Here is a 57,090-nt window from a genome sequence, read left to right as displayed (position 1 = left end):
TCTGTAATCCCGCCCGTCGCCGGACATTTCTTCAATGCATGGCGGGCGGGCGGGGCTACACGATGGTCCCCGACCCGGAATGCAGGACAGGAGACGCGCCATGGCCGTCAGACGCATCGTTGCCAATATCGCCGTCGCGGAGACCGCCACCTCGCAGGCGTTCTACCGCGAGATCCTCGAACTGGAACCGGTGATGGACCATGGCTGGTTCGTCACGCTGGCGGCGACCACGCAAAGCCCGGCCCGGCCGCAGATCGGCATCGCCACCGAGGGCGGTTCGGGCACGCCGGTGCCGGATCTTTCCATCGAGGTCGACGATCTCAGTGCGGTGCTGGAGCGGGTCGAACGGGCCGGCCTTGTGCCCGAATACGGCCCCGCCATTGAGCCCTGGGGCGTGCGCCGCTTCTTCCTGCGCGACCCGAACGGCCGGCTGCTCAACATCCTGGAACATGCGGGGGAGACGTGAGCCATTGGCAACCCCGGCGAGCGTGACGGCCCCGCCGGTTGCGTCAGGCAAGCAAGCCCTCCTGCCCGCCATCTCAGTACAATGCCGGGCAATCCGTTCACCGCCGAATCCACGCTGTTTGCTGTCGCCGGCCTTCGTGCATCCTCACATGCAGTTGCGCCAGTACCTGGCCGGCATGGCTTTTCTTTGCTGCGATAAATCGGATGAGTTCGGCTTCATATGTGCGAGGAACAGCATCCATCACCGACGCACGTCGCCGAACGACCGTCCACCAGTCTGCGAGCGCGCGAGGAAGCCCGGTCTCCAACTTGGCGTCCGACGCAGCGTCGAGCGCGGGGAAATACCGAAACAATGTGGCAAACACCGCGTCGACAAGCCCGAACGCCTCACCGGCGAAATATGGTCTTGGCCGAAAACGCTCGTCGACTATCTTCAGGCGTTCCGCCAGTTCAGTCATCGAGGTCGAGAGAGCGGACGCGCCGGCGTCGCGATAGATGATGCGGGCGACGATACTCAGCAGGCCGTCCGCGTAGCCCATCCAGGCTTCGTGGCGGGCTCGCGCCAAAGGATCGCCCGGCATCAGGCCGCCGCCTGAAATCCGGTCCAGATAGCACGCGATAACGCCCGACTCGAACAACCAGTCGTCAGGCCCGACCCGAAAGACCGGAACCTGACGGCCCGGTGAAATGTCCTGGAGCCAGAATGGCTTGTTGTCCAGGTCGATATCGGTCCGCTCAAAGGCGATGCCTTTTTCCCGCATCACGATGACGACCCGTTGCACGTAAGGGCACAGTCGGTGCCCGACAATCTTGTAGGGCACCGACATCGCTTAGCCAGTCATGCAATGGATGTTGAGCTTGTTGCCATCCGGGTCGCGGAAATACGCGGCATAAAATCCCTCTGCGCGAAGCCCCGGCTTGCCCTCATCCGTGCCGCCCAGTTCCAGCGCCTTGGCGTGCACACGATCGACCTGTGCCTGACCGGCGGCCGCAAGCGCGATCATGACGCCATTGCCGACCGAGTAGGTCTTTCCGTTTTCGGGGATGTGAATTGAAAACGCCGGACCGCCATTTTCGCTCGCCCAGACGATGAAATCGTCCATATGCATGATCTGCTTCGCGCCGAACTCCGCCAGGAGAGCATCGTAGAAGCGTTCCGAGCGGACCATATCGGCCGTGCCGAGCGATGTGTACCCAATCATGTCGAACTCCGTCGTTGGGATTCTTGAGATGAGGAGATCGTATTTTGTTGCAAATTTTGCGGAAATAGACATTTTTGTAACCGTATCTTTCAATAATGAAATGGACCCAGCTTGGATTGGAACCTTGTTAAAGTGTTTCTCGCGGTCTGTGAGACTGGTTCCCAGGTCCAGGCCGCCAAGCGCATCGGGCTGAGCCATGCGACGGTCTTCCGGCACATTTCGGCGCTGGAAGAGCAAACGGGAACGCGACTGTTCGAACGCGTCAAAGGCCGCTTTGTGCTGACGGACGCCGGCGACGAAATGCGTGAGATCGGTCTCGGCATCGCTCAATCTTTCGAGGCGATCGATCGGCGCGTTTCCGGCCGGGATGCAAGCGCCGAAGGGATTGTCCGCCTCACCGCGCCGCGCAGCTTTTCCGACGCCGTCCTGCCGCACTATCTGGCGGACTTCTGTGACGCACATCCGAACATCCAGGTGGAGCTCTTGGTTTCCAACCAGGAGATGAACATGTCGGACCGGAGCGCGGATATCGCCTTGCGGGTCGCCCAAAGCCCGCCGGATCATCTTTGGGGCCGGCGCGTTCTCAGCATCGACTGGGCAGTCTACGCCGCCCCGTCTTACCTGAAATCCACGCCGCCGCTGAATGGAGCGGACGAATTGGCAGGGCACAGATTGATCGCACCTGCGGGGCAGTTGCTGCGCCATCCGACTTTTCGTACAGCCCTGGGTCAGAAGCAGCCTTTGACCACGATAAAATGCGACGACCTCACCACGATGGCGTGCCTGGCGGCAAGAGGTTGCGGCGTTGCACTGCTGCCTGACGATTTACAGCGGCCGGATTTGAAGCGATGTTTCACTTATCCTGCAGCGACTGTGAACACGCTCTGGATTCTCACCCATCCCGACTTGCGCAGCGTGCGCCGAATATCGCTGCTAATGGGATTTCTCGCAAATGCCTTCAATCACGATCCCCGTTGGAATGGCGTGACGGCACATGGACGCCGTACCGGCAAAGCATGATCATAGTGCAGTAAGGCAATCGTCCCATCTTCATCCCCTCCCGCCCGTCCCCGCCCGCGCCGCGAAACACCCTGTCCAAGAGCCAAGCCCGATGACGAGCCAGCAAGGCGCCGTGCGCCCGTTCGACGTGACCAGCCGCAGCGTGCTTGCCATCGCCGTGCCGATGACGCTCGCCTATCTGTCGACACCGCTGCTCGGCCTCGTCGACACGGCGGTGATCGGCCAGCTCGGCGATGCGGCCCTGCTCGGCGGCATCGCGCTTGGCGGCGTGCTCTTCGATCTCGTCTTCACCAGCTTCAACTTCCTGCGCTCGGGCACCACCGGGCTGACCGCGCAGGCGGTCGGCGCGGGCGAAGGCGAGGAGGAGCGCGCCGTGCTGTTCCGCGCCGGGCTGCTGGCGCTGGGGCTGGGGCTTGCCGTCATCGTGCTGCAGCAGCCGTTCCTGGCCGGCGGGCTGTGGCTGATGGGCGGCAGCACCGAGGTACAGGCGGCGACCGCCACCTATTTCGCCGTGCGCACCCTGTCGGCACCGCTGGCGCTGGCCAACTACGCCTTTCTCGGCTGGTTCATCGGGCGTGGACAGGCGATGACCGCGCTTGGCCTGCAGACCGGGCTGAACGGCGTCAACATCGCGCTCTCCATCCTCTTCGTGCTGCATTTCGAGTGGGGCGTTGCGGGCGTTGCCGCCGCCACCGTCCTTTCCGAGGCGCTGGCCGCCCTTGCCGGCGCGATGCTCGCGGCCCGCGCGCTGAAGGGCAAGCCCTGGCCCTCGCGCGCGCTCATTTTCGACAAGGCCCGGTTCCGGCGGATGATGGCGCTCAACGGCGACATATTGATCCGCTCCTTCGCGCTGATCCTGGCCTTCGCGTTCTTCGTCTCGCGCTCGGCCGCACAAGGCGACACGGTGCTCGCCGCCAATGCGGTGCTGGAAAAGTTCTTCATGGTGGCGAGCTTCTTCCTCGACGGGCTGGCGACCGCCGCCGAACAGCTCGCCGGCCGGGCCGTCGGCGCGCGCTACCGCCCGGCCTTCGACCACTCGCTGAAGCTCAGCCTCGTGTGGGGATACGCGCTTGCGGGAGGGGTGGCGCTGGTGCTGACGACCGCCGGCCCGAGCCTGATCCACGCCATGACGACGGCGGAGGACGTGCGGGCCGTCGCCATCCTCTACCTGCCCTGGGCGGCGGCGACGCCGCTTTTCGGCGTGCTCGCCTTCCAGATGGACGGGGTCTTCATCGGCGCCACATGGTCGCGCGACATGCGCAACATGATGCTGGTGTCGCTCGTCCTGTTCCTGGCCGTCTACCACATCGCGTTTCCGGCGATGGGCAATCACGGGCTGTGGCTCGCCTTCACGATCTTCCTCGCCGCGCGCGGCTTCTCGCTCCTGGCGATCACCGGCCGGCGGGCGCGGGAGACCTTTCCGGCAGAGCCGGCCTGACAGGCCCGAACCGGCGCCCCACTACCTGAGGCAGTCGAGGATCTCCGCCTCGCCGACAAGGCCGACGGGCATGTCGCCGTCGCACACCAGAACCGGCACCGCCACGCCGCGCTTCAGGGCGATCACCTCGCGCACCGGCGTCTTCGGCGCGCAGCGCGGGCAGTCGTCGAGGCCGGACGGCGTCCCCTCCTCCATCGGCCGCATGATGTCGCGGGCGCGCAGCACGCCGAGCGGGTTCATGTGGGCGACGAACTCGCTGACATAGTCATTGGCGGGCTTGCGCACGATCTGCTGCGGGGTGCCGACCTGGATCACCCGGCCGCCCTCCATGATGGCGATGCGCGAGCCGATCTTGGCCGCCTCGTCGAGGTCGTGGCTGACGAAGATGATGGTCTTGTCGAGCTTCTCCTGCAGCGCCAGCAGTTCGTCCTGCAGATGGCCGCGAATGAGCGGGTCGAGCGCCGAGAACGGCTCGTCCATCAAAAGGATCGGCGCCTCGGTGGCAAAGGCGCGGGCGAGCCCGACGCGCTGCTGCATGCCGCCGGACAGCTCGTGCACGTATTTGTCGCCCCACTGGCCGAGGCTGACGAGATCGAGCTGGGCGTCGACCTTCTCGCGGCGCTCGCGCACCGGCATCCCGGCAAGCTCCAGCCCGAAGCCGACATTCTCGCGCACCGTGCGCCAGGGCAGCAGCGCGAAGTTCTGGAACACCATGGCGATGCGGCCGCGGCGCAGCGCCCGCAACTCCTCGGGCGAACAGCTCGTCGGGTTGACCATGGCCTCGCCGTCGCGCACCAGCACCTCGCCGCGGGTGATGCGGTTGAGGCCGTTGACGGCGCGCAGCAGCGTCGACTTGCCGGAGCCGGAAAGCCCCATCAGCACGATCAGCTCGCCCTCGTTGATATCGAGGCTTGCACCGGCGACACCGAGGATCTGGCCGGTCTCCTCCTGGATCTCGGCGCGGGTCCGGCCGGCATCGACCAGCGGCAGCGCGCTTTCCGGACGCTCGCCGAAGACGATGTCCACATCCTTGAACGTGACGATCGGAGCACTCATTGCGTCTTGCCTCCGTTCTCGTCCTTGCGGAAGAAGCGGTCGAGCACGATGGCGACCAGCACGATGGCGATGCCGACCTCGAAACCGCGGGCGATGTTGACCGTGTTGAGGGCACGCAAGGTCGGCACGCCGAGACCGTCGGCACCGACCAGCGCGGCGATCACCACCATCGACAGCGACAGCATGATGGTCTGGGTCAGGCCGGCCATGATCTGCGGCAGCGCGTAGGGAAGCTCGACCTTCCACAGGAGCTGCGATTTCGTCGCGCCGAAGGCCTCGCCCGCCTCGATCAGCTGGCGGGGCGTGGAGGAAACGCCGAGCTGGGTCAGGCGGATCGGCGCGGGAATGGCGAAGATCACCGTTGCGATCAGGCCCGGCACCATGCCGAGGCCGAACAGGATCAGCGCCGGAATGAGATAGACGAAGGTCGGGATCGTCTGCATCAGGTCGAGAACGGGACGCATCGCGGCGTAGAGCCTCGGCCGATGGGCGGCGGCGACGCCGAGCGGCACGCCGATCAGCATGCACACGGTGGCCGCGGCGATGACCAGCGACAGGGTCTCGGTCGTCTCTTCCCAGTACCCCTGGTTGATGATGAGAAGCAGGCTCGCGGCGACGAAACCCGCGAAGGAGAGTTTGCGCCGCACCACCCAGGCAAGGGCGGTGGCAATGACCACGGCGGTCAGCGGGTCGGGCGCCTGGAGCAGCCACAGGATGCCGGCGATCAGCGCGTCGAGCACGGCGGAAATGCCGTCGAACACCCAGTAGGCATTGTTGGTCAGCCAGTCGACCACGGCTTTCGCCCAGGGGCCTATCGGCAGCTTGTTGTCAGTCAGCCAGTCGGTCAGCCAGTCCACGCGTCGCCCCGCCGTTTCGCTGTGTTCCTCGGGAAACCGTCACCTCGTGACGAGTGGCCCGCGCCGGAAGAACCCCGGCGCGGACATTTCAAAGACCTGTCAGAGGCCGAGCGCGCCGCGTGCGGCGGCCATCGCATCGCCGCCATCCATCGTGGTGACGCCGTCGAGCCAGGCATCGAGCACGGACGGGTTTTCCTTCAGCCAGGCCTGCGCGGCCTTGTTCGGCTCGGTGCCGTCATTGAGGATCGCGCCCATGATCTCGTTTTCCATGGCCAGCGAGAACTCGAGGTTCTCGAGGAACTTGCCGACATTCGGGCATTCGCCCGTGTAGCCGGCACGCACGTTGGTGTGCACGGTGGCGCCACCGAAATTGGGGCCGAACACGTCATCGCCGCCGTCGAGATAGGCCATCTCGATATTGGCGTTCATCGGGTGCGGCTCCCAGCCGAGGAAGACGACATCCTGGCTGCGCGCCGCAGCGCGCGTCACCTGCGACAGCATGCCGGCTTCCGAGCTCTCGACGATGTCGAAGCCCTTCAGGCCGAACATGTCCTTCTCGATCATGTCGATGATCAGCCGGTTGCCGTCATTGCCGGCCTCGATGCCGTAGATCTTGCCGTCGAGGTCGTCCTTGAACTTGGCGATGTCGGCGAAGGTCTTGAGCCCCTTGTCGAACGTGTATTTGGGCACCGCCAGCGTATACTTGGCGCCTTCCAGGTTGGTGCGCACGGTCTCCACCGAACCGTCCTCGCGATAGGCCTTGATGTCGGCTTCCATGGTCGGCATCCAGTTGCCGAGGAAGACGTCAATGTCCTTGTTCTTCAGCGAAGCATAGGTCACCGGCACGGAGAGGATCTTCACCTCGCTCTCGTAGCCGAGCGAATCGAGCAGCACCGAGGCGACCGCCGTCGTGGCGGTGATGTCCGTCCAGCCGACATCGGAAAAGCGCACCGCCTTGCAGGATGCCGGGTCGGCGGCAAGGGCGGCCGGGGCGGCAAGTCCAAGCGCCAGGGCTGCGGCGCCGAGGCGCAGGGCAAAAGTCTTCATCGGATCTCGTCCTCCTGATCGCGGGGACGCGGCAAGACGCGACATCCCCGGGTTGGGCTGCGGGCGGCGTGCGCCTGCCCGGTTTTCGACAATCGCCGGGCTTGCGCGCCGGCGGCATGCGAAGGGTTGGCGGCCCGCTGGATGCGGGCGCGCCGGAACGGCACGGGCGGGAAGCGGGAGGCGGCGCCGACATCCCGGCCAGTTGCAGGCTGAGGTCGATGCAGGACTGTTCCTGGCATCGAGCCCGCATGCGGCACCCGGGGTCTTCGGCGCGAGGCTCGACCGGCGCCACGGACAGGCAGCACGGACGGGCAGCACGGCCGGACATCTCCGGAAGAAATTCAGGCGGGCCTCCCTGCCCGTTTCGCCGAGCATCAAAACATTTTTGACCGGAATGTGCAATTCCCCGCTTTTTTTCCGTTTTTTCATTGATTGAACGGCCAATCAAAATTATTCCTGCATAACTGCCGGGAACCCGGGCAACAGCTGCATCGCAGCGGATGCGCAGGCCCGGATGCCCGCCCGCAAGGGGCAAGCGGGCAGCCGCGCCAGCCGTCCCGGGCTCGCCGGGCGGCCGCACAGGGCCCGCACCGAACCCGTCGCTGCCGTACCAGGTGTCCGTCGTCGGATGGAGCCGTCACGGGACGGCGATGCGACGGGAGCAACCGCCGGAACGTGAAACGGGAACCGCCATGCCGCGCATCGGAATGGAAGCACATCGCCGCAAGGCGCTGATCGACGCGACCGTGGAGACGATCCACGCGCGCGGCTTCGGCGACGCGACCATGGCGGAGATCGCCCGCCGCGCCGGGGTTTCCGGCGGGCTGGCGCATCACTATTTCGGCTCCAAGGCGGGCCTTTTGAACGCCACGATGCGGGCGCTGCTCACCGACCTGTCGCGCGAGACCCGCGAACGCATGGCCAGGGCGGCCGGGCCGCGCGAGCGCATCTCGGCGATGATCGCGGCAAGCTTCGCGCCGACCCAGTTCCAGCCGGCGCTGATCTCCGCCTGGCTCGCCTTCTACCTGCAGGCACGCACCGAGCCGGAAACCCGGCGCCTGCTCAGGGTCTATCACCGCCGTCTCGTCTCGAACCTGGCCCATGCCTTCGCCGCGCTGCTCGACGGCGAGCGCCCCCGCCAGGCGGCGGAAGGCACCGCCGCCATGATCGACGGCTTGTGGCTGCAGCACATCTTCGCCGACGGTCCTCCCCAGCCGCGCAGCGCCGTGCGCCGGGTGGAGGACTATGTCGAACGTCAACTGGCCGGCTGAAGGCGGGCCCGAAGCAATGGACAACGCCATGCAGGACGCGACGCATATCGTCATCGGCGCCGGGTCGGCGGGTGCCGCCCTCGCCTACCGGCTGTCGGAGGATCCCGCCAACAAGGTGCTGGTGCTGGAGGCCGGCGGCACGGATATCGGCCCCTTCATCCAGATGCCGGCCGCACTCAGCTACCCGATGAACATGTCCCGCTACGACTGGGGCTTTGAAAGCGAACCCGAGCCTCATCTGGGCGGACGGCGTCTCGCCACCCCGCGCGGCCGGGTCGTCGGCGGCTCCTCCTCGATCAACGGCATGGTCTATGTGCGCGGCCATGCCCGCGACTTCGACACCTGGGCCGGGATGGGCGCGCAAGGCTGGTCCCATGCCGATGTCGCCCCCTATTTCGAGCGGATGGAGACGAGCCATGGCGGCGAGGCGGGCGTGCGCGGCACCTCCGGTCCGATGCATGTGACGCGCGGCAGCAAGTGGAGCCCGCTCTACGACGCCTTCATCGAAGCGGGACGGCAGGCCGGTTACGAGACGACGCCCGACTATAACGGGCTGAAGCAGGAAGGCTTCGCCGACATGGAGATGACCGTGTGGCGCGGGCGCCGCTGGTCGACCGCCAATGCCTATCTGAAGCCGGCGCTGAAACGGCCCAATGTCAGGCTCGTGACCGGCGTCACCGCGCGGCGCATCCTGTTCGAGGGCACGCGCGCCCTAGGTGTCGAGTTCACGCGCGGCGGCAGGACCGAGACCGCACACGCCTCGGCCGAGGTGATCCTCGCTGCCTCCTCGATCAACTCGCCGAAGATCCTGATGCTGTCGGGCATCGGCGACGGGGCCGCCCTGTCGGCGCTCGGCATTCCGGTCCGCGCCGACCGGCCGGGCGTCGGGGCGAACCTGCAGGACCATCTGGAACTCTATATCCAGCAGGCCTGTACCCAGCCGATCACCCTCTACAAGCACTGGAACCTTGTCTCCAAGGCGCTGATCGGGGCGCAGTGGCTGTTCACCGGCACCGGGCTTGGCGCCTCCAACCATTTCGAGGCCTGCGCCTTCATCCGCTCGCGCGCCGGCATCGACTATCCCGACATCCAGTATCATTTCCTCCCCTTCGCCGTGCGCTATGACGGCAAGGCGGCGGCGGAAGGCCACGGCTTCCAGGCCCATGTCGGGCCGATGCGCTCGAAATCGCGCGGACGGGTGGCGCTGACATCGCCCGACCCGACGACTCCGCCCTCGATCCTCTTCAACTACATGTCGCATCCCGACGACTGGGAGGAGTTCCGCAAAGCAATCCGCCTGACCCGGGAGATCTTCGGGCAGGAGGCGTTCGCCCCCTATCGGGGCCGCGAGATCCAGCCGGGCGACAAGATCCAGTCCGACGCGGAGCTCGACGCTTTCATCCGCGAGCATGCGGAAAGCGCCTATCACCCCTGCGGCACCTGCCGGATGGGTGCGGCCGACGACCCGCATGCCGTGGTCGACCCGCAAGGCCGGGTGATCGGGGTGGAGGGTTTGCGCGTTGCCGACAGCTCGATCTTCCCGCAGATCACCAACGGCAATCTCAACGCGCCCTCGATCATGGCGGGCGAGAAGATCGCCGACCACGTCATGGGCCGCACGCCCCTGCCACGTTCCAACCGCGAAGCGTGGATACATCCGCACTGGCAGACAGCCCAGCGTTGAGCCACCATACTCTGCAGAAGAACAATCGCGTCCGTCAGGAGGGACACGCCATGCGCGCGCAACCGCAAGCCTCGCACTACATCAACGGACGCTACACCGAGGACCCGCACGGGCGGCCGATCGAGGACCGCTATCCGGCGACCGGCGAGGTGATCGCCCGGCTGCACGCGGCCGGCGCGGAGACGGTCAACGCGGCGGTCGCCGCGGCGCGCAGCGGCTTCCGGGTCTGGGCGGCGACGCCGGCGGCCGAGCGCGGCCGGGTGCTGCGGCGCGCCGCCGGGATCCTGCGCCAGCGCAACCGCGAGCTTTCCGAGCTCGAGACGCTCGACACCGGCAAGCCCTTGCAGGAGACCCTTGTGGCGGACGCCGCGTCCGGCGCCGACTGCCTTGAATATTTCGGTGGCCTGACCGCGACGCTGACCGGCGAGCACATCGATCTTGGCGGCTCCTTCGCCTACACCCGGCGCGAGCCGCTCGGCGTCGTCGCGGCGATCGGGGCGTGGAACTACCCGATCCAGATCGCCTGCTGGAAGGCCGCTCCCGCGCTTGCCTGCGGCAATGCGGTGATCTTCAAGCCCTCGGAAATGACGCCGCTCTCGGCCCTGAAGCTGGCCGAGATCTTCACCGAAGCCGGCCTGCCGGACGGCGTCTTCAACGTGGTGCAGGGGTTTGGCGAGACCGGCGCGCATCTCGTCTCCCACCCGGATGTCGCCAAGGTGTCGCTGACCGGCTCGGTGCCGACCGGCACGAAAGTGGCCGAGATGGCGGCGAAGACCCTGAAGCACGTGACGCTTGAGCTTGGCGGCAAGTCGCCGCTGATCGTCTTCGACGATGCCCATCTCGACAATGCGGTGTCGGCTGCGATCAACGCCAACTTCTATTCGAGCGGCCAGATCTGCTCCAACGGAACGCGGGTCTTCGTCCAGCGCGGCCTGAAGGATGCCTTCCTGGAGCGGCTGGCGGAGCGCACCGCCAGGGCACGGCTCGGCGATCCGATGGACGAGAGCGTCGACACCGGGCCGCTGGTCTCGCAAGGCCAGCTCGACAAGGTGATGGCCTATGTCGAGGCCGGCAAGAGCGAGGGCGCGCGGCTTGTCTGCGGCGGCAAACGGGCCCGGGTCCAGGGCCTTCCCGACGGGCTGTTCGTGGAGCCGACGGTCTTTGCCGATGTCGCCGACCACATGGCCATCGCCCGCGAGGAGATCTTCGGTCCCGTCATGTGCGTGCTCGATTTCGACACCGAGGAGGAGGCGCTGGCGCGCGCCAACGCGACCGAGTTCGGGCTCGCCGCCGGCGTCTTCACCCGCGACATCGCCCGCGCCCACCGGATGGTGGCGGGCCTGCACGCGGGCACCTGCTGGATCAACACCTACAACCTGACGCCCATCGAGATGCCGTTCGGCGGCTACAAGAAGTCCGGCATCGGCCGCGAGAACGGCCACGCGGCGATCGGCCACTACAGCCAGGTCAAGTCGGTCTATGTGGAGATGGGCGACGTCGAAAGCGCTTATTGAGGCAGAAACGCGAAGGCCCGCCTCAAGGGGCGGGCCTTGCAACTCCGGTTGGCGATGAGGGGGGGCTTGCGCCCGCGGATCTCAAAGCCGTACTATCGGATCATATGGTTTCATGCATTTGAAAGTCAAGTTTTGACCAGCCCGCATGAGGGTCCGTGCCGTTTTCATCAGACGAAATAAGGCATCTGCCGGACGTGATTTCGGCGCCCCGTTTTGCCACCTATCTTCGGGTTTGCGGCAATCGACCTGTACCCGCACTCGCTCTCTACCAGTGGAACCTGGAAATATCCGCCGCCTTTATCGTCCCCTTGCAGATTTGCGAGATCGGCGTGCGCAACGGCGTCGCCCATGCACTCGAAGCCGTACACGGTCCCGACTGGCCATGGTCGACAGGCTTCACGCGCAGCCTGCCGCAACCCAAGGCCTCCTGGCAATACGATCCGCAGGACGACCTGCGCAAGGTATCCGGCCGGGCGACAACCGTCGGCAGGGTCGTCGTCGAACTCAAGTTCGCGTTCTGGGAAAAGATCTTCACCAGAGGACAGGACGCCCGTCTTTGGCTTCCCCGTTTCCGCACGGCATTTCCCGGCGCCTCAACCGCGATCCCCATTCCAAGGGCGCGAGAGCGGGCTTTTGCAAACCTCCAGGCGATCCGCAAGTTTCGAAACCGGATTGCCCATCACGAACCGGTCTTCGCTCGCAACCTGCCGGCCGACTACAGTCGTCTTCGCCAGCTGATCGCGTGGCGCAATCCTGCAGCGGCGACCTGGCTCGACCGTATCGAACGGATTACCGCTCTGCTGCGCGACAGACCGTGAACCGCTCAGCCCTTCAGGAGGGCGAGCACCGCCTCCGGCGGGCGGGCGATGACAGCGCGGCCGCCGCGCATGACGAGCGGGCGCTCGATCAGCACCGGATCGGCCGCCATCGCCGCGACGAGCGCCTCGCTGTCGTCGAGATCGCCCAGCCCGCCCTCGCGATAGACCGGCTCGCAGGTGCGCATCAAGGCGCGCGGGTCTGCAAGACCCAGCGCGGCAAGCGCGGCGCGGATTTCCGCTTCGTCCGGCGCGTCCTTGAGATAAAGCCGCACCACCGGCTCGATGCCCGCCTCCCGGATCAGCTCCAGCGTCCGCCGCGACTTGGAACAGCGCGGATTGTGCCAGATGACGACGTCGCGCGCGCCGCTCATACGGGGAGTTCCTCGCCATGCTCGTCGATATTGGCCCAGGCCTCGGCGTTGCGCCCGACCGCCTGGTCGAGACCGGCGAGCCCGTGCCGGTCGAGCGACAGGCCGAGATGGTTGAGGATGCGGCCGACAAGGCCGGGGCCCTCGTAGACGAGCCCGGTGTAGAGCTGCACCAGATTGGCGCCGGCGGTGATCTTGGTCCAGGCACTCTCGCCGCTGTCGATGCCGCCGACGCCGATGATCGGCAGGCGTGGCCCGACACGAAGGCGCATGCGCGCCAGCGCGATGGTGGAGAGGCGGAACAGCGGCCGGCCCGACAGCCCGCCCGCCTGCGCGGCGCCCGCCCTGTCCTTCAGGCCCTCGCGCGCCAGCGTCGTGTTGGAGACGATGAGCCCGTCGATGCCGCAGCCCAGGACCTCGGTGGCGATGTCGTCGAGGCCGCCCTGGTCGATGTCGGGCGCGATCTTCAAAAGCACCGGCACCGGGCGGCCGTGGCGGGCGGCGGCCATCTCGCGCGCCTCCATCACCCGCGACAGAAGCTCGTGCAGCGCAGCGCGCGCCTGCAGGTCGCGCAGGCCCGGCGTGTTCGGCGAGGAGACGTTGACGGCGAAATAGGAGGCGAGGTCGGCGAAGGCCTCGATGCCCGCCACATAGTCGGCGATGCGGTCGTCGGCGTCCTTGTTGGCCCCCACATTGACGCCGACGATGCCGCCGCGATGGCGGCGCGCCTCAAGCCGGGCGCGCAGGGCCGCATGCCCCTCGTTGTTGAAGCCGAGCCGGTTGACGACGCCGCGATCGGCCACGAGGCGGAAGACGCGGGGCCGCGGATTGCCCTCCTGCGGGCGCGGCGTCACCGTGCCGACCTCGGAAAAGCCGAAGCCGAGCTTCAAGAGCGCGTCGGGCACCTCGCCGTTCTTGTCGAAGCCGGCGGCCATGCCGAGCGGGTTGGGAAAGGCGAGGTCGCCGAGGCTGACGGCAAGGCGATTGTCCGCCGGCACCCGGCAGGAGGGCATCAGCCCGCTCGCCAGCGCCTTCACCGTCATGCCATGGGCGGTTTCCGCGTCGATGGAGAAAAGCGCCTTGCGGGCAAGCGCGTCCAGCACCGAAGAGACCATCAAAGCCCCTCCGGGAAGACATGCGCCCCGTCGGGTCCGAGCGGCAGCGGGCGCACCCACGCTGCGGCCGATACCGGCAGTTCGGCATAAAGATGCGGGAACAGCGCGCCTCCGCGCGAGGGCTCCCATTTCAGCGCCGCGCCCAGCGCCTCCGCCTCGACCGCAACGAGGACAAGGTCGGCCTGGCCGGCGAAATGCCTGGCCGCCGTTTCGCGCAGCTGGTCGGCGGCCGAGAAGTGGATAAATCCGTCCGCCAGGTCTACGGGCGCGCCGGTGAAGCGCCCAGCAGCCTCGGCCTCCGCCCAGGCTGCTTGCGGAGAAATCTTGTAGATCAGCGTCATGCAGCGCCCCCGGCCGGCTTGCGTGTCCTTGATGGTGCCGGATTACAGGCTGGTGGCAGCCGAGACAAGGGTGCGCGTTGCCGCGGAAGACGGGAACAAGACGGGGCGGAAGACGGGGACAAGCCCCCCGCAGGGCGACCGCGGACTGGCACTCGGGTGCCTTTAGGAATATATACCCGTAACGGGAGTATCCCTCGGCAGTCCGCCGCCACGCCCGGCGGACGAAAGCCCTGCCAGCAACCGGCCGGGCGCTGGAGCCACGCCATGCTGTCGCACGAGAGCGTTTGGTCGGCGATCGACCGCCTTGCCCGCAGGAACGGCCTGACCCCCTCGGGGCTGGCGCGGCGGGCGGGCCTCGACCCGACCACCTTCAACCCGTCCAAGCGCACCGCCTCCGACGGCCGGCCCCGCTGGCCCTCGATGGAATCGATCGCCAAGATCCTCGGCGCCACCCGCTCCGAACTTGCCGACTTCGTCGCCCTGATCGACGAGCGCACCGCGCGCGCCGATGTCATGCGCTTTGCGATCCCGCCGACCCTGCCCCCGCTTGGCCTGTCGCAGGCCGAGGCGACCGGCTTCTTCCACGACGGGGCGATGGACGCGCTGACGCCGGAGGCCGCGCCCCCGGTCGTCACGGGGCCGCTGCCCGAGGCGCCGGAGGCCGACACCGCGCTGCGGGTGGAGGGCGACACGATGCTGCCGCTCTACCGGCAGGGCGATGTCGTCGTCATCTCGCCGCGCCGCCCGATCGACCGCGGCGACCGGGTGATCCTGCGGCTCGCCTCCGGCCCCGTGCTGGCCCGGATCTTCGAGCGGCGCACACGGTCGCGGGTGGAGCTCGCCCCGCTGATCGACGGCGCCGCGCCGGAACGGCTCGGCGTGTCGGAGATCGCCTGGATGGCGCGGATCATCTGGGCGAGCCAGTAGCAATGGCGCTCGCCGACAAGATCACCGGCCTCCTCGTCGCCGTCGCCGCCGGCGGATTGCTGTGGTTCGCCGGCAAGGCCTATCTGGTCGGCGACCCGCCGCCCGAGAACAGGGTCGTGGCGGAGGCCCCCGCTCCTCGGGCGCCGGACGCGGCCGCCCCGCAAGCATTGCCCCCGCAAGCACCGGCCCCGCCAGCATTGCCCCCGCAAGCGGTGGCGCCAACCTCCCCGACCGCCCCCGATGCGACGGAGACGCCCGCGACGCCGGCCTCCCCGCCCCCGGCCCCGCATCCCTCCACGATCCGCAACGTGGCGCCGGACGACATCCTGCCGCCACCGCCGGTTTCCGGCCCCCTGAAACGGGTCGAGCCGCGCCTGCCGGAGCTCCCCAGGCGCGAGATCCCGACCGAGATCACCTTCCACCAGCCGATGGTGATCGACGCCGGCAGCTTCCGGACGAAGAAGCTGACCATCCGGCTCGCCGGCATCACCGCCCCGCGCCTGGAGGAAACCTGTCCCTCGCGGCTGGGCGGCAGCTGGCCGTGCGGCGTGCGGGCGCGCACGGCGTTGCGCGCGCTGGTGCGCCGCCACGCGATCACCTGCGACAACATGGAAGAGACCGCCGGCGGGCTGATCCGGGCGAATTGCCGGCGGCGCGACACCGATCTTGCGACATGGATGGTGGAACAGGGCTGGGCGAGACCCGGCGATGGCGCGCCGCAGGCGATGACCGAGGCCTTCGAGGTGGCCCGCGCGGCGCGCAAGGGCCTGTGGCAGCTCGACTGGCGCACGGACCGTCCGCCGGCCGGTTCGGCACCCGCTCCCGGCGCTGCGACACCCGACATCGCGCCGCTTCTGGGCGGCGAGCCGGTGGAGATCGTCGACACGCCCTGGTATCCGGGCGCGGAGGCGTCCGAAGACGGCCCGGTGGAGAGCCCGGCCGGGACGAACGGCGATACGCACAGGCCCGACACGCCGGAGCCTTGAGCGGCCCGGCCGCCTCAGTCGGCGTTCATGTGCTCCGCCACATGTTCCGCCCAGCCGGCGAACCCTTCCTCTGACGGGTGAATGCCGTCGGCGCAGAAGGCGCGGCGCGGCAGGCCTTTGGTCGCCGGAATGGCGGTGACGCCGCGCTCGCGGCACAGGCACCGGCCAAGCCGCACGATCTCGACTGCGCGCGGGCGCAGGATGGTCCTGACAAGCGGCGTCAGAGCCGGCACGTCGTCAGGGGCGAGCACCTGCGACCAATAGATCCGGCTTTCGGGAAAGCGGGCCTTGAGCGCGTAGATCAGGCCGCCGAACTCGCGCCGGAAACGGCGGCCGGAATGGAAGTTCTTCAGATCGTTGAAGCCGGCGCTGATCAGGATGTGGCTGTAGGGAGCCGGCTCCAGATTGTGGACGACATGGTCGCGCAGCATCCCGGTGGTGGCGGAGTTGAACCCGGCCGCGCGCCAGTCGACACCGCACCTGTGCCGCCGGGCAAGCTGCGCGGCAACGCAGGGCGCGAGCCCGTCTTCCTGCCGCGCAATGCCGACGGCGGCGGCCGAACTGTCGCCCAGCACCAGCAGGCGTAGCCGGTTCTTGCCATCGCCTTCACCGTCCGCCGACAGGGCGTGCCCGAAGACCGGGCCGTCGGCAGGCGGAAAGCGATGGGTGCGCGCTCGCAGCCGCAGGCCGGCGACCGCGTAGAGCGGCAGCGCCAGGGTGCTCAGGTGGAAGGCAAGACGCGACACGGCCGGCCGGCCTTCAGCTTTCGGCCGGCGCATCCGCCAGCTCGCCGGCGATCGCCCGGGCGATCAGCGCCCGCGTCTCGTCGATGCCGTAGAGCGCGACGAAGGACCCGAAACGCGGCCCCCGCTCCTGGCCGAGCAGCAGCTTGTAGAGCGCCGAGAACCAGGCGACCGAGACGCCCGGCCCGCCGTCGGGGCTCTTCTTGGCGTGGTCGCGGTAGCGCTCGATGGCGCGGGCGACGTCGAGCACCGCGTCCTGGATGGCGCTCCCGTCGGCATCGGCCGGCAGTTCGGCGAGTTTCCCGTCGAGCGTCTTCAGCGCCGCCAGCTCGATCTCGTCAGGCGCATGGAAGACCTTGGTCGGCCTGACGAAATCCTCGAAGTAGCGGATCGCGTAGCCGACCAGTTCGTCGAGCTTGGGATGGGTCGCGGCGGTGACGCCTGGAACATGGCGGGAGATGAAGGCCCACAGCACGTCCTTGGTTTCCGCATTGGAGGCGGAAACCAGATTGAGCAGCATCGTGAAGGAGACAGGCATGTCGACCTGCGGCGGCCGGCCGGAATGGATGTGCCAGACCGGATTGGCGAGTTGCTGCTCGATCGGCATCGCGGGAAGCTTGCCGGCGAAGGCGAAATACTCGTCCACCGTCTTCGGGATGACGTCGAAATAGAGCTTCTTCGCCGTCTTCGGCTTGGTGAACATGTAGAGCGCCAGGCTCTCCGGCGAGGCATAGGTCAGCCACTCGTCGATGGTCAGGCCGTTGCCCTTCGACTTGGAGATCTTCTGCCCGATCTCGTCGAGGAACAGCTCGTAGACGAAATGCTCCGGCGCGGTGCCGCCGAGGATCTCGCAGATCCGGTCGTAGATCGAGGCATTGGTCAGGTGGTCCTTGCCGAACATCTCGAAATCGACGTCAAGGGCCGCCCAGCGCGCGCCGAAATCCGGCTTCCACTGCAGCTTGACGCGCCCGCCGGTGACGGGAAGCGTCGTCTCCGCACCGTTCTCGTCGTCGAAGGTGATGGTGCCGGCCTTCGCGTCGACCGCCTTCATCGGCACGTAGAGGACGCGGCCCGATGTCGGCGAGATCGGCAGAAAGGGCGAGTAGGTCGCCTGCCGCTCAGGCCCCAGCGTCGGCAGCATGACATCCATGATGTCCTGGTACTTCTCGGTCGCCTTCAGCAGGATTTCGTCGAACCGGCCGGACCGGTAATAGTCGGTGGCGCTGGCGAACTCGTAGTCGAAGCCGAACGTGTCGAGGAAACGGCGCAGCATGGCGTTGTTGTGGGCGCCGAAGCTCGGCGCGTCGCCGCCGAAGGGGTTGGGCACATCGGTCAGCGGCTTGTGCAGATGCGGCTCCAGCAAGGCGCGGTCCGGCACGTTTTCCGGGATCTTGCGCATGCCGTCCATGTCGTCGGAGAAGCACAGCAGCCGGGTCGGGATCTCGTCATTGCTGAGCACGCGAAAGGCGGTGCGCACCATCGTGGTGCGCGCCACCTCGCCGAACGTGCCGATATGCGGCAGGCCGGACGGGCCGTAGCCGGTCTCGAACAGCACCGGACGGTCGATCTTCGCCGCCGTCACGCGTTTCAGCAGCTTGCGCGCCTCCTCGAAGGGCCAGGCTTTCGAGGTGCGGGCGGCCTCGATCACGGCGGGAGAAAGGTCGAGCTTGGGCTGCGAAGCGGTGGTCATGTGCGGACCGGTGCCTTCCGGGTCTGTTGCGGGTCGGGTGTCAGCTTGTCCAGGGTTTGCGCCGGCTTGTCCACTCGCGTGCCCGGGCGGCGACGCCGGAGGACAAGTGCGGGCGCGCGCGGACACTAATCCAAGCCCGCGGCAAACGAAACCTGCACCGCACAAAAAATGGCGGGACCCCGGAGCGCAGCCCCGTAGAATCGCAGGGTTGCGATCCCCTCGCCATCCCGTTACCTGAAGGGAGCTTCATGGATGAGCGAGAAAAGGCCGAGATCCCAGATGAGTGAGCGTGTAAGCCTGCAGGAAGCCCTGATCTACGTGATGGTGATGGTCTCCGCCTCCGACAGCAGCATGACCGACAAGGAGCTGCATTCGATCGGCGAACTGATCAAGACGCTGCCTGTCTTCAAGAATTTCGACCCGGAGCGGCTGGTTCCGGTCGCCCAGGACTGCGGCGAGCGCCTGCAGGCGGAGAACGGCATGTCGGCGACCTTCGCCCTGATCGCCGACAGCGTGCCGGCGGGCTATGCCGACACGGCCTACGCGCTGGCGGTTGAAATCGCGGTGGCGGACGTCACCGTGGCGCAGGAGGAACTGCGCATGCTGCAGATGCTGCGCGACACGCTCGGCCTCGACAAGCTGACGGTCGCCGCCATCGAGCGCGGCGCGCAGGCGCGCTACCGCACCGGCGCCTGAGGCGCGGTCACGCCAGGCCGGTGCCGACCCACGGCGCCGGCTTGCCGATGTGATAGCCCTGCACCTGGGTGACGCCCAGGCCGCGCAGCATGTCCAGCGTCTTCTCGTCCTCGACATATTCGGCGATCACGCCGACGCCGATCTTGCGGGCGATCGCCACGATCCCGGCAACGATGGTCTGCTGCAACTCGTCGTGGACGACATCGCCGATGATGGCGCCGTCGATCTTCAGGCTGTCGATGCGGAACTGGCGCAGATAGGCGAAGGACGACAGGCCCGAGCCGAAATCGTCGAGAATGATCCCGCAACCGCGCTCGCGCAGGGCGAAGGTGAGCGCCTGTGCCGTCGCCATGCTGCGCACGGCCGCCGTCTCGGTGATCTCGAAACAGACCCGCCGCGCCGCGCCGGGCCGCGCGTCCAGCGCCTCCAGCAGGAAATCCTTGAACTGCGGATCGCCGACCGAGCGTCCCGAAAGGTTGATCGACAGCAGCGTGCCTTCCTCGATCCGGCCGATATTGTCGAGCGCCGTCTCCACCACCCGGCGGTCGACCTGCGGCATCAGGCCGTGGCGCTCGGCCGAGCCGATCAGGGCTGCCGGAGCGACCACCCGCCCCTCGTCGTCAAGGAAACGCAGCAGCACCTCGAGCATGGGCGCGCGGGTTCCGTCGAGCGGCCGGATCGGCATCGTGTGAAGCTGGAAGCGGCCGAATTCCAGCGACTGCTGGAGGATCTGGAGATTGCCGATATCGGTTCGCCGGGCGACCATTTCCGCATCGTCCGGACGATAGACGACGGCACGAGCCCCGCCGATCTCCTTGGCGTAGAGACAGGCCTGGTCGGCGCGGTTGAGCAGTTCGTAGACGGTCTTGGGCAGATCGCCACGGGGTTCGGGCTCGATCGTGGCGATGCCGACACTTGCGCTGACGACATGGCTGTCGCCGTTCCACACGAAGCGCATGGCGACCAGGTTGGCGACGATCCGGTTGGCGAGATCGCGCGCCGCCTCCTCGTCGCCCCCCTCCTGGACGACCGCGAACTCGTCGCCGCCAAGCCTTGCGCAGCGCACCTTACCGGGCTGCTCGAAGGTGCGCAGCATGTCGGCGATCTGGCACAGCAGCGCATCGCCGCCGCTATGCCCGGAAATGTCGTTGACGACCTTGAAGTCGTCGAGATCGACGGTGATCAGCGCCGAACCCGCCCCGCCCAGCTCGACACGTTCCAGCAGGGCCTCGAGATCCGCCTGCAGCGCATGCCGGTTGGCCAGGCCGGTCAGGGCATCCTCGCGCGCCTGGCGCCGCATCTCGCTTGCCATGAGGCTCGCGGCGGTGACGTCGCGCAACACGACGATGGCCGCCGTCAGCTGGCCGTTCTCGTCGCGATAGGGATCCATGCGCACGCGCAGGAAGCGGGTCTCGCCCTGCGTGTCGACCATTTCATGCTCGTATTCGGTCGACTGGCCGCAGAAACAGGCCTCGAAATGGGCACGCGCGCGGCCGCCGAAGCGCTCGCTTCCGATCAGTTCGGAGACGTGCAGCCCGACGAACTCCTCCGGCCGCCTGCCGTAATAGGCGGCGTTGGCGGCGTTGGTGAACTTGTAGCGGAAATCCGTGCCGATCACCGAGATGCGGTCGGTCGTCTGGCGGACGATCTCCTCGTGCAGGGACAGCCGGTCGTTGATCGCCTGGAAATGGCTGACGTCGCGGGCGGCCGAAATCACGCAGGCGACCCGTCCGTCGGGTCCCGCGACAGGCTGGAAATAGACGTCGAGCAGCTTGTCCCGGGTGTGGGAACGGATGCCCTTTGCCCGGATGCGGGACGGGCGGCCCTCGAAGGCGTCGTCGATATTGCCCTTGCGCAGGACGAAGACGCGCGGCCCCAGGACCTCCTCGACATGCTTGCCGATGACATCCTCGCGGCCCAGTCCCTCCATGTCGAGAAAGGCCCCGTCGACATCCCAGATGCGGTAGCTGCGGTCGCAGACGAAAATGCCCGCGCGGTTGATGTCGATGATGGCCTGGTGCAGGACATCGCGGTCGATCGGAAGCGGCCAGTCCCCGGCCTGCGTCCTGCCGGAAAGGGCGGCGCCGCGCGGCAGCGTTGTCGTTGCGGAGGCGACGTCACTCATGTCGGGATCGGGTCCGTTGCGCTTTACCGCCATGGCTTCAACTCGCTGGCCGGAGTGTGGGCATCGGATGGAACGCAGCTGCGGGCCATGCACCTGCAACGTCCAGGGCTAGCACCACAATGCGCGCCGCGCATCGCGCGGTGTTGCGGATACCATCAGCAGAACACCTCGTCCCAGGGGGTGGGCATCCCCACGAAATAGCCCTGCACGAGACTGACCCCGAGCTCGCGCAAGGTCTCCAGCGTCGCCTCGTCCTCGACATACTCGGCCACCACGCGAATGCGCATCGCCTCGGCCACCGCGACAATGCCGGCGACGATGGTCTGCTGCACCTCGTCCTCGCGGACATTGCCGATGATATTGCCGTCGATCTTCAGCATGTCGACATCGAAATGGCGCAGATAGCCGAAGGACGACAGGCCCGAGCCGAAATCGTCGAGGATCACCCCGTGTCCCCGCTGCTTGAGCGCCGCGATCATGTCGAGGGCGGTTTCCATCGAGCGCACGGCCGATGTTTCGGTGATCTCGAAGGCAAGGCGCCCCGCCCCGATGCCCGCCTCGTCCAACGCCGCCAGCAGGAAGTCGCGGAAGATGGGATCGCCGACCGACTGGCCCGACAGGTTGATCGTCAGCCGGACGTCCTGCGGCAGGGCCGGCATGCGCGCAAGCGCGGTCTCCACCACCCAGCGGTCGACCCGGTTCATCAGCCCGTGCCGCTCGGCGGCGGTGATGAACACTTGCGGCGGCAGTGCCCGGCCGTCCTCGCCGATGACCCGCAGCAACACCTCGTGCCAGGGCTTGCTGCGGCCGTCGACAGGGGCGATCGGCATGACATGCAGGGCGAAACGTCCCTCCTTCAAGGCGGCCTGGACCACCTGCAGGTTGCCGATCTCCTCGAAGCGGGCCTGCATCTCGCCGTCTTCGGGATGAAAGACCGACACGCGTGCGCCGCCCTTTTCCTTGGACACGAGGCAGGCCCTGTCGGCCCAGTTGATGATGTCGTGAACGGACGGGGTCCCGGCGGCGAAGGCCTCCACGTCGAGCAGGGCGACGCCGACGCTCGCACCGGCCGAATAGCGCTCGCCCTTCCACACGAAGCCGGTTCCCTCGACGCTCGCGACGACCCGGTCGGCAAGACGCGCCGCGCCGGTCTCGTCGAGCGCATCGACCAGGAATGCGAATTCGTCGCCGCCCAGCCGGGCGATGAAGGCCGTCTGGTCCAGCGAGCGCAGGAGGCTTGCCACCTGTCGCAGCAGGGCGTCGCCGGCGACATGGCCGGCAAGGTCGTTGACCACCTTGAAGTCGTCGAGGTCGACGAGAAGCAGCGCCGTGCCGTAACGGGTGCCGCAATCCGTGCCGGCCTGCAGGCAAAGGTCGATCCGGCGCGCCAGTTCGGCCTCCAGCGCATAGCGGTTGGCCAGCCCGGTGAGCGCGTCCTCCAGCGCCTGGCGTCGCAGGCGCTGGTTGAGGATGGCCGCTTCGGTGATGTCGCGCATGTTGACGACGGCGCCGACGATGTCGCCGTTCTCGTCGCGCAGCGGTTCCAGCCGTACCGCGTATTGCGTGTCGCTTCCCTTGCCGTTCGGCCAGGCGAACTCGTACTGCGTCGCCTCGCCGTTGAAGCAGGAGGTCAGCCGCGGCAACACCCGCTGGCGAAACCCTTCGGCGCCGATGATGTCGGGCACCGTCAGGCCGATCACCTCTTCCGGCGCCCGCCTCCAGATCATCGCATAGGCGGGATTGACCCAGTGGTAGCGATAGTCGGCCCCGACCACGGCGAGCGCGTCCGACGTCTGCCGGATGACGTCCTCCTGCATGGACACGCGCTGTTCCAGTTCGTGCAGGTGGGTCTTGTCCTCCATCATCAGCAGAAAGCCGATGACCTCGCCCGCGGCGTCCCAGACCGGCTCGTGGCGGATGCGCAGCAACCGGCCCCGCGTCGCCCGGCGCAGACCCCATTCGACCGTCGATTGCGGCTCCCCGCGCAGCACCGCCTCGATATTGGGGCGGCGGGCATCGACGATCGCCGCTCCGTAGACATCTCCCAGCGAACGGCCGATCACCTCGCTGCGGCTCAGCCCGTCGACCTGCAGGCAGACGGCGTTGACCTCGCGGATGACGAGGTTCCTGTCGCAATAGAGCATCCGGACCGGGGAAACATGGAACGCCGCGCCGAAGGCGCTGGCCTGCGGGCCGGACAAATGGAATGCCACATCCCCCGCGCCGCTGATCGTATTGCCCATGGACGCCACGCTGGCTGGCTCCTTCCCGCATTTCCGCCGATGCGAAACACCTGCACGAATCCTACACCCAAGTACTCGTGCCGTAACAGCATAAAGCCGTTTCGCCAGATTGCCCCCTGCATCATTACGTTTGTTTTAAGAGCCATGGTTACGGGGATGCGAATCCGGCGCCGGTCCAGTCGAAATCCGAACCGAAACCAGTTGAAGCCAAGTCGAATGCACGCGAAACCGGTTGCGCGCGCAACCGGATGCCCCTCATCGCAAGGAGCGGACGGAAGAAGGGCGGCCCGGCCGGGCTCACGTCCTAGTTTACGCTGCGGACCTCTCCGGGGATGTCGAGCGAGAAGGCGGGGATGTCGACATCGAATCGCTCGCCGTCCGTCGTCTCCATCTGGTAGGAGCCGGCCATCATCCCGGAACTGGTGCGCAAGGGGCAGCCGGAGGTGTATTCGAAGCGTTCGCCGGGGGCGAGCACGGGCTGTTCGCCGACGACGCCGAGACCGCGCACCTCCTCGAGGTGCCCGACCGCGTCGACGATGCGCCAGTGCCGGGCGCGCAGGCGCACCGTGTCCATGCCCAGATTGACGATATCGACGTTATAGGCCCAGAAATACCGCCCGTCCGCGGGGTCGGATTCCTCCGCCAGATACTGCGGCTCGACCGTGACCTGGATATCGTGCGTGACCGCCCGGTACATGTTTCGCTCCACCGCAAGGCGTGCTCGCGCCAATCCGCACGCACGCTTCAGCCGTCTGTAATCTATACCGGAATCGCGGATTTTTCACCCCTTGCAAAACCTGCCGGGGGTTTTCGGACACGCGCTTGTGCCAGCGGGTGATGCGCTTGTGAGCGCAGCGTGCTTGCCTTGCCCCGGCGTCTGGGTCATCTGAGACCAACGCAGCCGGCCTGCGCCGGCCGGGCACCAGGGCAGCCGGCGGTGCCGGCCGGGCACCAGGGCAGCCGGCGGTGCCGGCCGCGAAAGGGGTTCACCGATGTTCGACGCACGCCTCAGGCCGCTGATCGACCCGCCGCTCGACGCGGCCGGCGGCCGGCTGGCGCGTGCCGGCGTCAGCGCCGATGCCGTCACCCTTGCCGGCTTTGCCTGCGGGCTGTGTGCGGCCGCCTCGATCGCCTGCGGCGCGATGCTGGCGGGCGCCTTGCTGATCCTCGCCAACCGGCTGGCCGACGGGCTCGACGGCGCCGTCGCCCGGGCCGGCGCCAGGACCGATCGCGGCGGTTATCTGGACATCGTGCTGGATTTCTTCTTCTACGGGGCGATTCCCTTCGCCTTCGCCGTCCAGAACGGCGCCGACAACGCGCTTGCCGCCGCAGCGCTGCTGCTCGCCTTCTACATGAACGGCGCCAGCTTTCTCGGCTTCTCGGTGATGGCGGCGAAGCGCGGCATCACCACCGACGTGCAAGGGGCGAAGTCGCTCTACTATCTCGGCGGGCTTGCCGAGGGGGCGGAGACGATCGCGGTGTTTCTCGCCATGTGCCTGTTCCCGCAATGGTTCGCGGTGCTGGCCTATGGCTTCGCCGCCATCTGCGTCGTCTCCGCCGTGTCGCGGGTCGTGCTGGTGGCCCGGATGCTGTCCTGAACCTCAGCCGCGCACGGTGTCGAGCGCGGTGAGCAGGTCGGCGGCCAGATCGTCCTCGTGTTCGAGCCCGACCGACAGGCGCAACAGGCTCTCGCCGATGCCCAGTTCGGCACGCGCCTCTTCCGCCAGGCTCTGGTGGGTCGTCGTCGCCGGATGGGTGACGAGGCTCTTGGCATCGCCCAGGTTGTTGGACATCCTGACGATCTTCAGCGCGTTGCAGAAGCGGAACGCCCCCTCCTTGCCGCCGGCCACCTCGAGCGCGATCATCGTCGAGCCGGACTTCATTTGCCGGCGGGCAAGCTCCGCCTGCGGGTGGTCGTCGCGGCCGGGATAGATCAGCCGGGCGACGGCCGGATGCTCGGCCAGCACATCGGCGAGACGCGCGGCGGTGCGGGTCTGGCGCTCGACGCGCAAGGGCAGCGTCTCCAGCCCCTTGAGCAGCACCCAGGCGTTGAACGGGCTCATCGCCGGCCCGGTATGCTTCATGAAGGGCATCACCTCGTCGGTGATGAACTCCTCGCTGCCGAGCACGACGCCGCCAAGGCACCGGCCCTGCCCGTCGATATGCTTGGTCGCGGAATAGACGACGATGTCGGCGCCCAGCTCGAACGGCGACTGCCAGAGCGGCGTTGCAAAGACATTGTCGACGATCAGCTTCGCGCCGACCGCATGCGCCATGTCGGCGACGGCGGCGATGTCGATCACCTCGAGCGTCGGATTGGTCGGGCTTTCCAGGAAGCAGGCGACGGTTTCCGGCCGGATGGCGGCGCGCCAGGCATCGAGGTCGGTGCCGTCGACCAGCGTCGACGTCACCCCGAAGCGCGGCAGCAGCGTCTCGACGATGTAGCGGCAGGAGCCGAACAGCGCCTTGGCGGCGACGACATGATCGCCGGCCTTGCAGCAGGCCATGAGAGCGAGATTGACGGCGGCCATGCCGCTGGCGGTGCCGCGCGCGGCTTCCGCGCCTTCGAGAGCGGCGATGCGGTTCTCGAACATGGCGACGGTCGGATTGGCGTAGCGCGAGTAGACGAAACCCGGATCCTCGCCGTTGAAGCGGGCCTCGGCCGCCTCGGCGGTCTCGTAGACAAAGCCCTGGGTCAGGAACATCGCCTCGGAGGTCTCTCCGAAGGGCGAGCGGGTCGTGCCACCGTGAACCAGGATCGTTTCCGGGTGCCAGCCGTGCGATTTTGTCGTCATTCTGCTCTCCAAATGCAAAACCCCGGCCTTGTACGGACCGGGGTTTTCGCAAACCCGGCCTGTTTAGCGACTTGTTTAACGTGGCTGCAAGCCGGCCGGCCCAAATCACCACGAAGTACGGAAGTTTTGATAGTCCACGGCGCAAGGCGCGTCAACTTTCCTTGCAGAAGGCGAACGACCTCGGGGAGAGGCGCCCGCAATGGCACACAGCCATGCCGCACACTCCCCTCTCCCCCCCTTGAGGGGGAGATGCCGGCAAAGCCGGCAGAGGGGGGAGCAGCGGAGGCCTCCCCTTACGTCCTGAGCACCCGGTAGATCGCCGGGATCACCAGCACGGTGAGCAGGGTCGAGGAGGCAAGGCCGAAGAGCAGCGAGATCGCCAGCCCCTGGAAGATCGGATCGGTGAGGATCACGGCGGCGCCGATCATCGCGGCGAGCGCGGTCAGCAGGATCGGCTTGAAGCGGATCGCGCCGGCGAGCAGCAGCACCTCGGTCAGCGGCCGGTCGGGCTGCCGCGCATGGCGGATGAAATCGACCAGCAGGATCGAGTTGCGCACGATGATGCCGGCAAGCGCGATGAAGCCGATCATCGAGGTCGCCGAGAACGGCGCGCCGAACAGCCAGTGGCCGCCGAGAATGCCGATGAAGGTGAGCGGGATCGGCGTCAGGATGACGAGCGGCACCTTGAAGGAGCCGAACTGGGCGACGACGAGAATGTAGATGCCGACCAGCGCCACCATGAAGGCCGCGCCCATGTCGCGGAAGGTGACCCAGGTGACCTCCCATTCGCCGTCCCACAGAAGCGTCACGGCGCTTTCGTCCTCCGGCTGGCCGTTGAGGCGGACGACCGGCTTCGGCAGGTCGCCCCAGTCGATGGCGTCGAGCGCCTCGCCAACCGCGATCATGCCGTAGAGCGGTGCCTCGTAGGCGCCGGCAAGCTCGCCCGTCACCATCTCGGCGAAACGGCCGTTGTGGCGGAAGAGCGGGTGGGAGGCCGTCTCCTCGCGCACCCGCACCACGTCGCCGAGCTCGACGATGGCGGCGCTGCCGGGCAGCACGTTGGCCGGGATCGGGGTTGCCAGCGCGCGCTCGTCGAGCAGTCTTTCGCCGCGCGGCCGCTCGATGCGGATCGGCAGCGGCTGGCGCCCTTCGCCGCGGTGGGAATAGCCGACCGTCCGGCCGGTGCCGAGCAGCGCCAGCGTGTCGAACACATCGCCCTCCCCGACCCGGAAGAAGTCGAGCTCGTCGGTCGACACCGTGACCCGCTTGCGCGGCGCCGGCACGCCGAAACTGTCATCGACATCGACGATGAAGGGAACCGAGGCGAAGGCCTCGCGCACCTTCTCGGCGACGGCCCGGCGCGTCTCGGCATCCGGTCCGTAGATCTCGGCAAGCAGCGTCGCCATGACCGGCGGCCCCGGCGGCGGCTCGACCACTTTCAGCGAGGTGCCGACGGGCACGTCGAGCGCGGCAAGCCGGGTGCGGATGTCGAGGGCGATGGCATGGCTCGCGCGGGCGCGCTCGCCCTTCGGCGCAAGCACCAGGGAGACATCGCCAAGCTGCGGCTCGGCGCGCAGGTAGCTATGGCGGACGAGGCCGTTGAAATCGAAGGGCGCCGCCGTGCCGGCATGGGTGGTCGCCATCGCCACTTCCGGCAGGCCCAGCACCGCGCGGGCCACCGCCTGCGCCACCGCGTCCGTCGCCTCGACGGAGGAGCCCTCCGGCAGGTCGATCATCACGGCTAGCTCCGACTTGTTGTCGAAAGGCAGCAGCTTGACCGTCACGTCCTTCGTCGCAAACAGCGTCATCGAGCCGAGCGTCGCCGCGCCGACCAGCAGCAGGAAGACCCAGCTTCGCGCCTTGCTGGCGAGCACCGGCCGGGCGACGGCGAGATAGGCGCGACCGAGACGGCCGCCGCTGCCGGCATCCTCGCCGCCCGCGTGATGCGCCGGCGCGGCGCCGGCCGTCTTCATCATCAGCCAGGGCGTCACCGTGACCGCGACGAAGAAGGAAAAGATCATCGCCGCAGAGGCATTGGCCGGGATCGGGCTCATATAGGGGCCCATCAGGCCGGAGACGAAAAGCATCGGCAGCAGCGCGGCGACGACGGTCAGCGTTGCCACGATGGTCGGGTTGCCGACCTCGGCCACCGCCTCGATCGCCGCCTGGCGGCGCGGACGGCCGTCGCCCATCGCCCAGTGGCGGGCGATGTTCTCGATCACCACGATCGCGTCGTCGACGAGGATGCCGATGGAAAAGATCAGCGCGAAAAGCGAGACGCGGTTGAGCGTGTAGCCCATCACGCTGGCGGCGAACAGCGTCAGCAGGATGGTCACGGGAATGACCACGGCCACCACCAGCGCCTCGCGCCGGCCGATCGCCACCCAGGCGAGGGCGATGATCGACAGGGTCGCAAGGCCGAGATGGAAGAGGAGTTCGTTGGCCTTCTCGTTGGCCGTCTCGCCATAGTCGCGGGTGACGGTCACCGTCATCGTTTCGGGCACCAGCGGGCCTTTCAGCATCTCGACCCGGTGAAGGATCGCCTCCGCGACCGTCACCGCGTTCGACCCGGCGCGCTTGGCAATGGCCAGCGTCACCGCCGGCACGCGGCGCAATGCGCCGTCGCCCGCACGCGTCACCCTGGCGGTCAGCGCATCGCTTTCCGAGGCCAGCGCGACATCGGCGACGTCGCGCACATAGACCGGCCGGCCGTCGCGGGTGGTGAGCACCAGATTGCCGATCTCCTCCGGGCTCGACAGCGTCTCGCCGGCAACGAGCGTCACGTCGGCGCCGGCGTCGCGGATGCGGCCGGCCGGAAAGGCCCGGTTGGCGCCCCCGACCTTGCCGGCGAGCTGCTGCAGGGTGACGCCGTAGAGCGCCAGCTTCTCCGGATCGGGGGCAATGCGCAGCGCCTCGTCCACCGCGCCGACCAGATAGGTCAGTCCGACATTCTCGACCTTGGCGAGTTCCACCTGCAATTCGCGGGCAACGCGCGAGAGATCGGCCGGCGTCACCTCGACCCCGGAGCCCGGGGCGGCGGACAGCGTCAGCGCGACGATGGCGACATCGTCGATGCCGCGCCCGACGACCAGCGGCTCGGGAATTCCGACCGGGATGCGGTCCATGTTGGCGCGGATCCTGTCATGCACGCGCAAGACGGCGGCGTCGGACGAGGTGCCGACGAGGAAGCGCGCCGTCAGCATCACCTGATCGTCACGGGTCTGCGAATAGACGTGCTCGACGCCGTCGATGCCCTTGACGATGGTCTCCAGCGGTTCGGTGACGAGCTTGACCGCGTCGGCGGCCTTGAGCCCGTCGGCGCGCACATGGATATCGACCATCGGCACAGAGATCTGCGGCTCCTCCTCGCGCGGCAGCGAGACGAGGGCGATCAGCCCGAGCGCGAGGGCGGCGAGTAGGAACAGGGGGGTGAGCGGCGAGGCGATGAAGGCGCGGGTCAGCCCGCCCGCGATGCCGAGGCCGCCGGATGGCGTCGTCCCGGATGGTGTCGTCATGGAAGGACCAGCTCGTCGCCGGGCTTCAGGCCGGTGAGGATCTCCACATGGGTCTCGCCGTCATGGCGGACGGCACCGCCGGTGAGCACGGTGCGCTCCACCTCGCCCTCCCCCACGCGCAGGCGGACGAAGTCGAGGCCGGCGCGGGTGACGATGGCGGCCGGCGGCAGCAGGAGCGCGGATCGCTCCCCGACCGGCAGGCGAACCAGGAGACGGGCGTTGATGAAGGTCGCGTCAAGGCCGGGCACCTCGACATCGGCGACGACACGGCCGTTCTCGATGGTCGGGTAGATCTTGGCGAGCCGGCCGGGGGAGAGCCCGCCTCCGGTCTCGATCTCGATATCCGCGCCCTCCTCCAGGCGGACGGCGTGGCGCTCGGGAACCGACAGGCGCAGGAAGGTGCCGCCGCTGCCCAGCACCGCCACGGTCTCGCCGGGCAGGATGACCGCGCCGCGCGTGACGGGAACCTTGAGAATGCGGCCGGCGGCCGGCGCCAGCACGGCGCCCTCCTCGCCCTGCTGGACGACGACCGAGCGCTCGGCGGTGGCGGCCGAGATCTCGTTGCGCACCACCTCGGCGGCGGTGGCGAGCTGGTCGACCCGCTGGCGGGTGGCGACGCCGCGCTCAACAAGGGTCTCGGCCCTTGCCAGCTCCGCCTCGGCATTGGCAAGCTGGCTTTGCAGCGCCCTGAGCCGCGCCTCGATGGCGGCGGTGCGGAAGGCGATCTTCTCGTCGCTGACGACGGCGATGCGCGCGCCGGCGGCGACCGTGTCGCCCTCCTCGACCTCGAGCGTGGCCAGCGTGCCGCCGATGCGCGCCCGCGCGGGCACCTCGTCGCGGGCCTCGACCTGGCCGAAGACCGCCTTCCACTCCGTCACCATGCGCGGCTCGACGACCAGCGAGGCGGCAAGCGCGGACGCCGAAAGGGCGGCGAGCATCAGGCCGCCGGCACAGGCGGCCGCAAGCGCGGTGGAACGAGGCGTCATCGAAGCAACTCCCCTCAGAACGCCGTTCCCGGCTTCACGCCGATGCGTTTGAAGATCATCGCCGCGGGGCAGAATCCGGTGAAGGCGGCCTGCAGCATGTTGAGGCCGACAAAGACGGTGAACCAGACGAAGAGCGGCGAGACGGTGAGCGTCAGCGCGACGGAAAGCAGCGTCATTGCTCCGGCAAAAGCCAGGACGGCACGGTCGAGCGTCATCGGGATACTCCTGTTGCGATTGATTATGTATCAATATTAGTATGTTCTAAAATTACGTCAATACGCAGCATCCCGGAGGCCTGCCGTCGAATTCACGGGGGTTTGCTCCCCCCTCTTGCGCCCCCTCTTGCGCCCCCTCTTGCGCGCCAACGGGGCAAAAACGCGTTGGCCCGGCCGGCCGGCTGGGTTAAGGACGGCGGACACGGCGAATTCAGGGGACGTCATGACCGCGGCTGAACACGGCATTCTTCCAGCACAGGCCATTGCCGAGATGTTCGAGCGCGGCGGAATTTCCGCTCCGCGCCGGCCCGATGGCGACCAGATCCAGCCGGCCAGCCTCGACCTGCGCCTCGGGCCGCTCGCCTATCGGGTGCGGGCGAGCTTCCTGCCCGGCCCCGGCGCCAAGGTGATGGAGAAGCTCGACCGGCTGAAGCTTCATGCCTTCGACCTGACGCGCGGCGCGGTGCTGGAGACGGGCTGCGTCTATATCGTGCCGCTGCTCGAAGGGCTCAACCTTGCGGGCGACGTCTCCGCCACCACCAATCCGAAGAGCTCGACCGGCCGCCTCGACGTCTTCACCCGGGTGATCACCGATGACGGGCGCGCCTTCGACACGGTGCCGGCGGGCTATCGCGGCCCGCTCTATGCCGAGATCAGCCCGCGCACCTTCCCCGTGCTGGTGCGCGAGGGTTCGCGCCTGTCGCAGATCCGTTTCCGCAAGGGCCAGCCGATGGTGGGCGATGCCGAGCTTGCCGAGGTTCACCGGCAGCACGGGCTGGTTTCCGGCGGCGAGGCGACGATCGGCGTCGGCGTGCACCTGACCATCGACCTCAGGGGCGAAGGCGAAGGCGCCCTTATCGGCTATCGCGGCAAGCGCCATACCGGCGTCATCGACATGGACGCGCGCGCCGCCCAGGACCCGCTCGACTTCTGGGAGCCGATCGTGCATCGCGGCCGCGGCGACCTCATCCTCGACCCCAACGAGTTCTACATCCTGGTGTCGCGCGAGGCGGTGCATGTGCCGCCGCTCTTCGCCGCCGAGATGGTGCCCTTCGACCCGCTGGTCGGCGAGTTCCGCGTCCACTATGCCGGTTTCTTCGATCCCGGCTTCGGCCATTCGGAGATCGGCGGCGGCGGCTCGCGCGCCGTCCTGGAGGTGCGCTCGCACGAGGTGCCCTTCATCGTCGAGCACGGCCAGACGGTCGGCCGGCTGGTCTACGAGCACATGCTGGCCCGGCCCGACACGCTGTACGGCGAGGGCATCGGCTCCAACTACCAGGGCCAGGGCCTGAAGCTGTCCAAGCATTTCCGCTAAGGCGGCAAACCGATGACCGACACGGCGCGCCCCGCTCCGCCCGTGCTGCGGTCCGTGGCCGAGGCGGTCGCCTTCCTCCATGCGCGCCTGCACGGCGCGGGCCTCTTGGTTGCCGGCATCTGCGGGCCGGCGGGCGCCGGCAAGACGACCCTGTGCACCGCCCTTGCCGGGGCCGCCCCCTTCCCGCTCGTGCGCCTCGATTGCGACGCCTTTTCGAGGCACGGCCGCGCGGACCGTCAGGCGCATATTGCCGAGGCCGTCGCGTCCGGTATTTCGCGCGCCATGGCGGCACGGCGGACGCTGTCGTGCGGCTGAGGCCGGGCTGAGGCCGGGCCGCCCCCCAACTTGCCGCAAGCATTCGGGCACCGCCCCTCTCTCGGGTCGCCCCGTGTATCCGCCCGGTTCTCGGGGTTGCACTACCCTCAGGCCGTCACCCCCGCCGGAGCGCAGCGGAGAGCGGGGGCCCATTCGTTGCCAGAGCGGCGGCGACGGGGACGCGAGGCTTGCCCGCCGGTCCGGTCCGCAAGCGGCGACGACCGCGTTCCCGCCCACTGACAGCAAAGGACGCCATGCCCCCCGCGACCGGCTGGGACCACCATGCCCGCCGGGATTGCCAATGGATCCCCGGTCAAGCCGGGGATGACGACGGAGAGAGGGGCCAACGCCGGCGTGGCACCGGAGACCCCGGCAGATGACGCCCAAGAGGGTCAAGGCCTTTGCCAGCAACATATGGCAGCCAGGGCGGCCGGCGCCGTTCCCCCCTCTGTCCCCTTTTCGGGGACATCTCCCCCTCAAAGGGGGGGAGAGGGGTGCGTGTGGCCGGCTCCCGGCCCGAACCGGCCGACTGCATCCGGACGCCACCCCATCCTCGGGCCGTCCGCGGGGGCGAGGCGAAGCCGCGAGATGCAAGTCTTGGGGGCCCATTCGTTGCCAGAGCGGCGGCGACAGGGACGCGAGGCTTGCCCGCCGGTCCGGTCCGCAAGCGGCGACGACCGCGTTCCCGCCCACTGACAGCAAAGGACGCCATGCCCCCCGCAACCGACGGTGCCCACCACAACCGCCGGGATTGCCAATGGGTCCCGGATCAAGTTCGGGATGACGACGGAGAGAGGCGCCAACGCCGGCGTGACACCGGCACCAGCGGTACGGCGTCCCAAAACGAAGATGTGCCGCGCGCTTTTCTCCCCACGGGGTTGCCAACTGGATCCGGCGCTCCGACGGCGGTTGCGGCCGGTTCTCGGCCCTCGCCCCACCCTCAGGCCGTCACCCCGGGCAAGGCGAAGCCGCGACCCGGGGCCCATTCGTTCCCAGAGCGACGGCAACAAGGCCTCGGCGACAGAGCGCCGTTCCGCCCCCCTGCCGCCGGCGGGCTCCACGCCCGCCGCGACCGACGGTGCCCACCACAACCGCCGGGGTTGCCAATGGATCCCCGGCTCTCCGGCTGCGCCTGCGGCCGGGATGACAGCCGAGGGGAAGGCATGGGCCGGCGTGGCACCAGCGGTGCGGAGGGATGATGCCCGAAAGGGTCAAGGCCTTTGCCAGCAACATATGGCAGCCAGGGCGGCCGGCGCCGTTCCCCCCTCTGTCCCCGATCGGGGACATCTCCCCCTCAAGGGGGAGAGGGGCGCGTGTGGCCGGCTCCCGGCCCGAACCGGCCGACTGCATCCGGACGCCACCCCACCCTCGGGCCGTCACCCCCGCCGGAGCGCAGCGCAGAGCGGGGGCCCATTCGTTGCCAGAGCGGCGGCGACGGAGACGCGAGGCTTGCCCGCCGGTCCGGTCCGCAAGCGGCGACGACCGCATTCCCGCCCACTGACGGCAAAGGACGCCATGCCCGCCGCGACCCGCTGGGACCACCACAACCGCCGGGGTTGCCAATGGGCCCCCGGTCAAGCCGGGGATGACAGCCGAGGGGAAGGCATGGGCCGGCGTGGCACCAGCGGTGCGGAGGGATGATGCCCGAAAGGGACAAGGCCTTTGCCAACACCATCTGGCGGCGGGATTGGTCGGTGCCCGTTCCCCCCTCTGTCCCCGATCGGGGACATCTCCCCCTCAAAGGGGGGAGAGGGGCGCGCGTGGCCGGCTCCCGGCCCGAACCGGCCGACTGCATCCGGACGCCACCCCACCCTCAGGCCGTCACCCCCGCCGGAGCGCAGCGGAGAGCGGGGGCCCATTCGTTGCCAGAGCGGCGGCAACAAGGCCTCGGCGACAGAGCGCCGTTCCGCCCCCCTGCCGCCGGCGGGCTCCACGCCCGCCGCGACCGACGGTGCCCACCACAACCGCCGGGGTTGCCAATGGATCCCCGGCTCTCCGGCTGCGCCTGCGGCCGGGGATGACGTCCGAGGGGGAGGCAAGGCCGGCGTGACACCAGCGGTGCGGAGGGATGACGCCCAAGAGGGTCAAGGCCTTTGCCAGCAACATATGGCAGCCAGGGCGGCCGGTGCCGTTCCCCCCTCTGTCCCCGATCGGGGACATCTCCCCCTCAAGGGGGAGAGGGGCGCGTGTGGCCGGCTCCCGGCCCGAACCGGCCGACTGCATCCGGACGCCACCCCACCCTCGGGCCGTCACCCCCGCCGGAGCGCAGCGCAGAGCGGGGGCCCATTCGTTGCCAGAGCGGCGGCGACGGAGACGCGAGGCTTGCCCGCCGGTCCGGTCCGCAAGCGGCGACGACCGCATTCCCGCCCACTGACGGCAAAGGACGCCATGCCCGCCGCGACCCGCTGGGACCACCACAACCGCCGGGGTTGCCAATGGGCCCCCGGTCAAGCCGGGGATGACAGCCGAGGGGAAGGCATGGGCCGGCGTGGCACCAGCGGTGCGGAGGGATGATGCCCGAAAGGGACAAGGCCTTTGCCAACACCATCTGGCGGCGGGATTGGTCGGTGCCCGTTCCCCCCTCTGTCCCCGATCGGGGACATCTCCCCCTCAAAGGGGGGAGAGGGGCGCGCGTGGCCGGCTCCCGGCCCGAACCGGCCGACTGCATCCGGACGCCACCCCACCCTCAGGCCGTCACCCCCGCCGGAGCGCAGCGGAGAGCGGGGGCCCATTCGTTGCCAGAGCGGCGGCAACAAGGCCTCGGCGACAGAGCGCCGTTCCGCCCCCCTGCCGCCGGCGGGCTCCACGCCCGCCGCGACCGACGGTGCCCACCACAACCGCCGGGGTTGCCAATGGATCCCCGGCTCTCCGGCTGCGCCTGCGGCCGGGGATGACGTCCGAGGGGGAGGCAAGGCCGGCGTGACACCAGCGGTGCGGAGGGATGACGCCCAAGAGGGTCAAGGCCTTTGCCAGCAACATATGGCAGCCAGGGCGGCCGGTGCCGTTCCCCCCTCTGTCCCCTTTTCGGGGACATCTCCCCCTCAAGGGGGGAGAGCGGCGCGTGTGGCCGGCTCCCGGCCCGAACCGGCCGACTGCATCCGGACGCCACCCCACCCCTCGGGCCGTCCCCCCGGGCGAGGTGAAGCCGCGAGATGCAAGTCTTGCGTTCCCGGAGCGGGAGTGATGGAGATCGGGGAGGTCGCGTGCAGGTCCGCAAGCGGCGACGACTGCGTTCCCGACCGCGAGCGGCGAAGGGCTCGATGCCCGCTGCAACCTGCTGGGACCACCACATCCGCCGGGGTTGCCAATGGATCCCCGGCTCTCCGGCTGCGCCTGCGGCCGGGATGACAGCCGAGGGGAAGGCATGGGCCGGCGTGGCACCAGCGGTGCGGAGGGATGATGCCCGAAAGGGACAAGGCCTTTGCCAGCACCATCTGGCGGCGGGATTGGTCGGTGCCCGTTCCCCCCTCTGTCCCCGATCAGGGACATCTCCCCCTCAAGGGGGGAGAGGGGCGCGTGTGGCCGGCTCCCGGCCCGAACCGGCCGACTGCATCCGGACGCCACCCCACCCCTCGGGCCGTCCCCCCGGGCGAGGTGAAGCCGCGAGATGCAAGTCTTGCGTTCCCGGAGCGGGAGTGATGGAGATCGGGGAGGTCGCGTGCAGGTCCGCAAGCGGCGACGACTGCGTTCCCGACCGCGAGCGGCGAAGGGCTCGATGCCCGCTGCAACCTGCTGGGACCACCACATCCGCCGGGGTTGCCAATGGATCCCCGGCTCTCCGGCTGCGCCTGCGGCCGGGATGACAGCCGAGGGGAAGGCATGGGCCGGCGTGGCACCAGCGGTGCGGAGGGATGATGCCCGAAAGGGACAAGGCCTTTGCCAGCACCATCTGGCGGCGGGATTGGTCGGTGCCCGTTCCCCCCTCTGTCCCCGATCAGGGACATCTCCCCCTCAAGGGGGGAGAGGGGCGCGTGTGGCCGGCTCCCGGCCCGAACCGGCCGACTGCATCCGGACGCCACCCCATCCTCGGGCCGTCACCCCCGCCGGAGCGCAGAGCGGGGGCCCATTCGTTGCCAGAGCGGCGGCGACGGGGACGGGGCTGCCCCTCCTCCTCCCTCCTCCCTCCTCCCTCGCTCCCTCCTCCCCCTCCTCCCTCCTGCTCCCTCCTGCTCCTTCCTGCTCCCTCCTCCTCCCCCTGCTCCCGCCACCACCTCAGGCCGCCCCTCCCCCGGCCTCCGTCCCCTGCTTGACAGCCCCTCGGCCATTTAGTATGGATGACTGACTAACTGGAGAGCGCATGACACCGACGGCGGCACTGGAACGGCTTCACCGCATAGCGCACCGGCATTGGGCGGCACAGGCGGCAACCGCCGGGCTGAGCCACAGCGAGTTCGAATACCTGCGCGCCATCAAGGAGCAGGAGCGGCGCAAGATCGACCGGGACGATCACGGCCAGCACCTGCAGGACGTGGTCGCGGCGATGGGCGTCAGCAAGGCCTCGGCGAGCGCCATGGTCGTCAAGCTGGAGGAGCGCGGACTGGTCCGCCGCGTGCCCTGCCTGATGGACGCCCGCGCCCAGCACATCCTGCTGACGGACGACGGGGCGAGCCTGCTGCGGCGCGGCGAGGAGGTCTATCGCGACGCCCTGCGGCAGATCTTCGGCGGGCTGGAAGGCTACGACCGGGACGCGTTCCGCCGGGCGCTGCGGGAGCTCTCCGACCTGCCGTGAGCCTCCGGGCCGCACCGGCCGCCGAGAGCCGCCGCCGGCTTGCTCCAGCGGCCGGGCCCTGATCCGCCGGCCCGCCCGGTTGACCGGAAGGGAGAACGCAAGGGCTCGCCGGCATTCTGCTCCCGGCCTCCCGAGACCGGCGGTGGACAGGGAGCCGCATGCCTGTCGCATAAAAGTCAGCTCTCCTGACTGACTTATGATGAAGAGACAAAAGGCCTGCCCCGAAGGAGGCATCGGCAAGACACAGAACAAGGGAACCGCCTCCGGCAAAGCTGCCGGATCGCCGGGAGGTGAAGGAGAGGTCGAAGACGAAGCCGCAACGGGTGGCCGGGGCGGTCCTCGCCGTGCCTTCCCGGAGGCAGGAAGCGCAAGTTCCCTGGGCGCGATGAAAGTTCGTTTGGCTGACTTATTTTCAAGGAAGCGGGAGGAAGAGCGAATGGGCGGGACGACCCGACGGCAAGGCGGGGGGCGGTCAGGCAGCCGGCCGGTCCTCGGCAATCGCCCGTCCCTCATGCCGTCACCCCGGACGAGCATCGCGAGATGCAAGTCTTGGGGGCCCATTGGTTGCCAGAGCGGCAGCGAGGAGATGGCGGGAGGTCGCGTGCAGGTCCTGCCGCGGGCGGCGAAGGGCACCGCGCCCGCTGCGACCGGCGAGAGCCCTCAGATCCGCCGATGGTGCCAATGGGTCCCGGCTCTCCGACTGCGCCTGCGGCCGGGATGACAGCCGAGGGGAAGGCATGGGCCGGCGTGGTACCGGAGACCCCGGCAGATGACGCCCGAGAGGGTCAAGGCCTTTGCCGGCACCATATGGCAGCGAGGGCGGCCGGCGCCGTTCCCCCCTCTGTCCCCGGTCGGGGACATCTCCCCCTCAAGGGGGGAGAGGGGCGCGTGTGGCCGGCTCCCGGCAACCGTTTCGCCCGGCCTGAACCGGCCCACGGCATTCGGACGGCCCGCCCCCCTCATGCCGTCACCCCGGACGAGCATCGCGAGATGCAAGTCTTGGGGGCCCATTGGTTGCCAGAGCGGCAGCGAGGAGATGGCGGGAGGTCGCGTGCAGGTCCTGCCGCTGACAGCGAAGGGCTCGCGCCCGCTGCGACCGGCGGTGCCAATCAGATCCGCCGGGGTTGCCAATGGGTCCCGGCTCTCCGGCTGCGCCTGCGGCCGGGATGACAGCCGAGGGGAAGGCATGGGCCGGCGTGGCACCGGAGACCCCGGCAGATGACGCCCAAGAGGGGTGAAGCGTTTGCCAGCAACATATGGCAGCCAGGGCGGCCGGCGCCGTTCCCCCCTCTGTCCCCGATCGGGGACATCTCCCCCTCAAGGGGGGAGAGGGTCGCGTGTGGCCGGCTCCCGGCAACCGTTTCGCCCGGCCTGAACCGGCCGGCGGCATTCGGACGGCCCGCCCCCCTCAGGCCGTCACCCCGGGCAAGGCGAAGCCGCGAGATGCAAGTCTTGGGGGCCCATTGGTTGCCAGAGCGTCGGCGAAGGGATGGCGGAAGCGGCGCGTCATACACGACGCCGACGACCGCGTTTCCGCCGCCTCCGCTGACAGCGAAGGGCTCCGCGCCCGCCGCAACCGGCGGTGCCAATCAGATCCGCCGAGGGTGCCAATGGGTCCCGGCTCTCCGGCTGCGCCTGCGGCCGGGATGACAGCCGAGGGGAAGGCAAGGGCCGGCGTGGCACCGGAGACCCCGGCAGATGACGCCCGAGAGGGTCAAGGCCTTTGCCGGCACCATATGGCAGCGAGGGCGGCCGGCGCCGTTCCCCCCTCTGTCCCCTATCGGGGACAGAGGGGGGCAGAGGGGGGCAAAGCGGCAAGCCCTCGCCACCGCTCCGCCCTGGACACTCGACAACAGAAGGAGAGAACTCTCGATCACAAGTTCGTTTTCCAGACTGACCTCTACCTCGCTTTCGGGCGCTCCGCCTTGGCGCCGGCCGGAACAAGCGGCCCTGGATGCGCTGCTTCCGGCCACGTCCGGCAGCGGGGCGCCACCCCGACCACAGACCGTGGCCGACAGGCCATGGGCCACCATCCACCGACCCGGCGGGACAGGCCTTCTGCCCGCCAAACCCCGGCTTGCGCCCCGTACCAACCGGCCGCAAACCTCGAGAGAAAAGGAAATCCGGATGTCTTTTGAAGCCGCGCTGATCGGCGCCGCCATCCACATGCTGTTCTGGGAAAAGCTTCCCGAATGGGGCACCTGGTTCAACCGGTTCATCGCCGCCCTGCCCGCGCCGCTGCGCACGCTCTACGTCCAGTGGCGCTGCCCCTATTGCGCCGGGTTCTGGATCGCGCTCTGCCTGCATGGCGCGACCGGCCTGTCGACGCTCGCCGCGCTTGACGACCTGCCCGCCTTCTGGGGAGAGCTGGCGACACCGCTCGGCTGGTTCCTCGATGCGCTGGTCACCGCCGTGCTGATCCAGATCGTCGTGCTCGCCATCAACGCGATCCGCCTGCCGGCGATGCGCGCGGCGATGCTGAAGAAGGAGGCCATGAAGGCCCGGGACGGCTGACCGGCAAACCTGCCGGCACGCGGAGGGCGGGCCGGAACGCCCGGCGCCTGCCGGCCCGCCCCCCCGCGTGCCGGCAGGCGTCAACGATGTTCGACGATCCGATCCCGACAAGACATTGGCCGTGCTAGGATTTCCGTGCGGATGATTCCGCGCGAAAATTTCCCGGGGGGCAAGAGACAAGGTGGCGACGGATCGGGCGGACACGGGTCGGACCGCGACAGGCCGGACGGATACGGATCGTGCAGACATGGACGCGCCCGGCGCTGACCCGTCTGGCGCAAACCCGCCCGGCGCAAACCCGTCCGGCGCTGACCCATCCGGCGGCGGCATTGCCGCCCCCTCCCCCCGCGTGCGGCCGGCCGGGTGCCGGCCAACCCGCTGGGCCCGGCCGCTGCGGCTGCATCTCAGCACCATCATCGTGGCCTTGCTGCTGGGCATCTCGCTGCCGCTCATGTGGCTTGCGAACGAGCAGGGGACGCGGCTCGCCACCCGGGCCGCCAGCCAGGAGATGAGCCTGCTGGCGCGGCGCGCCGCGACCCATTACGAAGCCATCTTCAACGACGGGCTGGCGGTGGTCACCCTCGCCGCGGCCGCCGGCACGCTGCTCGACACCCCCTCCCCCGAGGCGGCAGCCGAGATGGCAGGCGACTTGGCCGGCAAGGTGCATTTCCTCGACCGGGCGCTGGCGACCTCCCCCCATATCGACGGGCTTTATGCGGGGCGCGCCGACGGCAGTTTCCTGCAAGGCGTCGGCGACAGGAGAGCCTGGCGCGAAACGCTCGACATGCCGCGGGGCACCGACCACGCGGTGCGCAGCATCCGTCCCGGCGCGGACGGCAAGCGCCGCGCGACCTGGCGGTTCCATGCCTCCGACGGCACGCTCCTTGCCCGCCGCGACGGCGGCGAGACGGGCTACGACCCGCGCCGGCGGCCATGGTACCGGGCGGCCCTGGCGGCGGGGGGAACCCCTGTCGCCGTCGGCCCCTACACGATGGCGACGACCGGCGAGCTGGGTCTGACCATCGCCATCGCGGCGGCCGACGATCCCGGCACCGTCGTCGGCGCCGACGTGCTGCTGACGACGATCAGCGAATTGCTGTCGCGCGAGGCGGTCTCCCCCGGCGCCAGGGGCTATGTCTTCGATGACGACCTGCGGCTCATCGTCCATTCCGACCCGGCCCTGATGGCCAGGCTGCTGCCGCAACTCTCAAGCCGGTCGCGCCATGCGCGGGTCGATGTCGACGACCCGCTGCTGGCGTCCGTGAGGCCGCTTCTCGCCGCGCCCGGCGATGGCGGGCTCCACCGGATCGACATCGACGGCGCCCCGCATCTTGTCGCGCTGGAGCCGATGGACGGCGTCGCGGGGCTTGCCGGGACCACCGTCGTCATCGCCGCGCCGCTGTCGGATTTCACCGCCGAGGCCGCGGCGCTGCTGACAAAGGCTCTCGCCATCTCCGTGGCGCTGATCGTGGCCGGCATTCTCGCCTCGCTGCTGATCGCGCGTCTCGTCAGCCGCTCGCTCACCCGGCTTGCCGGCGATGCGGCGCGGATCGGCGAGCTCGATCTCGAGGCCGGCCCGCCATTCGCCTCCCCGCCGCTTGCCTCCTATGTGGAGGAGATCAACACGCTGTCCGCCGCCATGGCGACCGCACGCGGCGCGATCCGCAGTTTTGCGCTCTACGTGCCGCGCGAGCTGGTGCGCAAGGTGATCGCCGCCGGCCGGCAGGATCCGGGCGCGGCGCTGCGCCAGGAGGTCACCGTCCTGTTCACCGACATTCGCGACTTCACCACCGTCTCCGAACGCCATGCGCCGGAGGAGGTGGTCATGCTGCTGGCCGCCTATTTCGAGCGGCTGAACGAGATCGTCGAGGCGCATGACGGGGTGATCGTCCAGTATCTGGGCGATTCCATCTATGCGATGTGGAACGCGCCGGAGGCCGATCCCGACCATGTCGACAAGGCCTGCCGCTGCACGCTGGCGCTGGTGGCCGCCGTCGACATGCTCAACGCGGAGAACCGGGCGGCCGGCCTGCCGGAGCTGGTCACCCGCTTCGGCCTGCACACGGGCGTTGCCGTGGTCGGCAGCATGGGCGCGACGACGCGCCGCCAGTACACCGCCATCGGCGACACGGTGAACGTCGCCTCCAGGCTGGAAGGCCTCAACAAGGAATTCGGCACCACGGTGCTGGCAAGCGCCGCCGTCCGGGACGCGGCACGCGACCCCGCGCTCTGTTTCCGCCCGCTCGGCGCGGCGCAGCTCAAGGGCCGGGAAGCGGAGATCGCGGTGTTCGAACTCTTGGGCGAAAGCGGCTAGCCGCGAGGTCAGCCCGAGCGGTCGATGCGGCCGCGCAGCTCGCGCAGTTCCTCGCGCAGCGCCCGCACCTCGGCCAGCACCAGCCCGGTCTCGTCGTGGATCGCCTGGCGGTCGGCCTCCGCGGTCTGGTCGTGCTCCTGCTGCATCGCCGAGACGATGACACCGATGAAAAGGTTGAGCACGGTGAAGGCGGTGCACAGGATGAAGGGCACGAACAGCAGCCAGGAGAGCGGATAGACCTCCATCACCGGCCGGACGATGCCCATCGACCAGCTCTCCAGCGTCATGATCTGGAACAGCGTGTAGAGCGAGGCGCCGATCGTGCCGAACCATTCGGGGAAAGAGGCGCCGTAGAGCTTGGTCGTCATCACCGAAAAAACGTAGAAGACCAGCGTCAGCAGCAGCACGATCGAGCCCATGCCGGGCAGCGCCGCGACGAGGCCGCCGACGACCCGGCGCAGCGAGGGCACCACGGAAATGAGGCGCAGCACGCGCAGGATGCGCAGCGCGCGCAGCACCGAGAAGGCGCCGCTTGCCGGCATCAAGGCGACCGCGACGACGGCGAAGTCGAACAGGCTCCAGGGATCGCGGAAGAAGCGCGGCCCGTGCGCATAGATGCGCAAGGCGATCTCGACGGTGAAGACGGCAAGCACCGCCCGGTCGAGAAACACCAGGAACCCGCCGGCCGAGGCCATCGCCGCCTCGCTGGTTTCAAGGCCCAGCGTGATCGCGTTGACGACGATCAGCGCGATGATCGCCGCTTCCCAGCTTCGTGACTGGACGAGGGCCTTCAGCCGTTCACGCATGTCTTCACTCTCCAGAAAGCTTTCGTGCGGGGCGCGCGCCCGGGCGGGGTCGCCGGACGGCACGAGAAGTGGTCATCGGCACCGCGAAATCAAGGAGAAAGCAATTTTCCGGGAGAGCCGTCCCCAGCCGCCCGCGAGGCGCTTGACAGCCTGCCCCCCGCGCCCCGATATATGCGGCTCAGGCGGGTATGATGTAATGGTAGCCTGTCAGCTTCCCAAGCTGAACGCGCGGGTTCGATTCCCGCTACCCGCTCCAAGTGCTCCTTCCCCCGGATATTGTCTGGATCTGTCGCCGGAACCTGCCTCTTGGGCTCGCCAGCGGCATACTGCGTGCCGCCCACATCACGCGCACCTGAAAGGGTCCAGGCGGAAACAGCCCTCACACACCCAACAACGTTCAGTGTAACAGGCGCCTGTCCGTCGCCCTCAGGATCGCCGTGAAAGGGGTTTCAAAGGAGGTAGGGCGCGCGTTTGCATTGAATCTGAACAACAGACAATGGCACCCTATCGACCCGCCACGCAACGATTCTGTGAGCGTCGCGAAATCTCACTGTGCTTTCGAAATCCCGTATGGCGGACGCGATGCGAATTATGTGACCCCAACTTGGAGTCCATTCTGGCCAAACAGGTTACAACGTTGGGAAACTAACATGACTGATCGCATCTTTAGAGATATTCCTAAGGGAAAGGTCAAAGAAGCCGATCAGCAGTCGTTATTGGTGAGCTTGGGCTGGGCGCGAGGCTCAACGTGGAACGATCTACTTAGATCAAAACGTGTGCTAATTATTTCCGAGGCTGGCGCAGGAAAAACCCATGAGTGCCGAACTCAAACGAAGCGTCTTTGGGCTGAGGGTGAGCCGGCATTCTTCGTTGAGTTGGCGGCACTCGCGACTGGCGAACTTCGCAGCCTGCTAGATGCCGATGAAGAAGCACGGCTGGACGCTTGGCTTGCTTCACAGTCCGAGGTGGCGACATTTTTTTTGGACTCGATTGACGAGCTGAAATTGACGTTGGGTTCATTTGAGAGCGCGCTCAAACGACTGAAGAAGGGCATCGGAAATCAGCTTCACCGGGCGCGGGTAGTCATCACGACCCGACCGATACCTTTCGACGAACAGTTGGTCCGAAATGTACTGCCCGTTCCACCCGCGCCGTCCTCGGAATCAGATGAAGAGGCTTTTGCGAAGATCGCGATGCGTGAGCCTCAGGAGCAACACAACAACAACAGCAACACCCAATCGCCCGATTGGCGGTCTGTAGCCTTATTGCCGCTTTCGGATGGACAGATCGTCGAGTTTTGTCGGCATCAGGGCGTGAGCGATCCCGATCTCCTTTTTGAAGATCTACGACGTCGTAATGCCTTGGAGTTTGCACGTAGGCCTCAGGACCTCATTGAGTTGTGCGCGGACTGGCGTGAGCATAAGCGCATTCGAACGCATCGCAATCAGGTTGCCACGAATGTTCGCGTTAAGCTGCTTCCTCGAGACGACAGACCTGAACCGGCGGAATTGTCCGTCGACAAGGCTATCGAAGGAGCTAGTCGGCTCGCGCTTGCAGTTCAGATGACGCGTCGTCTAACAATCCGTCACAGTGCAGCGTCCGACGTTGTTGGCGAAGAGGCGGCCCTCGATCCCGCGATCATCCTGTCCGATTGGCAAGCAAACGAACGAAAAGCACTGCTGGAGCGTCCGCTATTTGGCTTCGCCTCGTACGGCCGGGTGCGCTTCCATCATCGCTCGGTGGCGGAGTATCTTGCTGCAGAGCGGCTAATAACTCTTCGACGACAAGGGATGCCGTTTCGAGCCCTCAAGCGGCTTCTCTTCGCGGAAACCAAAGACAAGACGATCGTTCGCCCGTCCAAGCGACCAGTAGCGGGTTGGCTAGCGTTGCAAGAAGACGGGGTATTTGAACTCTTGCGGGACAATGAGCCTGCCGTGCTCTTGGACGAAGGCGACCCAGAGTCGCTAACGCAAAGACAGCGAAATCAAGCTCTTCGCGCCTACGCTGAGCGTTACGGCCCTGGTGGCTGGAGAGGCCTTCAGGTGCCCCACATTCAGGTCCATCGTTTTGCATCGAAAGAGCTCGCAGATGAAATCGATAGAGTTTGGCGTAGCGGAGTAGAGAACCCAGATGTGCGAGAAGTCCTCGTCAGCCTTATCGAGGCGGGCCGCATAGAAGACTGTGCTGACATTGTATTCGATATCACTCAGGACATTACAGCACCTGCGGTTGGGCGCATAATGGCTATTGACGCGTTAATAGCCTTGGATGACGAGAGGCTAGGGGATATCGCTTCCAGTATAGCGGATGCTGACGCTCTCTGGCCTGACAGAGTGGCCCGAGGTGCCGTAGCACGCCTTTTCCCCAAGTATATGTCGGTTGAGCAGCTTTGTCGGACTCTTCGATGGGTGAAGCGGGAGAAGCGGAGTGTAGGCAACCTTAGCTGGCAACTTCCACGCCTGATAGCAGCATCGCAACTTGATCTCCCTGTCCTTGAAAAACTTCGTGATGATCTCCTAGCGCTAGTCTCAGAGGGGCTTAGATGGCGAAAAGAGTGGCCACATATTTCGAGTGATCGGCCACATCTCAGCGGAGCGCTCGCAGCAACGTGTGAACGCGGCCTTGATATGAGCCAAGACGAGGAATGGCTGCATGCTGGCGCACTTGCATTGCGATTGCATCACCGTGACCATGGCGACGATGAGCCGATCAAGTCGCTTCGCGAACGACTGAGCAATCTGAATGCAGAGGGCAATGCTCGCCTCTTCTGGGTTGATGACGCTTTGCTTCAGTCGCTCGATAAAGTCAAAGACCCTTGGACACGGCTCGCAAAGATCACGATTCACGATGGGCCCGTCCAGCTTAGAGCGGACCGAGATCTGACTTGGGTGAGCGAAGCGCTTGGCGACACGACCCAGGATACGGGTGTACGCGCAATGCTCTTGGAGGCAGCTATCCGCCTGTTGCCGGATCGTGATGCATTGCAAGAGCACGTTGTAGGACTTAGGCCTCTAATAGCGGATGAACCTTCAATCGTGCAAAGACTTGACGACTGGCTGAGGCCATCGAAACACGACAAAGAACATCGTCTTTGGGAAGAGAAGCAGGCTCAACGAAAGAAGCAAGAAGAGCGGCGAAAGGCCAAGGACCGAGCTAGTTGGATTCAGTTCTGGCGAGAAATAGCCAATCAACCTGAGAACGCATTCTCGACGGAGCAAAGCTGGGACACAGCTTGGAACTTGTGGCGCGCCATGAGTCACGATGGTGATAACAGTCGGTCGTCAGGTTGGAACCGGCGCTTCATTGAGGAGCAATTCAATCAAGACACTGCCGACAAACTTCGTCTCGTGCTGATGAAGATCTGGCGCGATGATCACCCAACCTTTCCCAGCGAAAGGCCCGAAGGTGATCGCAATACATTTTTTGTACGTTGGCAACTTGGTCTGGCCGCAATCTACGCCGAAGCGGAGGCCCCGGACTGGGCGGCTAAACTCAGCGATGCCGAAGCTGAGCTAGCCGCGCGGTACGCTCCGATTGAACTGAACGGCCTTCCCCAATGGATCGAGTGTCTCGGAGATTGGCACCCAAACGCTTTGGGCCGGACGCTTGGAAATGAACTGTCGTGGGAGCTGAGCCGTCCGCCAGGTGAGCATGGACATTCAGGCCTGCTTCAAGGAATTGGGTACGCGTCTGAGAGAGTTGCGAGACTATTTCTCCCACGGCTGGAATCTTGGTTTGATGTCGGTGGGGACCGGATCATTGGCACCGATAACGCGACTGGGATGACCGAAAGGGTTCGGCAAGTCACACGGGTTATCTTGAAGCATGGCGATGTTGCTGAAATTGAGAAACTTCGAGAACGGGCACTCCAAAGATTGGAGCAACAATTGCCGTTCGCGCTGCGTCTTGTTTGGTTGTCAACCTTGATGCGGATTGATCCGCAGGCGAGTGTCGAAAAGCTGGCTGACCAGATCGAGATAGTTGAACCATCTGAGCGATCAGACGCTGTGACATGGCTGGCCAGCCTCTTTGGGGATCGGCAAGACGGAATTGGGTTGGGTGACGAACGCTTCACGCCGCAATTACTGCTGCGGCTGCTTCGTCTGGCCTATCGCCATGTTCGAATAAAAGACGACGCGCACCACGAAGGATCCTATTCACCGGACACTCGCGATGACGCGGAACAGGCACGCAATAACATTGTAACAGCATTGCTCAACGCGAAGGGTGAGGAGGGTTTGGCAGCCAAGCTCGAGATGGCCGCAGATCCTTTGTGCGCTCATTTCAAGGATCGCATTTTGGCTGTGGCAGAAGAGAATTGGGCGCAAGAGATTGATGCTGACATATTGGATGAGACTCAAGCGATGGCTCTTGACCGGAGCGGAGAAGCCCCTGCCTCAACGAATGAAGCTATGTTTGCGATTATGGAGGATAGGCTGTCCGACCTTGATGACCTTCTTCTCCGTGATGTTTCACCGCGAGAGGCTTGGGCAGGTATATTAGTCGAGAAGGTCATGCGTCGAGAAATCGCGCGAGAGCTGAGCCATGCCGCCAACTCGATCTACACTGTGGACCAAGAGGCCGTGACCGCAGACGAAAAAGAAACTGACATCAGATTGCGTTCCGTAGCCTCTCCCCATGAGGCGGTGATCGAACTCAAGCTCGGGGATGGACGCACAGCTAAAGATTTGCGCGATACAATCGAGAATCAGTTGGTGAAAAAGTACATGGCAACGGAGCACAGCCGGGCCGGTGCTTTGATGGTGACCCTTGCGAAAGATCGGAAGTGGGATCATCCGGATGAGGGCCGTAAAATCGATATCGAAGAGTTGTTCGTACTTCTAAGCGATGAAGCCAAGAGAGTTCAGAATGCATCTGGTGGCTCTGTCAGAGTTGCTGTCCATTTTCTCGATTTGCGCCCTCGACTGAAAACCGAAGCAAGAAAAAATAGATAATATTGAATTTTCGATATCGTCTGGTACGTTCTAAAAAGACACACGGGCAAATCAAGCCTTCGGGCGCGCTCGGCTTTAGAGAGCGAAGGGTTTGCGACCTTCTGCCCGTGTGCCCCTACTCCCACTCGCTGCCGGCGGCGTCTCGACCTGTCGCCGTGCCTCGCGGCCGGAGGAGCGCGCGCGGCCCAAGGACGGCGCAAGTCCGCACCTGCCGTGACCGCCTCGCATCTCACGCCTGCCGAGGTTGCCAATGGATCCCCGGTCAAGCCGGGGATGACCTCCCGGGAAGGGGCAAGCTCCCTCTCCCCTCTCCCCTCTCCCCTCTCCCCTCTCCCCTCTCCCCTCTCCCCTCTCCCCTCTCCCCCTTCGCCGTTCGGCCTTCCCTCTCCCGCTTCCCTTCCCCTTCCCCTTCCCCTTCCCTCTCCCTGCTTCCTGCTTCCTGCTTCCCTCTCCCCTCCCCCGCCACCCCGCTTGACAGGATTAGGACGATCGTCCTAAAGACGTGATTAGGTCAAGCGTCCCAAAGCGCTGCTTTCGTGAGGCAGCGCGCCCGGGCGGGGCGTCCGGGTGGCACGAAAACGGCACGAAAAGAAGGACTGGGCGGATGGCCGGCACGACACGCGAGGAGATCGTCAGCGAGGCGGACGGGCTGTTCTACCAACAAGGCTTCGAGCACACGTCCTTTGCCGACATCGCCGCGGCGGTGGGCATCTCGCGCGGCAATTTCTACTACCATTTCAAGAGCAAGGACGAGATCCTCTCAGCCGTGATCGAGCTGAGGCTCGCCAACACGCACGCCATGCTGGAGCGCTGGGACCGCGAGGGCGGCGATCCCACGGTGCGCATCCGCTGCTTCATCCGCATCCTGATCGCCAACCGGGCGAAGATCATCCGCCACGGCTGCCCGGTCGGCACGCTGACGGGCGAACTCGCCAAGCTCGCCCATCCCTCGCTGAGCGATGCGGCGCGGCTCTTCACCCTGTTCCGCGACTGGCTCGCCCGCCAGTTCATGCTGATGGGCCGTGCACAGGACGAGGCCGACGAGTTCGCCCTGCATCTTCTCGCCCGCTCGCAAGGGGTGGCGACGCTCGCCAATGCCTTCGGTGACACCGATTTCTCCGACACGGGTTTCGCCGGCACGGAGTTCGTCGAGCGGGAGGTCGCCGGCATGTGCGCCTGGCTCGACCGTATCGCCGCCGGCAACTGAGCGCCTCCCCGCTCGCCCGCATTCTTCGAAATCTCAGGGAAAGGACCCGAAAATGTATGTTGTCTTGCTGAAATTCGCCGAAAATCGCGCCGCCGCCGGCCAGCACATGGACGGCCACAATGCCTGGATCCGCCAAGGCTTCGAGGATGGCATCTTCCTCATGGTCGGCAGCCTCAAGCCCGGCCTTGGCGGCGCCGTGCTGGCGCGCGGCGAGGACCGCGCCGCGCTGGAGGCCCGTGTCGCTGCGGACCCGTTCGTGGCGGAAGGCATCGTCAGCGCCGAGATCCACGAGATCGCCCCGGCCAGGACGGACGACCGGCTGCAGGCGCTTCTGGCCTGATACCGGTCAGCGCACCCGCTGGACGGGGCGGGCGGGCCGCCCGGGCGAACTGGCCCTCTCCTTCACCTCCCGGGCGGATCTTCGGGTCGCGGCGCGGATCGGCTATTGCTGCCGGTCGATACCGCAAACTCATCCGGAGCCGGAGACCATGTACACGCCCCCCGCCTTTCGCGAGGACGACCCGCAAGCCCTTCAGGCGATGATGGAAGGAGCCGGCCTTGCCACGCTCGTCACCGCCACCGCCGAGGGGCTGATGGCAACGCCGCTGCCGCTGCTCTTCGATCCGGACGAGGGACCGCACGGCACGCTTTACGGCCATCTGGCGCGCGCCAACTTGCAATGGCGCACGCCCGCGCTTGGCGAGGCGATGGTCCTCTTCCCCGGTGCCGATGCCTATGTCTCGCCGGGCTGGTACGCCGCCAAGCGCGAGCATGGCAAGGTGGTGCCGACCTGGAACTATGCCGCCGTGCATGCCTATGGCACGGCCACCTTCTTCGAGGATGCCGACCGGCTGCTGGCGCTTGTCACCCGCTTGACGAACCATCATGAGGCCGGGCGCGCGGAGGCATGGAAGGTCGATGATGCGCCGGAGGCTTTCATCGCCGCGCAATTGCGCGGTATCGTCGGCCTGCGGCTGGAGATTTCGCGGATCGAGGGCAAGCGCAAGATGAGCCAGAACCGCGGCGCCGAAGACCGCGCCGGGGTGACCGAGGGCCTGCGCCGCGAAGGCGGCGAACAGGCGCTTGCGGTTGCCGGCCAGATCCCCGTTTAAGTCTCTTCGCGCGATCCCGGCGCACCGCCTGGAACCGCCTTTCAAGGAAAACCGCGGAAGGAACCCGCCGATGCCCTCGACCGAGATCCTTCTCGCCTTTCTCGCCACCACGGCGATCTTCGCCTACATGCCCGGCCCGGCGATGCTCTATGCCGCCGCCCAGACGCTGGCGCGCGGCCGTTTCGCCGGGCTGATGGCCGCGCTCGGCATCCATCTTGGCGGCTATGTCCATGTGGGGGCTGCCGCCGCCGGCCTGTCGGTCCTCTTCCATGCGGTGCCACCGCTCTATCTGGCGGTGAAGATCGCCGGGGCGCTTTATCTCGCCTGGCTCGGCGTCACGCTGATCCGCAATGCCGGCAAGCCCGCGCAAGGCGGCGACGCTCCGGCCGCGCGGACGAATTCGGCGCGCAAGGCCTTCCTGGAAAGCATCACGGTGGAAGTTCTCAACCCGAAGACGGCGGTCTTCTTCCTCGCCTTCCTGCCGCAATTCGTCGATGCGGGCGCGGCCTTCCCGGTCTGGATGCAGTTCCTGATCCTCGGCACGGCGGTCAATGCCATGTTCTCCTCCGCCGATCTCGCCTGTGTCCTTTTCGCCGCCTCGCTCCGGTCGCGGCTTGCCCGCTCCGGCCGGGCGCAGAAGCTGGCGCGGCGGACGGGCGGGGCGATCCTCATCGGCCTCGGCGCGCATCTGGCCCTGCAGCGGGGGTAGTTCCTCCCGCCTCACTCCTCGGCGACGTCCCAGAAGACGCGGCCGTCGCGGTCCTCGATCTCGACCACCCAGACATCCGGGTCCATCCGCCGCTCGGAGGCAAGGCGGGCGTCGACCTCCTCGCGGGGGACGCCCGCAAGGCGCTTTTCGAACAGGCGATCGCCCGGGCCGCCCTGCATGAACAGGCTTTGCGGCGCGGGCGCGTAGAAATCATGGGTGCCGTCGCGGCGGTCGACGACCAGATAGACCGCGCCGGCCTCCTCGGCGCCGCGCGCGGCGACGCTGGCATAGGCGTTTTCGGCAAAGCATCGGCGCACGAGCGCGGAAACCCAGAAGCCGGAGGTGAGGCGCATGCGCGTTCCTGTCTGCTGACGATGCGGGCCGCCCTGGCGTTCAGCCGGTGATCGGATGGCCCAGCACGCGCTCGATCTCGCGTTCGATCCGCGCGCCCGGCTCGCCGGTGATGGCAAGGCCCCGGTCGAGCTCGAAGCGGCGCACCGCATTGGCGGTCTGTTCGCCAGCATAGCCATCGATATCGATGGGGCCATAGCCCATTTGGGCCAGGGCCGCCTGGATGCGGGCAATGCGCGCCCGTTCCGGGCTGGCGGCGGCACCGGGCGCGGGCGATGCCGTGCCGATGGGCGCCGGCGGCACCGGGGCCGCACCTTCAGCTGTGATGCGCGAGGTGGAAACGCTCGCCGTCGCCGCCGGCATCGAGGCCGGAATGGACGCCGTGGTGGCGGGCGCTGCGGCGGAGGGACGGGGCACGGCGCGGCCGGCATCGGCGCGCGGCGCGGTTTCGGGCGGCAGCGGGGGCACCGGCGGATGGCCGAAACCGGCTTCCCCCTCGCCCGTGTCCATCGCCAGGCGGGCCAGCAGCGCCTCGTCAACATTGCCGGTCTCGGCAAGCCCGCGCGCCCGCTGGTAGGCACGCACGCCGCGTTCGGTCGCCGGGCCGCTCAACCCGTCGAGCAGCCCGCCATACATGCCAAGGCGCCGCAATTCGACCTGCACGTCGCGCACCAGCCGCTGGCGGGCGAGCGTCTCGGCGCTGGGAGCGATGCTGCCGGGTTCGGCGGCGGGCGCGCTCGGCGCGTCGCGGGTGGAAAACAGCGGTGCGGGATGGCGGCCGGGCTGGAAGGCCATCGCGTTGGCGACGATCAGGACGCCGGTCAGCGCCATCACCAGCCAGCCGCCGGCGGCGACCGGATTGTCGAGCGCGGCGGCGCCAAGCCCGCCCGGCGCCGGGCGCGGCGGGGCCAGCGGTTCGTGTTGGCGGCCGCGCCGTGGCGCGGGGGCGCCCGTATCGCGGGGCGAGCGGCTCATGTCTTTCTTCCTTGCGCTCATGCGCTGCGCTTGAGGTCCTGTTGCAGGGTCGGGACGATGGCACTCTCGCCCCGTGCGGGCCGTGCCCGCGTCCCGCGGGATGGCAGCGCGATGCTGATGCAGGTCCCCTCGCCGACCCTGCTTTCCAGCATCATGCGTCCGCCGTGAAGTTCGGCCAGGCCCTTGACCACCGACAGGCCGAGGCCGGCGCCGTCATGCAGGCGCGACAGGCCGGAGCTTGCCTGGACGAACGGCAGCACCACCCGGTCCTGGTCCTCCGGTGCGATGCCGATGCCGGTGTCGCGCACGCCGAAGACGAGGCCCGACGCCTCGGCACGGGCGAACAGCACCACGCGGCCGCCTTCGGGCGTGAATTTCAAGGCGTTGGACAGGAGGTTCAACGCGATCTGGCGGCAGGCCCGCTCGTCGGCCGAAAACGTCCCGAGGGCGAGCGGCAGGTCTGAAGCGAGGCGCAGGCCGAGCTTCGCGGCTTCCGGCTCCATCATCCGCCGGCATCCGTCGAGACAGGCGCGCACGTCGAAGCTCTCGGCGCGGATCTCGAACTGTCCCGCCTCGATGCGGGCCATGTTCAGCATGTCGTTGACGATCTGCAGCAAATGGCTGCCCGACTGGTGGATGAGGCCGGCATATTCGGCCGTGCGGGCCGGATCGGCGGCGAAGACCGTCGGCATCGTGCCGCCCTCGCCTGACGGCTGGCCGCGCAGCAGGTCGGAAAAGCCGAGAATCGCGTTGAGCGGCGTGCGCAATTCGTGGCTGACCGTCGCCAGGAAGCGCGAGCGGGCGTCCTGCGCGGCAGCCGCCTCCGTGCGCGCAAGGTCACGCTCGCTCGCCAGGCGCTTTTCGCCGTCGACATCGCGCAGCACCGAAACGACCTGACCGTCGGCGCCGGCCCGGCAGTTCAGCTCCATCCAGGCATGGGCCGCCTGTCCGGCCTCGCCCGGCTGGCTGGCGCCCTTGCGCACGCGGATCTCGATGCGATGCGGCGTGTCGTCCTGGGCAGCATCGCTCAAGGCCTTGAGATAGGCCGGACGGTCGCCGACATGGACACGGGCGAAGAGCCCGTCGCCGGAAAGCTCGCGCGCGCCGGTGTTGGGCGCGAGGCCGAAGAGGGCGGCGGCGGACGGGGTCACCGCCTCGACCTGGCCGCCGGGGGCGTGGCGCAGCACCGCCTCGCCGATCATGCCGCCAAGGAGGTCGGCGCGGCGGCTCGCCTCGGCCAGGCGACCGGCCTGCAACCGTGTGTCGGTGGTCAGGCGGACGGCGAGCAGGGCGGCATGAAGCAGCGCCAGCACGATGGCGACGACGGTCACAGGCAACACGCCGCCGATCGCCCCGGTTGTCGGCACACCATGTGCAAACATCCACAGGCCGGCGAGCAGGGCCGTCGACAGGCCGACCATCGCGACAACCGCGCGCCGCGAGCCGGCAAGGGCCGCTTCCAGCGGCGCCAGCACGAGGAAGGGCAGCACCGGTGATTCGAGACCGCCCGTCAGACCGGCAAGGCCGGCGAAGAAGACGGCGAACAGAACGGCGGAGGCGAGATGACCGCGCGCCAGGTTGCCGCTGCGCGAGACATACATCGCCAGCGGCAGATGCGCGGTCAGCCAGCCGAGCACCAGCGCCAGCGCCAGCGTCGTCACGCCGTTGAAGGCGAGCAGCATCGGCAGCAGCGCCAGCGCCAGCGCGCCGCAGGCCAGATGGCCGCGGATAAACGCGCCGTGGCGCGCCCGGGCAACCTCGTCGCGGGCCGCGCCGGGATGCACCAAAGCGTCGACATGACTTGCCGCAAGCCTCAGCCGGTCCTGCAATCCTGGGATCATTATTCTCTTTCCGGCACGCGCGCCGCCCGTTGATCGAACCTTGCCCGATGGTCACAGGAACGGCTTAAGGAACCATGAAACCACCGCTTTTCGGGGCCATGCTTCCTCCCGACAAAGGAGGCGACAATTTCGATAAAATTTGAATCAAGTTTTCGAAAATTTTGCGTCGAACTTGTCGAAAATGCGCGTTTCCGACTCAACCCGGCGTTGGAACCTGCGTGCTAGATTGTCTTCATAACGGACCCGGCGACCGACATTCGGCGACCGGTTTCCGAGGCGAACGAACAGACAGTCAAGGGCAGCAACCATGTTCTTTCTTCTCAGAAGCGCATTCTGGATCGGCCTGATCCTCCTGCTCCTGCCGATCGACACCGGCAGCGAGGAGACATCCGGCACCGGCATCAATCCCGTGACGGCGTTCTTCGCCGCGCAATCGACCATCAGCGACCTGTCCGGCTTCTGCGAGCGCAACCCGCAGACCTGCGAGACGGGCGGCCAGGCGATCACGCAGATCGGCGCCAAGGCCAAGGTCAGCGCCAAGATGCTCTACGACTACCTCGACGAGGACGGCAACCTGACCACCGGCGCGACAGGCTCGCTGACAGGCACGCTGACCGCCTCCGATCTCGAGCCGGACTGGACCCTGCCGGCGCCCGTGGCGACGGTGCCGGCCGACAGCGCGGAGCGTGCCGCCGACCGGACGGGCGAGCGCCGTGCCGCGCAAGCCGCGAGCGTGCCCGGCACCACCGCGGTGCCCCTGCCCAAGCCCGCATTGCGCGACCGGCCGGCCTGAGCCGAGCGGATCGCGCCCCCGGCGAGTCGATACGACACCCGATACCTGGCGGAAACCCGGTTTCCCACACATGACATCCCTTTGCATTGCGCGAACTCCCGGCGGGGACATCCCGCCGCCCGCAGGTGGATTGCTGCCCTTTCCACCTGCGGGTTTTTTCTTTTGCTGCTCCGGTCCGCGCTCCCGCGCCGGCCGCCGGCGGTTCCCAACCGGCCGGCAACGGCCTATATAGCGGGACGGAACGCGTTCACGACCAGATGGCAGCCATGATCCCACCGCTCGACGACATTCTCGAAAACTTCGAATTTCTCGAGGACTGGGACGACCGCTACCGCTATGTCATCGAGCTCGGCCGCATGCTTCCCGAGTTTCCCGAGGACGAGCGCACCGACGAGAACAAGGTGCGCGGCTGCGCCTCGCAGGTCTGGCTGACCCGGCGTGTCGAGCCGGACGGGGACGGCACGCCGGTGCTGGTCTACCAGGGGGACAGCGACGCCCATATCGTCAAGGGCCTCGTCGCCATCGTTCTGGCCACCTATTCCGGGCGCGATGCGCAGACCATTGCAACCACCGACATCGACGGGATCTTCGGCCGGATCGGCCTCAAGGAGCATCTTTCCGCGCAGCGCGCCAACGGGCTGAAGTCCATGGTCGAGCGGATCCGCTCCGATGCCCGCGCGGCATTGGCAGACGCCTGAGGCGTCGCCGGTCCCGGCTCACCCGCAGCCATAGTGACGCGCCAGCCGGGTCAGGCCGAGCGACAGGATCACCTTGGCCGAGCGCGGCGGCCAGCCGCGCGCCCGCTCCACCTGTTCCAGCCCTTTCAGATCGCAGCAGACATCGACCAGCACGCCGGCAAGCTCCGGTCCGACATCGGCAAGCGCGCGCTCCAGCCGCCGCCGCGCGGCGATGGCCATGTCGCTCAGTTCCGCGAGCCCGCCGCGGCCTCCGCCCCCTTGCGCACCACCGGCACCGCTTCCAAGCGCCGACCAGGCCATGCCGCGCATGCCCGGCACGATCTGTCCGAAGGCGTGATCGGACCGCAACCGTTCGCCGGCCTCGAACTGCGCCGCATCGATCAGCGGCCGGCCGTCGCGCGACTTTCTGTTGCGCAGCCAGGCAAGCGGGCTTTCCGCGTGATTGACGGTGACGATCTCCCCCGACCCGCCATCCGGCAGGCGGCGCGTGCCCGTTTCCCGGTGCTGCTCCAGGAACCGGTCCTCCCCCGCCCCGGCGCGTTTCAACCTCTTGCGCCCGGCCTGCGACAGGTGAAGCGCCGCGCCCGGCCCGCGCTCGACCAACCCCTCCCCGGCCAGGAGGCGCAGAAGGTCGGCATCCACGACGAGCCCCGCCGACCCCGCCGGGCTGGCGGCTTCCCCCTGTCCGCGTCCCGGCCCGGCACATCGCCGCGCGATCAGGCGCACGCTCCCCGGCGCGGCGCGGCCAGCTCCTTCCGCTTCCCGGTCGCGCGCCGCGACAATCCAGGACGGCGCCACCGACAGCCGGGCAAGCAACCGGTCGAGGCCGCGCCCCGTTTCGGTGTGCCCCTTTCGTGCGGCCACCGTCATGCCGCCCGCCGGGTGCCGCGGATCAGCGCAAGGCCCGCATGAAGGGCCGATTCCAGTTCGCCGATCATCGCGTCGAACTCCGGCTCGTCCCGCCGGTCCTCCACCAGCCGGCAGGCATGGGCAACCGTGGTGCGGTCGCGGCCGAAGCCGACGGCGATATCCGTCAGCGTCCGCGCCAGGATGACGTGATGCAGGTACATGGCGACCTGGCGCGCCAGCGCGACACGCGCCGGACCGCGACTGCCGCGTGCGATATCCTCCTCGCTGACATCGAAGACGGACATGACGCAGGCGGTGACAAGCGGACCGGCGCCCGGGGCCGGACGACGCCGTCGCCCCGCCCCGTTCCTCACCGCGCCCATCCCCTCGCCATGCGCCGTCCCTGCCTCTTGCGCCGGTTCAAGCATATTCGCCTCCACATTCAATCTTAGGTTTATATTCCTATATCAATACGGGAAAAACTTGCCGG

46 protein-coding genes, 1 tRNA gene and 1 riboswitch are annotated in these 57,090 nt (G+C 67.6%); of the genes, 24 read left to right on the top strand and 23 right to left on the bottom strand.

Features of this window, described 5'->3' with window-relative positions; all coding sequences use genetic code 11:
* Positions 1-100 precede the first annotated feature (100 nt).
* Positions 101-466 carry a VOC family protein gene (locus tag ACQY46_RS11400; RefSeq protein WP_428700350.1) on the top strand — a complete coding sequence of 122 codons (366 nt, stop codon included), beginning with the start codon at positions 101-103 and terminating at the stop codon, positions 464-466.
* Between the two features lie 97 nt (positions 467-563).
* Here ACQY46_RS11400 and ACQY46_RS11395 read toward each other — a convergent pair whose 3' ends face one another.
* Complete coding sequence (locus ACQY46_RS11395) at positions 564-1,292, bottom strand: glutathione S-transferase family protein (RefSeq protein ID WP_428700349.1); 729 nt, start codon at positions 1,290-1,292, stop codon at positions 564-566.
* A 3-nt stretch (positions 1,293-1,295) separates the two neighbouring features.
* Positions 1,296-1,739: a VOC family protein gene (locus ACQY46_RS11390; protein WP_428700348.1), complete on the bottom strand. Its 444-nt coding sequence runs from the start codon at positions 1,737-1,739 to the stop codon at positions 1,296-1,298.
* Positions 1,740-1,778: 39 nt separating this feature from the next.
* On the opposite strand from ACQY46_RS11390, the gene ACQY46_RS11385 reads away from it, so the two are divergent.
* Both ACQY46_RS11385 and ACQY46_RS11380 read left to right on the top strand, forming a co-directional pair.
* A complete protein-coding gene (locus tag ACQY46_RS11385) occupies positions 1,779-2,687 on the top strand; it encodes a LysR family transcriptional regulator (RefSeq protein ID WP_428700347.1) in 909 nt (302 codons plus the stop codon).
* Positions 2,688-2,778: 91 nt separating this feature from the next.
* Positions 2,779-4,125, top strand: coding sequence for an MATE family efflux transporter (locus ACQY46_RS11380; protein ID WP_428700346.1), 1,347 nt, complete (start codon positions 2,779-2,781; stop codon positions 4,123-4,125).
* A gap of 21 nt (positions 4,126-4,146) precedes the next feature.
* Here the strand turns inward: ACQY46_RS11380 and choV are convergent, their stop codons facing one another.
* The 3 genes from choV to ACQY46_RS11365 all read right to left on the bottom strand — a co-directional run bounded on the left by choV (position 4,147) and on the right by ACQY46_RS11365 (position 7,085).
* Entirely contained in the window at positions 4,147-5,181 is a 1,035-nt protein-coding gene (choV, locus tag ACQY46_RS11375) for a choline ABC transporter ATP-binding protein (protein ID WP_428700345.1), read from the bottom strand.
* The gene (gene choW, locus ACQY46_RS11370) at positions 5,178-6,029 is read right to left on the bottom strand and encodes a choline ABC transporter permease subunit (RefSeq protein ID WP_428700474.1); all 852 of its coding nucleotides are present in this window, start codon (positions 6,027-6,029) and stop codon (positions 5,178-5,180) included. Before choW ends, choV begins: the two co-directional genes overlap by 4 nt.
* Positions 6,030-6,137: 108 nt before the next feature.
* A complete protein-coding gene (locus ACQY46_RS11365) occupies positions 6,138-7,085 on the bottom strand; it encodes a choline ABC transporter substrate-binding protein (protein ID WP_428700344.1) in 948 nt (315 codons plus the stop codon).
* 692 nt (positions 7,086-7,777) lie between these two features.
* Here ACQY46_RS11365 and betI point away from each other — a divergent pair.
* From betI to ACQY46_RS11345, 4 genes are all read left to right on the top strand, one after another.
* Complete coding sequence (gene betI / locus ACQY46_RS11360) at positions 7,778-8,356, top strand: transcriptional regulator BetI (RefSeq protein WP_428700343.1); 579 nt, start codon at positions 7,778-7,780, stop codon at positions 8,354-8,356.
* Between the two features lie 28 nt (positions 8,357-8,384).
* Positions 8,385-10,040, top strand: a complete 1,656-nt coding sequence (betA, locus tag ACQY46_RS11355) for a choline dehydrogenase (RefSeq protein WP_428700342.1) — start codon at positions 8,385-8,387, stop codon at positions 10,038-10,040.
* A gap of 50 nt (positions 10,041-10,090) precedes the next feature.
* Positions 10,091-11,554 carry a betaine-aldehyde dehydrogenase gene (gene betB / locus ACQY46_RS11350; protein ID WP_428700341.1) on the top strand — a complete coding sequence of 488 codons (1,464 nt, stop codon included), beginning with the start codon at positions 10,091-10,093 and terminating at the stop codon, positions 11,552-11,554.
* A gap of 155 nt (positions 11,555-11,709) precedes the next feature.
* Complete coding sequence (locus tag ACQY46_RS11345; RefSeq protein WP_428700340.1) at positions 11,710-12,372, top strand: hypothetical protein; 663 nt, start codon at positions 11,710-11,712, stop codon at positions 12,370-12,372.
* A gap of 5 nt (positions 12,373-12,377) precedes the next feature.
* On the opposite strand, the gene arsC is transcribed toward ACQY46_RS11345, so the two are convergent.
* From arsC to ACQY46_RS11330, 3 genes are read right to left on the bottom strand one after another with little or no spacing between them, the layout of a single operon-like run.
* Positions 12,378-12,743, bottom strand: a complete 366-nt coding sequence (arsC, locus tag ACQY46_RS11340; protein ID WP_428700339.1) for an arsenate reductase (glutaredoxin) — start codon at positions 12,741-12,743, stop codon at positions 12,378-12,380.
* A complete protein-coding gene (locus tag ACQY46_RS11335) occupies positions 12,740-13,855 on the bottom strand; it encodes a quinone-dependent dihydroorotate dehydrogenase (protein ID WP_428700338.1) in 1,116 nt (371 codons plus the stop codon). Before ACQY46_RS11335 ends, arsC begins: the two co-directional genes overlap by 4 nt.
* A complete protein-coding gene (locus tag ACQY46_RS11330; RefSeq protein ID WP_428700337.1) occupies positions 13,855-14,196 on the bottom strand; it encodes a DUF952 domain-containing protein in 342 nt (113 codons plus the stop codon). Before ACQY46_RS11330 ends, ACQY46_RS11335 begins: the two co-directional genes overlap by 1 nt.
* Positions 14,197-14,460: 264 nt before the next feature.
* Between ACQY46_RS11330 and ACQY46_RS11325 the strand changes: the two genes are divergently transcribed.
* Both ACQY46_RS11325 and ACQY46_RS11320 read left to right on the top strand, forming a co-directional pair.
* Positions 14,461-15,123: a S24 family peptidase gene (locus tag ACQY46_RS11325; protein WP_428700336.1), complete on the top strand. Its 663-nt coding sequence runs from the start codon at positions 14,461-14,463 to the stop codon at positions 15,121-15,123.
* Positions 15,124-15,125: 2 nt separating this feature from the next.
* Entirely contained in the window at positions 15,126-16,109 is a 984-nt protein-coding gene (locus ACQY46_RS11320; RefSeq protein WP_428700335.1) for a thermonuclease family protein, read from the top strand.
* 14 nt (positions 16,110-16,123) lie between these two features.
* Here ACQY46_RS11320 and ACQY46_RS11315 read toward each other — a convergent pair whose 3' ends face one another.
* Both ACQY46_RS11315 and ACQY46_RS11310 read right to left on the bottom strand, forming a co-directional pair.
* Positions 16,124-16,888, bottom strand: a complete 765-nt coding sequence (locus ACQY46_RS11315) for an SGNH/GDSL hydrolase family protein (protein WP_428700334.1) — start codon at positions 16,886-16,888, stop codon at positions 16,124-16,126.
* Positions 16,869-18,542, bottom strand: a complete 1,674-nt coding sequence (locus tag ACQY46_RS11310; protein WP_428700333.1) for a lysine--tRNA ligase — start codon at positions 18,540-18,542, stop codon at positions 16,869-16,871. The genes ACQY46_RS11315 and ACQY46_RS11310 overlap by 20 nt, the downstream gene beginning before the upstream one ends.
* A gap of 279 nt (positions 18,543-18,821) precedes the next feature.
* On the opposite strand from ACQY46_RS11310, the gene ACQY46_RS11305 reads away from it, so the two are divergent.
* The gene (locus tag ACQY46_RS11305) at positions 18,822-19,238 is read left to right on the top strand and encodes a tellurite resistance TerB family protein (protein ID WP_428700332.1); all 417 of its coding nucleotides are present in this window, start codon (positions 18,822-18,824) and stop codon (positions 19,236-19,238) included.
* A gap of 7 nt (positions 19,239-19,245) precedes the next feature.
* Here ACQY46_RS11305 and ACQY46_RS11300 read toward each other — a convergent pair whose 3' ends face one another.
* The 3 genes from ACQY46_RS11300 to apaG form a co-directional block, all read right to left on the bottom strand.
* Positions 19,246-21,363: a putative bifunctional diguanylate cyclase/phosphodiesterase gene (locus ACQY46_RS11300; protein WP_428700331.1), complete on the bottom strand. Its 2,118-nt coding sequence runs from the start codon at positions 21,361-21,363 to the stop codon at positions 19,246-19,248.
* Between the two features lie 155 nt (positions 21,364-21,518).
* Positions 21,519-23,606: a putative bifunctional diguanylate cyclase/phosphodiesterase gene (locus ACQY46_RS11295; RefSeq protein ID WP_428700473.1), complete on the bottom strand. Its 2,088-nt coding sequence runs from the start codon at positions 23,604-23,606 to the stop codon at positions 21,519-21,521.
* Between the two features lie 304 nt (positions 23,607-23,910).
* Positions 23,911-24,303 (bottom strand): Co2+/Mg2+ efflux protein ApaG, encoded by a 393-nt coding sequence (gene apaG / locus ACQY46_RS11290; protein WP_428700330.1) that lies wholly within the window; start codon positions 24,301-24,303, stop codon positions 23,911-23,913.
* Positions 24,304-24,598: 295 nt separating this feature from the next.
* On the opposite strand from apaG, the gene ACQY46_RS11285 reads away from it, so the two are divergent.
* Positions 24,599-25,204 carry a CDP-alcohol phosphatidyltransferase family protein gene (locus tag ACQY46_RS11285; RefSeq protein ID WP_428700329.1) on the top strand — a complete coding sequence of 202 codons (606 nt, stop codon included), beginning with the start codon at positions 24,599-24,601 and terminating at the stop codon, positions 25,202-25,204.
* Between the two features lie 3 nt (positions 25,205-25,207).
* Here ACQY46_RS11285 and ACQY46_RS11280 read toward each other — a convergent pair whose 3' ends face one another.
* The 4 genes from ACQY46_RS11280 to ACQY46_RS11265 form a co-directional block, all read right to left on the bottom strand.
* A complete protein-coding gene (locus tag ACQY46_RS11280) occupies positions 25,208-26,401 on the bottom strand; it encodes an O-succinylhomoserine sulfhydrylase (RefSeq protein ID WP_428700328.1) in 1,194 nt (397 codons plus the stop codon).
* A gap of 42 nt (positions 26,402-26,443) precedes the next feature.
* A riboswitch (SAM riboswitch) is annotated at positions 26,444-26,523 on the bottom strand.
* Positions 26,524-26,694: 171 nt separating this feature from the next.
* Positions 26,695-29,916 carry an efflux RND transporter permease subunit gene (locus ACQY46_RS11275; RefSeq protein WP_428700327.1) on the bottom strand — a complete coding sequence of 1,074 codons (3,222 nt, stop codon included), beginning with the start codon at positions 29,914-29,916 and terminating at the stop codon, positions 26,695-26,697.
* A complete protein-coding gene (locus tag ACQY46_RS11270; protein ID WP_428700326.1) occupies positions 29,913-30,902 on the bottom strand; it encodes an efflux RND transporter periplasmic adaptor subunit in 990 nt (329 codons plus the stop codon). The genes ACQY46_RS11275 and ACQY46_RS11270 overlap by 4 nt, the downstream gene beginning before the upstream one ends.
* A gap of 14 nt (positions 30,903-30,916) precedes the next feature.
* The gene (locus ACQY46_RS11265; RefSeq protein ID WP_428700325.1) at positions 30,917-31,117 is read right to left on the bottom strand and encodes a YgaP family membrane protein; all 201 of its coding nucleotides are present in this window, start codon (positions 31,115-31,117) and stop codon (positions 30,917-30,919) included.
* Positions 31,118-31,340: 223 nt separating this feature from the next.
* Between ACQY46_RS11265 and ACQY46_RS11260 the strand changes: the two genes are divergently transcribed.
* The 5 genes from ACQY46_RS11260 (at position 31,341) to ACQY46_RS11240 (ending at position 42,304) form a co-directional block, all read left to right on the top strand.
* Positions 31,341-32,432, top strand: a complete 1,092-nt coding sequence (locus ACQY46_RS11260; RefSeq protein WP_428700324.1) for a 2'-deoxycytidine 5'-triphosphate deaminase — start codon at positions 31,341-31,343, stop codon at positions 32,430-32,432.
* Positions 32,433-32,444: 12 nt separating this feature from the next.
* The gene (locus ACQY46_RS11255) at positions 32,445-32,747 is read left to right on the top strand and encodes an AAA family ATPase (RefSeq protein WP_428700323.1); all 303 of its coding nucleotides are present in this window, start codon (positions 32,445-32,447) and stop codon (positions 32,745-32,747) included.
* A 4,297-nt stretch (positions 32,748-37,044) separates the two neighbouring features.
* Complete coding sequence (locus ACQY46_RS11250; RefSeq protein ID WP_428700322.1) at positions 37,045-37,476, top strand: MarR family winged helix-turn-helix transcriptional regulator; 432 nt, start codon at positions 37,045-37,047, stop codon at positions 37,474-37,476.
* 2,127 nt (positions 37,477-39,603) lie between these two features.
* Positions 39,604-39,990: a hypothetical protein gene (locus tag ACQY46_RS11245; RefSeq protein ID WP_428700321.1), complete on the top strand. Its 387-nt coding sequence runs from the start codon at positions 39,604-39,606 to the stop codon at positions 39,988-39,990.
* Positions 39,991-40,408: 418 nt separating this feature from the next.
* Positions 40,409-42,304, top strand: a complete 1,896-nt coding sequence (locus ACQY46_RS11240) for an adenylate/guanylate cyclase domain-containing protein (RefSeq protein WP_428700320.1) — start codon at positions 40,409-40,411, stop codon at positions 42,302-42,304.
* A gap of 8 nt (positions 42,305-42,312) precedes the next feature.
* On the opposite strand, the gene ACQY46_RS11235 is transcribed toward ACQY46_RS11240, so the two are convergent.
* Positions 42,313-43,110 carry an ion transporter gene (locus tag ACQY46_RS11235; protein WP_428700319.1) on the bottom strand — a complete coding sequence of 266 codons (798 nt, stop codon included), beginning with the start codon at positions 43,108-43,110 and terminating at the stop codon, positions 42,313-42,315.
* A gap of 182 nt (positions 43,111-43,292) precedes the next feature.
* Here ACQY46_RS11235 and ACQY46_RS11230 point away from each other — a divergent pair.
* The 6 genes from ACQY46_RS11230 to ACQY46_RS11205 all read left to right on the top strand — a co-directional run bounded on the left by ACQY46_RS11230 (position 43,293) and on the right by ACQY46_RS11205 (position 51,093).
* Positions 43,293-43,366, top strand: a tRNA-Gly gene (locus tag ACQY46_RS11230).
* Positions 43,367-43,760: 394 nt separating this feature from the next.
* A complete protein-coding gene (locus ACQY46_RS11225; protein WP_428700318.1) occupies positions 43,761-48,065 on the top strand; it encodes an NACHT domain-containing protein in 4,305 nt (1,434 codons plus the stop codon).
* A 604-nt stretch (positions 48,066-48,669) separates the two neighbouring features.
* The gene (locus ACQY46_RS11220; protein WP_428700317.1) at positions 48,670-49,272 is read left to right on the top strand and encodes a TetR/AcrR family transcriptional regulator; all 603 of its coding nucleotides are present in this window, start codon (positions 48,670-48,672) and stop codon (positions 49,270-49,272) included.
* Positions 49,273-49,324: 52 nt separating this feature from the next.
* On the top strand, positions 49,325-49,612 hold the full coding sequence (locus tag ACQY46_RS11215) for a YciI family protein (RefSeq protein WP_428700316.1): 288 nt from the start codon (positions 49,325-49,327) through the stop codon (positions 49,610-49,612).
* A gap of 148 nt (positions 49,613-49,760) precedes the next feature.
* Positions 49,761-50,384, top strand: coding sequence for an FMN-binding negative transcriptional regulator (locus ACQY46_RS11210; RefSeq protein ID WP_428700315.1), 624 nt, complete (start codon positions 49,761-49,763; stop codon positions 50,382-50,384).
* A gap of 70 nt (positions 50,385-50,454) precedes the next feature.
* Positions 50,455-51,093, top strand: coding sequence for a LysE family translocator (locus tag ACQY46_RS11205; protein WP_428700314.1), 639 nt, complete (start codon positions 50,455-50,457; stop codon positions 51,091-51,093).
* An 11-nt stretch (positions 51,094-51,104) separates the two neighbouring features.
* Here ACQY46_RS11205 and ACQY46_RS11200 read toward each other — a convergent pair whose 3' ends face one another.
* Genes ACQY46_RS11200 through ACQY46_RS11190 form a run of 3 tightly spaced genes read right to left on the bottom strand, consistent with a single transcriptional unit; the run spans position 51,105 to position 54,260 of the window.
* Entirely contained in the window at positions 51,105-51,446 is a 342-nt protein-coding gene (locus tag ACQY46_RS11200) for a DUF1491 family protein (protein ID WP_428700313.1), read from the bottom strand.
* Positions 51,447-51,486: 40 nt separating this feature from the next.
* Positions 51,487-52,419, bottom strand: a complete 933-nt coding sequence (locus tag ACQY46_RS11195) for a peptidoglycan-binding domain-containing protein (RefSeq protein ID WP_428700312.1) — start codon at positions 52,417-52,419, stop codon at positions 51,487-51,489.
* A gap of 17 nt (positions 52,420-52,436) precedes the next feature.
* The gene (locus ACQY46_RS11190) at positions 52,437-54,260 is read right to left on the bottom strand and encodes an ATP-binding protein (protein WP_428700311.1); all 1,824 of its coding nucleotides are present in this window, start codon (positions 54,258-54,260) and stop codon (positions 52,437-52,439) included.
* Between the two features lie 307 nt (positions 54,261-54,567).
* Between ACQY46_RS11190 and ACQY46_RS11185 the strand changes: the two genes are divergently transcribed.
* On the top strand, positions 54,568-55,053 hold the full coding sequence (locus ACQY46_RS11185) for a DUF5330 domain-containing protein (protein ID WP_428700310.1): 486 nt from the start codon (positions 54,568-54,570) through the stop codon (positions 55,051-55,053).
* A gap of 266 nt (positions 55,054-55,319) precedes the next feature.
* Positions 55,320-55,751, top strand: a complete 432-nt coding sequence (locus tag ACQY46_RS11180) for a SufE family protein (protein ID WP_428700472.1) — start codon at positions 55,320-55,322, stop codon at positions 55,749-55,751.
* A gap of 18 nt (positions 55,752-55,769) precedes the next feature.
* Here ACQY46_RS11180 and ACQY46_RS11175 read toward each other — a convergent pair whose 3' ends face one another.
* A complete protein-coding gene (locus ACQY46_RS11175) occupies positions 55,770-56,621 on the bottom strand; it encodes a DUF6456 domain-containing protein (RefSeq protein ID WP_428700309.1) in 852 nt (283 codons plus the stop codon).
* Positions 56,618-57,028: a helix-turn-helix domain-containing protein gene (locus tag ACQY46_RS11170; protein ID WP_428700308.1), complete on the bottom strand. Its 411-nt coding sequence runs from the start codon at positions 57,026-57,028 to the stop codon at positions 56,618-56,620. Before ACQY46_RS11170 ends, ACQY46_RS11175 begins: the two co-directional genes overlap by 4 nt.
* Positions 57,029-57,090: the final 62 nt, after the last annotated feature.

It is taken from the genome of Stappia sp., from assembly GCF_965276915.1.
GTDB lineage: Bacteria > Pseudomonadota > Alphaproteobacteria > Rhizobiales > Stappiaceae > Stappia.
Note: the sequence above shows the minus strand (reverse complement) of the source record. Positions and strands in the feature narration are given on the sequence as shown.

What these genes read in the sequence shown, in the direction of transcription:
- ACQY46_RS11400 (WP_428700350.1), top strand. Translation starts at nt 101, where the DNA reads ATGGCCGTCAGACGCATCGTTGCCAATATCGCCGTCGCGGAGACCGCC.
- ACQY46_RS11395 (WP_428700349.1), bottom strand. Translation starts at nt 1,292, where the DNA reads ATGTCGGTGCCCTACAAGATTGTCGGGCACCGACTGTGCCCTTACGTG.
- ACQY46_RS11390 (WP_428700348.1), bottom strand. Translation starts at nt 1,739, where the DNA reads ATGTCTATTTCCGCAAAATTTGCAACAAAATACGATCTCCTCATCTCA.
- ACQY46_RS11380 (WP_428700346.1), top strand. Translation starts at nt 2,779, where the DNA reads ATGACGAGCCAGCAAGGCGCCGTGCGCCCGTTCGACGTGACCAGCCGC.
- choV (WP_428700345.1), bottom strand. Translation starts at nt 5,181, where the DNA reads ATGAGTGCTCCGATCGTCACGTTCAAGGATGTGGACATCGTCTTCGGC.
- ACQY46_RS11365 (WP_428700344.1), bottom strand. Translation starts at nt 7,085, where the DNA reads ATGAAGACTTTTGCCCTGCGCCTCGGCGCCGCAGCCCTGGCGCTTGGA.
- betI (WP_428700343.1), top strand. Translation starts at nt 7,778, where the DNA reads ATGCCGCGCATCGGAATGGAAGCACATCGCCGCAAGGCGCTGATCGAC.
- betA (WP_428700342.1), top strand. Translation starts at nt 8,385, where the DNA reads ATGCAGGACGCGACGCATATCGTCATCGGCGCCGGGTCGGCGGGTGCC.
- betB (WP_428700341.1), top strand. Translation starts at nt 10,091, where the DNA reads ATGCGCGCGCAACCGCAAGCCTCGCACTACATCAACGGACGCTACACC.
- arsC (WP_428700339.1), bottom strand. Translation starts at nt 12,743, where the DNA reads ATGAGCGGCGCGCGCGACGTCGTCATCTGGCACAATCCGCGCTGTTCC.
- ACQY46_RS11335 (WP_428700338.1), bottom strand. Translation starts at nt 13,855, where the DNA reads ATGGTCTCTTCGGTGCTGGACGCGCTTGCCCGCAAGGCGCTTTTCTCC.
- ACQY46_RS11330 (WP_428700337.1), bottom strand. Translation starts at nt 14,196, where the DNA reads ATGACGCTGATCTACAAGATTTCTCCGCAAGCAGCCTGGGCGGAGGCC.
- ACQY46_RS11325 (WP_428700336.1), top strand. Translation starts at nt 14,461, where the DNA reads ATGCTGTCGCACGAGAGCGTTTGGTCGGCGATCGACCGCCTTGCCCGC.
- ACQY46_RS11320 (WP_428700335.1), top strand. Translation starts at nt 15,126, where the DNA reads ATGGCGCTCGCCGACAAGATCACCGGCCTCCTCGTCGCCGTCGCCGCC.
- ACQY46_RS11315 (WP_428700334.1), bottom strand. Translation starts at nt 16,888, where the DNA reads ATGCGCCGGCCGAAAGCTGAAGGCCGGCCGGCCGTGTCGCGTCTTGCC.
- ACQY46_RS11310 (WP_428700333.1), bottom strand. Translation starts at nt 18,542, where the DNA reads ATGACCACCGCTTCGCAGCCCAAGCTCGACCTTTCTCCCGCCGTGATC.
- ACQY46_RS11305 (WP_428700332.1), top strand. Translation starts at nt 18,822, where the DNA reads ATGAGTGAGCGTGTAAGCCTGCAGGAAGCCCTGATCTACGTGATGGTG.
- ACQY46_RS11300 (WP_428700331.1), bottom strand. Translation starts at nt 21,363, where the DNA reads ATGAGTGACGTCGCCTCCGCAACGACAACGCTGCCGCGCGGCGCCGCC.
- ACQY46_RS11295 (WP_428700473.1), bottom strand. Translation starts at nt 23,606, where the DNA reads ATGGGCAATACGATCAGCGGCGCGGGGGATGTGGCATTCCATTTGTCC.
- apaG (WP_428700330.1), bottom strand. Translation starts at nt 24,303, where the DNA reads ATGTACCGGGCGGTCACGCACGATATCCAGGTCACGGTCGAGCCGCAG.
- ACQY46_RS11285 (WP_428700329.1), top strand. Translation starts at nt 24,599, where the DNA reads ATGTTCGACGCACGCCTCAGGCCGCTGATCGACCCGCCGCTCGACGCG.
- ACQY46_RS11280 (WP_428700328.1), bottom strand. Translation starts at nt 26,401, where the DNA reads ATGACGACAAAATCGCACGGCTGGCACCCGGAAACGATCCTGGTTCAC.
- ACQY46_RS11275 (WP_428700327.1), bottom strand. Translation starts at nt 29,916, where the DNA reads ATGACGACACCATCCGGGACGACGCCATCCGGCGGCCTCGGCATCGCG.
- ACQY46_RS11270 (WP_428700326.1), bottom strand. Translation starts at nt 30,902, where the DNA reads ATGACGCCTCGTTCCACCGCGCTTGCGGCCGCCTGTGCCGGCGGCCTG.
- ACQY46_RS11265 (WP_428700325.1), bottom strand. Translation starts at nt 31,117, where the DNA reads ATGACGCTCGACCGTGCCGTCCTGGCTTTTGCCGGAGCAATGACGCTG.
- ACQY46_RS11260 (WP_428700324.1), top strand. Translation starts at nt 31,341, where the DNA reads ATGACCGCGGCTGAACACGGCATTCTTCCAGCACAGGCCATTGCCGAG.
- ACQY46_RS11255 (WP_428700323.1), top strand. Translation starts at nt 32,445, where the DNA reads ATGACCGACACGGCGCGCCCCGCTCCGCCCGTGCTGCGGTCCGTGGCC.
- ACQY46_RS11250 (WP_428700322.1), top strand. Translation starts at nt 37,045, where the DNA reads ATGACACCGACGGCGGCACTGGAACGGCTTCACCGCATAGCGCACCGG.
- ACQY46_RS11245 (WP_428700321.1), top strand. Translation starts at nt 39,604, where the DNA reads ATGTCTTTTGAAGCCGCGCTGATCGGCGCCGCCATCCACATGCTGTTC.
- ACQY46_RS11235 (WP_428700319.1), bottom strand. Translation starts at nt 43,110, where the DNA reads ATGCGTGAACGGCTGAAGGCCCTCGTCCAGTCACGAAGCTGGGAAGCG.
- ACQY46_RS11225 (WP_428700318.1), top strand. Translation starts at nt 43,761, where the DNA reads ATGACTGATCGCATCTTTAGAGATATTCCTAAGGGAAAGGTCAAAGAA.
- ACQY46_RS11220 (WP_428700317.1), top strand. Translation starts at nt 48,670, where the DNA reads ATGGCCGGCACGACACGCGAGGAGATCGTCAGCGAGGCGGACGGGCTG.
- ACQY46_RS11215 (WP_428700316.1), top strand. Translation starts at nt 49,325, where the DNA reads ATGTATGTTGTCTTGCTGAAATTCGCCGAAAATCGCGCCGCCGCCGGC.
- ACQY46_RS11210 (WP_428700315.1), top strand. Translation starts at nt 49,761, where the DNA reads ATGTACACGCCCCCCGCCTTTCGCGAGGACGACCCGCAAGCCCTTCAG.
- ACQY46_RS11205 (WP_428700314.1), top strand. Translation starts at nt 50,455, where the DNA reads ATGCCCTCGACCGAGATCCTTCTCGCCTTTCTCGCCACCACGGCGATC.
- ACQY46_RS11200 (WP_428700313.1), bottom strand. Translation starts at nt 51,446, where the DNA reads ATGCGCCTCACCTCCGGCTTCTGGGTTTCCGCGCTCGTGCGCCGATGC.
- ACQY46_RS11195 (WP_428700312.1), bottom strand. Translation starts at nt 52,419, where the DNA reads ATGAGCCGCTCGCCCCGCGATACGGGCGCCCCCGCGCCACGGCGCGGC.
- ACQY46_RS11190 (WP_428700311.1), bottom strand. Translation starts at nt 54,260, where the DNA reads ATGATCCCAGGATTGCAGGACCGGCTGAGGCTTGCGGCAAGTCATGTC.
- ACQY46_RS11185 (WP_428700310.1), top strand. Translation starts at nt 54,568, where the DNA reads ATGTTCTTTCTTCTCAGAAGCGCATTCTGGATCGGCCTGATCCTCCTG.
- ACQY46_RS11180 (WP_428700472.1), top strand. Translation starts at nt 55,320, where the DNA reads ATGATCCCACCGCTCGACGACATTCTCGAAAACTTCGAATTTCTCGAG.
- ACQY46_RS11175 (WP_428700309.1), bottom strand. Translation starts at nt 56,621, where the DNA reads ATGACGGTGGCCGCACGAAAGGGGCACACCGAAACGGGGCGCGGCCTC.
- ACQY46_RS11170 (WP_428700308.1), bottom strand. Translation starts at nt 57,028, where the DNA reads ATGCTTGAACCGGCGCAAGAGGCAGGGACGGCGCATGGCGAGGGGATG.